The 57,110-nt window shown below is 44.5% G+C and carries 60 protein-coding genes, 5 tRNA genes, 1 other RNA gene and 1 pseudogene (1 of these 67 only partly in view); 32 read left to right on the forward strand and 35 right to left on the reverse strand.

Annotated elements, in window-relative coordinates; all coding sequences use genetic code 11:
• Positions 1-109 precede the first annotated feature (109 nt).
• A complete protein-coding gene (locus KUG37_RS01095; RefSeq protein ID WP_216933778.1) occupies positions 110-355 on the reverse strand; it encodes a hypothetical protein in 246 nt (81 codons plus the stop codon).
• 392 nt (positions 356-747) lie between these two features.
• On the opposite strand from KUG37_RS01095, the gene KUG37_RS01100 reads away from it, so the two are divergent.
• From KUG37_RS01100 to KUG37_RS01120, 5 genes are all read left to right on the forward strand, one after another.
• Positions 748-1,746 (forward strand): GTP-binding protein, encoded by a 999-nt coding sequence (locus KUG37_RS01100; RefSeq protein WP_216933780.1) that lies wholly within the window; start codon positions 748-750, stop codon positions 1,744-1,746.
• Positions 1,747-1,847: 101 nt separating this feature from the next.
• Positions 1,848-2,378, forward strand: a complete 531-nt coding sequence (locus KUG37_RS01105) for a YaeQ family protein (RefSeq protein ID WP_216933782.1) — start codon at positions 1,848-1,850, stop codon at positions 2,376-2,378.
• A gap of 87 nt (positions 2,379-2,465) precedes the next feature.
• Entirely contained in the window at positions 2,466-3,089 is a 624-nt protein-coding gene (locus tag KUG37_RS01110; RefSeq protein ID WP_216933784.1) for an MgtC/SapB family protein, read from the forward strand.
• Positions 3,090-3,166: 77 nt separating this feature from the next.
• Positions 3,167-3,505 (forward strand): FKBP-type peptidyl-prolyl cis-trans isomerase, encoded by a 339-nt coding sequence (locus tag KUG37_RS01115; RefSeq protein WP_216933786.1) that lies wholly within the window; start codon positions 3,167-3,169, stop codon positions 3,503-3,505.
• Between the two features lie 233 nt (positions 3,506-3,738).
• Positions 3,739-5,571 (forward strand): diguanylate cyclase, encoded by a 1,833-nt coding sequence (locus tag KUG37_RS01120; RefSeq protein ID WP_216940111.1) that lies wholly within the window; start codon positions 3,739-3,741, stop codon positions 5,569-5,571.
• On the opposite strand, the gene KUG37_RS01125 is transcribed toward KUG37_RS01120, so the two are convergent.
• Positions 5,547-6,014: a GNAT family N-acetyltransferase gene (locus KUG37_RS01125; protein ID WP_216933788.1), complete on the reverse strand. Its 468-nt coding sequence runs from the start codon at positions 6,012-6,014 to the stop codon at positions 5,547-5,549. The genes KUG37_RS01120 and KUG37_RS01125 overlap by 25 nt on opposite strands.
• A gap of 368 nt (positions 6,015-6,382) precedes the next feature.
• Between KUG37_RS01125 and KUG37_RS01130 the strand changes: the two genes are divergently transcribed.
• The 3 genes from KUG37_RS01130 (at position 6,383) to KUG37_RS01140 (ending at position 8,071) form a co-directional block, all read left to right on the forward strand.
• Positions 6,383-6,868 carry a hypothetical protein gene (locus tag KUG37_RS01130; RefSeq protein WP_216933790.1) on the forward strand — a complete coding sequence of 162 codons (486 nt, stop codon included), beginning with the start codon at positions 6,383-6,385 and terminating at the stop codon, positions 6,866-6,868.
• 282 nt (positions 6,869-7,150) lie between these two features.
• On the forward strand, positions 7,151-7,426 hold the full coding sequence (locus KUG37_RS01135; RefSeq protein ID WP_216933792.1) for a hypothetical protein: 276 nt from the start codon (positions 7,151-7,153) through the stop codon (positions 7,424-7,426).
• Positions 7,427-7,573: 147 nt separating this feature from the next.
• Positions 7,574-8,071 carry a DUF2505 family protein gene (locus tag KUG37_RS01140; RefSeq protein WP_216933794.1) on the forward strand — a complete coding sequence of 166 codons (498 nt, stop codon included), beginning with the start codon at positions 7,574-7,576 and terminating at the stop codon, positions 8,069-8,071.
• Positions 8,072-8,193: 122 nt separating this feature from the next.
• On the opposite strand, the gene KUG37_RS01145 is transcribed toward KUG37_RS01140, so the two are convergent.
• From KUG37_RS01145 to sdsA, 9 genes are all read right to left on the reverse strand, one after another.
• Complete coding sequence (locus KUG37_RS01145; protein ID WP_216933797.1) at positions 8,194-8,868, reverse strand: DUF1345 domain-containing protein; 675 nt, start codon at positions 8,866-8,868, stop codon at positions 8,194-8,196.
• Positions 8,869-9,089: 221 nt separating this feature from the next.
• Complete coding sequence (locus KUG37_RS01150) at positions 9,090-9,530, reverse strand: YbjQ family protein (protein ID WP_216940099.1); 441 nt, start codon at positions 9,528-9,530, stop codon at positions 9,090-9,092.
• Positions 9,531-9,533: 3 nt separating this feature from the next.
• Entirely contained in the window at positions 9,534-9,890 is a 357-nt protein-coding gene (locus KUG37_RS01155) for a YbjQ family protein (protein WP_216933801.1), read from the reverse strand.
• A 107-nt stretch (positions 9,891-9,997) separates the two neighbouring features.
• Entirely contained in the window at positions 9,998-11,470 is a 1,473-nt protein-coding gene (gene adeK, locus KUG37_RS01160; RefSeq protein ID WP_216933803.1) for a multidrug efflux RND transporter AdeIJK outer membrane channel subunit AdeK, read from the reverse strand.
• Positions 11,470-14,646: an efflux RND transporter permease subunit gene (locus KUG37_RS01165; protein WP_216933805.1), complete on the reverse strand. Its 3,177-nt coding sequence runs from the start codon at positions 14,644-14,646 to the stop codon at positions 11,470-11,472. The genes adeK and KUG37_RS01165 overlap by 1 nt, the downstream gene beginning before the upstream one ends.
• A 13-nt stretch (positions 14,647-14,659) precedes the next feature.
• The gene (locus KUG37_RS01170) at positions 14,660-15,922 is read right to left on the reverse strand and encodes an efflux RND transporter periplasmic adaptor subunit (protein WP_216933807.1); all 1,263 of its coding nucleotides are present in this window, start codon (positions 15,920-15,922) and stop codon (positions 14,660-14,662) included.
• A gap of 36 nt (positions 15,923-15,958) precedes the next feature.
• Positions 15,959-16,561 carry a phosphatase PAP2 family protein gene (locus KUG37_RS01175; protein WP_216933808.1) on the reverse strand — a complete coding sequence of 201 codons (603 nt, stop codon included), beginning with the start codon at positions 16,559-16,561 and terminating at the stop codon, positions 15,959-15,961.
• A gap of 158 nt (positions 16,562-16,719) precedes the next feature.
• Positions 16,720-18,762 carry a site-specific recombinase gene (locus KUG37_RS01180; protein ID WP_216933809.1) on the reverse strand — a complete coding sequence of 681 codons (2,043 nt, stop codon included), beginning with the start codon at positions 18,760-18,762 and terminating at the stop codon, positions 16,720-16,722.
• A gap of 15 nt (positions 18,763-18,777) precedes the next feature.
• The gene (sdsA, locus tag KUG37_RS01185; RefSeq protein ID WP_216933810.1) at positions 18,778-19,755 is read right to left on the reverse strand and encodes an All-trans-nonaprenyl-diphosphate synthase; all 978 of its coding nucleotides are present in this window, start codon (positions 19,753-19,755) and stop codon (positions 18,778-18,780) included.
• 444 nt (positions 19,756-20,199) lie between these two features.
• Between sdsA and rplU the strand changes: the two genes are divergently transcribed.
• The 8 genes and pseudogenes from rplU (at position 20,200) to KUG37_RS01225 (ending at position 26,548) form a co-directional block, all read left to right on the forward strand.
• Positions 20,200-20,511 (forward strand): 50S ribosomal protein L21, encoded by a 312-nt coding sequence (rplU, locus tag KUG37_RS01190; RefSeq protein WP_053579798.1) that lies wholly within the window; start codon positions 20,200-20,202, stop codon positions 20,509-20,511.
• A gap of 19 nt (positions 20,512-20,530) precedes the next feature.
• A complete protein-coding gene (gene rpmA / locus KUG37_RS01195) occupies positions 20,531-20,785 on the forward strand; it encodes a 50S ribosomal protein L27 (protein ID WP_216933811.1) in 255 nt (84 codons plus the stop codon).
• 244 nt (positions 20,786-21,029) lie between these two features.
• Complete coding sequence (lolA, locus tag KUG37_RS01200; RefSeq protein ID WP_216933812.1) at positions 21,030-21,725, forward strand: outer membrane lipoprotein chaperone LolA; 696 nt, start codon at positions 21,030-21,032, stop codon at positions 21,723-21,725.
• A gap of 171 nt (positions 21,726-21,896) precedes the next feature.
• A pseudogene (locus KUG37_RS01205) lies at positions 21,897-22,648 on the forward strand (RsiV family protein).
• A 100-nt stretch (positions 22,649-22,748) separates the two neighbouring features.
• Positions 22,749-24,020 carry a serine--tRNA ligase gene (gene serS / locus KUG37_RS01210; RefSeq protein WP_216933813.1) on the forward strand — a complete coding sequence of 424 codons (1,272 nt, stop codon included), beginning with the start codon at positions 22,749-22,751 and terminating at the stop codon, positions 24,018-24,020.
• Between the two features lie 73 nt (positions 24,021-24,093).
• Positions 24,094-25,467, forward strand: coding sequence for a siroheme synthase CysG (cysG, locus tag KUG37_RS01215; RefSeq protein WP_216933815.1), 1,374 nt, complete (start codon positions 24,094-24,096; stop codon positions 25,465-25,467).
• Between the two features lie 32 nt (positions 25,468-25,499).
• On the forward strand, positions 25,500-25,976 hold the full coding sequence (locus KUG37_RS01220; protein ID WP_216933817.1) for a tRNA (cytidine(34)-2'-O)-methyltransferase: 477 nt from the start codon (positions 25,500-25,502) through the stop codon (positions 25,974-25,976).
• A 179-nt stretch (positions 25,977-26,155) separates the two neighbouring features.
• A complete protein-coding gene (locus tag KUG37_RS01225; RefSeq protein WP_254202554.1) occupies positions 26,156-26,548 on the forward strand; it encodes a hypothetical protein in 393 nt (130 codons plus the stop codon).
• A 68-nt stretch (positions 26,549-26,616) separates the two neighbouring features.
• Here the strand turns inward: KUG37_RS01225 and KUG37_RS01230 are convergent, their stop codons facing one another.
• From KUG37_RS01230 to rpoD, 6 genes are all read right to left on the reverse strand, one after another.
• Positions 26,617-28,011 (reverse strand): APC family permease, encoded by a 1,395-nt coding sequence (locus KUG37_RS01230; protein ID WP_216933821.1) that lies wholly within the window; start codon positions 28,009-28,011, stop codon positions 26,617-26,619.
• Between the two features lie 268 nt (positions 28,012-28,279).
• The gene (locus KUG37_RS01235) at positions 28,280-29,464 is read right to left on the reverse strand and encodes an iron-containing alcohol dehydrogenase (protein WP_216933823.1); all 1,185 of its coding nucleotides are present in this window, start codon (positions 29,462-29,464) and stop codon (positions 28,280-28,282) included.
• A 1-nt stretch (position 29,465) separates the two neighbouring features.
• The gene (locus KUG37_RS01240; protein WP_216933825.1) at positions 29,466-29,999 is read right to left on the reverse strand and encodes a hypothetical protein; all 534 of its coding nucleotides are present in this window, start codon (positions 29,997-29,999) and stop codon (positions 29,466-29,468) included.
• 74 nt (positions 30,000-30,073) lie between these two features.
• Positions 30,074-30,733, reverse strand: coding sequence for a lipoyl(octanoyl) transferase LipB (gene lipB / locus KUG37_RS01245; protein WP_216933827.1), 660 nt, complete (start codon positions 30,731-30,733; stop codon positions 30,074-30,076).
• A 172-nt stretch (positions 30,734-30,905) separates the two neighbouring features.
• On the reverse strand, positions 30,906-31,193 hold the full coding sequence (locus KUG37_RS01250; RefSeq protein ID WP_216933829.1) for a YbeD family protein: 288 nt from the start codon (positions 31,191-31,193) through the stop codon (positions 30,906-30,908).
• A gap of 114 nt (positions 31,194-31,307) precedes the next feature.
• Positions 31,308-33,371: an RNA polymerase sigma factor RpoD gene (gene rpoD, locus KUG37_RS01255; RefSeq protein ID WP_367947469.1), complete on the reverse strand. Its 2,064-nt coding sequence runs from the start codon at positions 33,369-33,371 to the stop codon at positions 31,308-31,310.
• A 226-nt stretch (positions 33,372-33,597) separates the two neighbouring features.
• On the opposite strand from rpoD, the gene KUG37_RS01260 reads away from it, so the two are divergent.
• Positions 33,598-33,804: a PA3496 family putative envelope integrity protein gene (locus KUG37_RS01260; RefSeq protein ID WP_216933833.1), complete on the forward strand. Its 207-nt coding sequence runs from the start codon at positions 33,598-33,600 to the stop codon at positions 33,802-33,804.
• 71 nt (positions 33,805-33,875) lie between these two features.
• Positions 33,876-34,400: a YecA family protein gene (locus tag KUG37_RS01265; RefSeq protein ID WP_004280621.1), complete on the forward strand. Its 525-nt coding sequence runs from the start codon at positions 33,876-33,878 to the stop codon at positions 34,398-34,400.
• A 64-nt stretch (positions 34,401-34,464) separates the two neighbouring features.
• Here the strand turns inward: KUG37_RS01265 and KUG37_RS01270 are convergent, their stop codons facing one another.
• From KUG37_RS01270 to KUG37_RS01285, 4 genes are all read right to left on the reverse strand, one after another.
• Entirely contained in the window at positions 34,465-34,896 is a 432-nt protein-coding gene (locus tag KUG37_RS01270) for an ABZJ_00895 family protein (protein WP_216933834.1), read from the reverse strand.
• A 29-nt stretch (positions 34,897-34,925) separates the two neighbouring features.
• Complete coding sequence (locus KUG37_RS01275; RefSeq protein WP_216933835.1) at positions 34,926-35,543, reverse strand: DedA family protein; 618 nt, start codon at positions 35,541-35,543, stop codon at positions 34,926-34,928.
• 87 nt (positions 35,544-35,630) lie between these two features.
• Complete coding sequence (locus KUG37_RS01280) at positions 35,631-35,909, reverse strand: FUSC family protein (RefSeq protein WP_216933836.1); 279 nt, start codon at positions 35,907-35,909, stop codon at positions 35,631-35,633.
• 207 nt (positions 35,910-36,116) lie between these two features.
• Positions 36,117-37,049, reverse strand: a complete 933-nt coding sequence (locus KUG37_RS01285; protein ID WP_216933837.1) for a rhodanese-related sulfurtransferase — start codon at positions 37,047-37,049, stop codon at positions 36,117-36,119.
• 188 nt (positions 37,050-37,237) lie between these two features.
• On the opposite strand from KUG37_RS01285, the gene KUG37_RS01290 reads away from it, so the two are divergent.
• The 4 genes from KUG37_RS01290 (at position 37,238) to KUG37_RS01305 (ending at position 40,850) form a co-directional block, all read left to right on the forward strand.
• A complete protein-coding gene (locus tag KUG37_RS01290) occupies positions 37,238-37,723 on the forward strand; it encodes a DUF1289 domain-containing protein (RefSeq protein ID WP_216933838.1) in 486 nt (161 codons plus the stop codon).
• Between the two features lie 44 nt (positions 37,724-37,767).
• Positions 37,768-38,379, forward strand: a complete 612-nt coding sequence (locus KUG37_RS01295) for a LysE family translocator (RefSeq protein WP_216933840.1) — start codon at positions 37,768-37,770, stop codon at positions 38,377-38,379.
• A 96-nt stretch (positions 38,380-38,475) separates the two neighbouring features.
• Complete coding sequence (locus tag KUG37_RS01300) at positions 38,476-40,281, forward strand: DUF2157 domain-containing protein (protein WP_216940100.1); 1,806 nt, start codon at positions 38,476-38,478, stop codon at positions 40,279-40,281.
• Positions 40,278-40,850: a GDYXXLXY domain-containing protein gene (locus tag KUG37_RS01305; protein WP_216933843.1), complete on the forward strand. Its 573-nt coding sequence runs from the start codon at positions 40,278-40,280 to the stop codon at positions 40,848-40,850. The genes KUG37_RS01300 and KUG37_RS01305 overlap by 4 nt, the downstream gene beginning before the upstream one ends.
• Positions 40,851-40,933: 83 nt before the next feature.
• Here the strand turns inward: KUG37_RS01305 and panD are convergent, their stop codons facing one another.
• From panD to KUG37_RS01360, 11 genes are all read right to left on the reverse strand, one after another.
• Complete coding sequence (gene panD, locus KUG37_RS01310) at positions 40,934-41,314, reverse strand: aspartate 1-decarboxylase (RefSeq protein ID WP_004280606.1); 381 nt, start codon at positions 41,312-41,314, stop codon at positions 40,934-40,936.
• A 144-nt stretch (positions 41,315-41,458) separates the two neighbouring features.
• Positions 41,459-42,040 carry an aminoacyl-tRNA hydrolase gene (gene pth, locus KUG37_RS01315; protein ID WP_216933844.1) on the reverse strand — a complete coding sequence of 194 codons (582 nt, stop codon included), beginning with the start codon at positions 42,038-42,040 and terminating at the stop codon, positions 41,459-41,461.
• 18 nt (positions 42,041-42,058) lie between these two features.
• Complete coding sequence (rplY, locus tag KUG37_RS01320) at positions 42,059-42,355, reverse strand: 50S ribosomal protein L25 (RefSeq protein WP_004645781.1); 297 nt, start codon at positions 42,353-42,355, stop codon at positions 42,059-42,061.
• Between the two features lie 98 nt (positions 42,356-42,453).
• A complete protein-coding gene (locus tag KUG37_RS01325) occupies positions 42,454-43,407 on the reverse strand; it encodes a ribose-phosphate pyrophosphokinase (RefSeq protein WP_216933845.1) in 954 nt (317 codons plus the stop codon).
• A gap of 36 nt (positions 43,408-43,443) precedes the next feature.
• Positions 43,444-43,518: transfer RNA gene (locus KUG37_RS01330), tRNA-Gln, on the reverse strand.
• Positions 43,519-43,610: 92 nt separating this feature from the next.
• A tRNA-Gln gene (locus KUG37_RS01335) sits at positions 43,611-43,685 on the reverse strand.
• Between the two features lie 20 nt (positions 43,686-43,705).
• Positions 43,706-43,780 (reverse strand) — tRNA-Gln (locus KUG37_RS01340).
• Positions 43,781-43,806: 26 nt separating this feature from the next.
• A tRNA-Gln gene (locus KUG37_RS01345) sits at positions 43,807-43,881 on the reverse strand.
• A 2-nt stretch (positions 43,882-43,883) separates the two neighbouring features.
• A complete protein-coding gene (gene ispE, locus KUG37_RS01350) occupies positions 43,884-44,711 on the reverse strand; it encodes a 4-(cytidine 5'-diphospho)-2-C-methyl-D-erythritol kinase (RefSeq protein ID WP_216933986.1) in 828 nt (275 codons plus the stop codon).
• Between the two features lie 21 nt (positions 44,712-44,732).
• Positions 44,733-45,311, reverse strand: coding sequence for a lipoprotein insertase outer membrane protein LolB (lolB, locus tag KUG37_RS01355; protein WP_216933846.1), 579 nt, complete (start codon positions 45,309-45,311; stop codon positions 44,733-44,735).
• 7 nt (positions 45,312-45,318) lie between these two features.
• Positions 45,319-47,031, reverse strand: a complete 1,713-nt coding sequence (locus KUG37_RS01360; RefSeq protein WP_216933848.1) for a tetratricopeptide repeat protein — start codon at positions 47,029-47,031, stop codon at positions 45,319-45,321.
• A 79-nt stretch (positions 47,032-47,110) separates the two neighbouring features.
• On the opposite strand from KUG37_RS01360, the gene hemA reads away from it, so the two are divergent.
• Positions 47,111-48,394 (forward strand): glutamyl-tRNA reductase, encoded by a 1,284-nt coding sequence (hemA, locus tag KUG37_RS01365; RefSeq protein ID WP_216933851.1) that lies wholly within the window; start codon positions 47,111-47,113, stop codon positions 48,392-48,394.
• Positions 48,395-48,503: 109 nt separating this feature from the next.
• On the opposite strand, the gene KUG37_RS01370 is transcribed toward hemA, so the two are convergent.
• Both KUG37_RS01370 and KUG37_RS01375 read right to left on the reverse strand, forming a co-directional pair.
• The gene (locus KUG37_RS01370) at positions 48,504-50,426 is read right to left on the reverse strand and encodes a DNA primase (RefSeq protein ID WP_216933852.1); all 1,923 of its coding nucleotides are present in this window, start codon (positions 50,424-50,426) and stop codon (positions 48,504-48,506) included.
• A 225-nt stretch (positions 50,427-50,651) separates the two neighbouring features.
• Positions 50,652-51,617: an outer membrane protein assembly factor BamD gene (locus KUG37_RS01375; protein ID WP_216933854.1), complete on the reverse strand. Its 966-nt coding sequence runs from the start codon at positions 51,615-51,617 to the stop codon at positions 50,652-50,654.
• A gap of 71 nt (positions 51,618-51,688) precedes the next feature.
• Between KUG37_RS01375 and rluD the strand changes: the two genes are divergently transcribed.
• From rluD to KUG37_RS01390, 3 genes are read left to right on the forward strand one after another with little or no spacing between them, the layout of a single operon-like run.
• Positions 51,689-52,741: a 23S rRNA pseudouridine(1911/1915/1917) synthase RluD gene (rluD, locus tag KUG37_RS01380; protein ID WP_216933856.1), complete on the forward strand. Its 1,053-nt coding sequence runs from the start codon at positions 51,689-51,691 to the stop codon at positions 52,739-52,741.
• A 37-nt stretch (positions 52,742-52,778) separates the two neighbouring features.
• Positions 52,779-53,519, forward strand: coding sequence for a peptidoglycan editing factor PgeF (pgeF, locus tag KUG37_RS01385; protein WP_216933859.1), 741 nt, complete (start codon positions 52,779-52,781; stop codon positions 53,517-53,519).
• Between the two features lie 40 nt (positions 53,520-53,559).
• Entirely contained in the window at positions 53,560-54,120 is a 561-nt protein-coding gene (locus KUG37_RS01390; protein WP_216933861.1) for a flavodoxin family protein, read from the forward strand.
• Between the two features lie 71 nt (positions 54,121-54,191).
• Here KUG37_RS01390 and smpB read toward each other — a convergent pair whose 3' ends face one another.
• Complete coding sequence (smpB, locus tag KUG37_RS01395; protein ID WP_004280586.1) at positions 54,192-54,671, reverse strand: SsrA-binding protein SmpB; 480 nt, start codon at positions 54,669-54,671, stop codon at positions 54,192-54,194.
• A gap of 139 nt (positions 54,672-54,810) precedes the next feature.
• On the opposite strand from smpB, the gene coaD reads away from it, so the two are divergent.
• The 6 genes from coaD to KUG37_RS01420 all read left to right on the forward strand — a co-directional run.
• Positions 54,811-55,302 carry a pantetheine-phosphate adenylyltransferase gene (gene coaD / locus KUG37_RS01400; RefSeq protein WP_216933864.1) on the forward strand — a complete coding sequence of 164 codons (492 nt, stop codon included), beginning with the start codon at positions 54,811-54,813 and terminating at the stop codon, positions 55,300-55,302.
• Between the two features lies 1 nt (position 55,303).
• Entirely contained in the window at positions 55,304-55,567 is a 264-nt protein-coding gene (locus tag KUG37_RS01405; protein ID WP_216933866.1) for a YfhL family 4Fe-4S dicluster ferredoxin, read from the forward strand.
• A 26-nt stretch (positions 55,568-55,593) separates the two neighbouring features.
• An RNA gene (gene rnpB / locus KUG37_RS01410) (RNase P RNA component class A) lies at positions 55,594-55,971 on the forward strand.
• Positions 55,972-56,043: 72 nt separating this feature from the next.
• A tRNA-Met gene (locus KUG37_RS01415) sits at positions 56,044-56,120 on the forward strand.
• Positions 56,121-56,219: 99 nt separating this feature from the next.
• Positions 56,220-56,432, forward strand: a complete 213-nt coding sequence (locus KUG37_RS14870) for a hypothetical protein (RefSeq protein ID WP_367947466.1) — start codon at positions 56,220-56,222, stop codon at positions 56,430-56,432.
• Positions 56,433-56,451: 19 nt separating this feature from the next.
• A protein-coding gene (locus KUG37_RS01420; RefSeq protein ID WP_367947492.1) for a P-loop NTPase fold protein crosses the window boundary here: on the forward strand, positions 56,452-57,110 show its 5' portion. Its footprint extends 535 nt past the window's final position; the window shows 659 of its 1,194 coding nt (coding positions 1-659); it begins with the start codon at positions 56,452-56,454; its stop codon lies beyond the right edge, outside the window.

The raw sequence follows: 57,110 nt of genomic DNA on the forward strand, positions 1-57,110 counted from the left end.
CATCAAGCATGATTCAGCATCGAAGAATATCGGGACAGTATAGGACAAAGCCTACTGGAGAAGTACTGCCACGAATATCTTTATAGGATTAAACGAGTCGTTTAATGACTTAACGTGCAGCAGGTTTTGCAGGTGTCGTAGTTTCTGCAGTAGCTTTAGACGCAGCTGCTTCAGATGCAGCAGGCTGCTCTGCGGATGCACCTGCAACCGGGGCATTTGATTCAGGTAATTCCTGGGTGCTTACTACCACTTTTTCTTCAGTGGTTGTTTTTGCATCTGTGGTTTTGCTGTCAGCAAAACTGGTAGCTGCAGCAGCAGCAAGCGTAGTGGCAAGTAAGATTTGTGTATATTTCATTTTTGGCATCCTTTTATTCATGTCATGTAATCCGCCGAACTGACCATCACATCAATTCGACAGATGCCCATCCTAAGCACTGAATTTTTACGGAGCAAATCAATTAACAAAAGCGACACGTAGAGAATAACTGAGTAGATACAAAACTTGGAGAGTTGTTTTATTTCTGTTAATTATGCGAAGTTTTATTTAATGAAAATGTGTATGAATATTTCAAAAAATAAATTTGAAATAAAAATTAACATAGCAAATTGATGATTCTGGATCATTCCATTGATTTTTCTTTCTGTTGTTTTTAAGGGCAGGTTTGCGAAGAAGACGCATTTTATAATCCGGCTGTGCTTTATAATGCCGAGCATTGCCATTTCTATTCAATCTCTTGAGAGCCGATTTTGAAAATTCTGTCAGCATCGCAGGCTATTCCTGTACATATCATTTCCGGATTTTTGGGTGCAGGTAAAACCACACTACTCAAACATTTATTGCAGCAGAAACCGGAACAGGAAATCTGGGCAGTACTGATGAATGAATTTGGCCAGATTGGCGTAGACCAGCAGTTATTGCCACAAGATCAAGGTTATGCGGTCAAAGAGCTGCTGGGCGGTTGTCTATGTTGCAGTAGCCAGTTGCCGATGCAGATTGCCTTGTCACGCCTGCTGTCAGAAGTTAAACCGGATCGGCTATTTATTGAGCCTACCGGACTGGGGCATCCTGGACAATTACTGGAACAACTGACCGAGCCACACTGGCATAACCACTTAAACATGCAGGCCTTAGTCACTGTAGTGGACGGTTCGCGCTTGCATGACCGGGACTGGACTCAGCAAAACCTATATGCAGACCAACTCAAAGCAGCGAAGATCGTGGTGATTTCACATACTGATTTGATGACAGCCGCAGCGCTCGCACAACTTCAGGCAGAATATCAACCTTATGCCCAACAGTGGCTGCTAACTGAGCAGGGGCAGCTCAATATTGAACAGATCAAGCAGGATTATCAGGGTTCGGCCCGTAAGATCCAGCCCTTGTTAAAACAGCAACAGATGATCCCGTCCGCAGATACTTCCGTAGTCATTCAACAGATGCCTTATCATTATGTAGAAAGTGCCCAGGGATATCAGGTCGCAGGCTGGAAATTGCCAAAACGCTGGCAGTTTAATTTTTATGATCTGCTGGATCTGCTGTGTGAACAAAAAGACTGGCTTAGAATCAAGGGGATTTTCCATACCGATCAGGGCTGGAAAAGTTTCAATTTCAATCCGGAGCAGTTCAATTATCAGTCAGTCGATGAAGGCATTGATAACCGGTTAGAAGTGATTTATCAACAGTCCAAAGACTGGCTGTCATTTGAAACTGCCTTGATGCAATGTCGTATTGATCCGGAAAAATAATGGCACTGTTTCTAGTGCGCTGAATAAGTTTTTGGCCTAAATCTGTTCAGCAAAATTGTGCTAAATCTTATATGCTAGGCGCCAAATTTGAGGATTGTGTGATGGCGTTAAAAGCGACGATTTATAAAGTTGATTTGAATATTGCAGATATGGATACGCATCGTTATGCAGACTATCAACTGACGATGGCACTGCATCCTTCGGAAACCATTGAACGCCTGATGGTGCGTATCCTAGCTTATGCACGTTATGCTGATGAAGCGCTAGAATTTACCAAGGATCTGTTTGAAACGGATGAACCGGCGCTGTGGGAAAAAGATCTGACTGGTCAACTGGTCAAATGGATTGAGGTTGGTAGTCCGGATGAAGATAAAGTCAAAAAAGCCAGTGCACGTTGCAAGCAGGTTGCAGTGATAACCTATGGTTCTGCGGTGGGCGAGTGGTATAAGCGCAGCAGCAAACTCAAAACCTTAAAAAATGTAGAAGTGTGGAAATTATCTACTGCAACCACTGACGCATTGCCACAATTATGCGCCCGTACCATGCAGTTACAGTTAAATGTGATGGACGGTGAATGGACCTTGATTGGTGATCAGGGCCAAGTAATTGTGGAGTGGGAGCAGTTACAATAAGTCCAAATAAGGATGCAAGTCCGGACTTGTATCCTTGCCTCACTATTTCGTATATCTGGAGAGAAAAATAAGTTCTCTGGATGAAGCATGTATCATGAACTTTATGAGTTGCTATTAGCAGTCGTGATTGGTGCAATCATTGGGGCAGAACGGGAATATCACAGTAAATCTGCCGGACTGCGCACCATGATCATAGTCAGTCTGAGTTCCTGTCTGTTTACCATTATTTCTTTAAAAATCGGCGTGGACAACCCTGACCGTCTGGCAGCCAATGTTTTAACTGGCTTGGGTTTTCTGGGAGCCGGAGTAATTTTAAAAGATGATAACCGGATTTCTGGTATTACCACTGCAACCACGATCTGGATGACAGCTGCACTGGGCATGGCAGTCGGTGCGGGTTATGAGCTGTTAAGTATTTGGGCAACGGTGATCGTGCTGATCGTACTGGTCCTATTGGTCTATGTGCAACGTGGTATCGAGCATCTGAATCATGAACGTAACTACGAAATTGTCTGTCCTTTTGAGCAGCATGAGCCGGAACATTATGAAAAACTGTTTAAACAATACAAGTTAAAAGTGATTCATTCCAGCCAGAAAAAAATCGACCAGCAGATTACAGGCCGCTGGATCCTGATGGGGTCAGCTAAAAATCATCAGAAATTAACCCAGTATTTATTACAGGATAAGAAGATTCAGAAACTCAGCTTTTGATCTATTGAAGCTAAAGGCCAAGGAATTTAGCTCAATCCTGTTTATACTAGTGCTATTTGCAAGAAAGGATATTGGCGATGACCACAGAATTAGAAATCATTGATCTGGTGGTGGGAGAAGGCAAAGAAGCCGTGAAAGGTGCCTTAATTACCACGCACTATACTGGCTGGCTGGAAGATGGAACTAAATTTGACTCTTCTATTGATCGTGGTAACTATTTTGAAACCGTGATTGGTACAGGCCGTGTGATCAAAGGCTGGGATCAGGGGATTCTGGGAATGAAAGTCGGTGGCAAGCGTAAACTGATGGTGCCTGCACATTTGGCCTATGGCGAACGTAAAATGGGTAAAGTCATTCCAGCCAATTCGAACCTGATTTTTGAAATTGAATTGTTTGACGTAAAAACACGTGACTAAAATGATCTAAGTTTATTAATTTAAATATTACTTTTTATTAAAATATTTAGGTTGGTTCCGGTGCAGTCGCCTGAAAGTAGACTGTGCCGGAAAAGCTACAAAAAAAATATTTGAAATCATACATATTCCTTGTAAATTATAAGAATAATAAAGAATTTTATTGAGATATAACGTATTTGTATAAATTGATAAGGAATGTCTATTTTATCGTATTTGTCTGGACCTTTAGCTGGTTGACTTGCATAACAAGTTCAGCAATCGCTCAGGATGAACTTGCGTCGCCTTCATTTCAGCAGCCCTCTCAGGAACATACTACTGAAGTCCATTTTACCGAACATAGCAGCAGCTCTTTGCAGGGAAAATGGTTATTTTATCCGAACCAGTTTATTGTCCAGCCTAGCTCTGTCCTTCAGTCAAAAATAGTTGAATTGCCAGCCTCTTTTAAAACTCTGGCAGGCTCAAATGCTGGCTATGGGACATTTATTGGTTATTTTAAAATTCCGAAAGAATTTCTCGGACGACGGATTGCGATCCGGATTCCAACCCAATACGGTGCCTATCGGGTATATGTCAATGGACAGTTTATTGTACGGCTCGGGGAAATCAGTACCACACCTGACAAACAGGTGACTGAAAAAGCGCCACGTATCGGCTATTTCGTTGCAGACAATGAGTATATTGCCTTAAGTATTCAGGCTTCGAATTATACTCATTTGCATGGCGGCCTCGAACGACCGATGCAGATCGGCAGAGCCGCTACAATCGATCGCCAATTCCAGCAGCTCATGATGAGTATTGCCATGGTATGTGGTGCGGTACTTGGGGTAGGGGTGTTTACCATTCTATTTTCGATATTCAGGGGATCGCGAGAACGCAACAGTAAAAGTATCTTTGTTTTTGGCTGGTTTATTGTCTTTTTGGCCCTGCATAACCTGTTTTCTGCGCCCTATGCCTATTCAGTATTTACCAATATCAACTGGTTGTGGGGAACCCGCTTAGAGTATCTGTTTACTTTTCTCGCATCATTCTTTTTCCTTAGTTATATGCATCTGTTTAATCGGCGCTATCTCAATCCGGTGGTTTATTATATCGCTGTCGCATTACTGGTTTTTAACATCTGCATCACCCTATTTGCCTCCCCGGAGATATTTGAACGTCTGGCGCTGTTTAGTGCGATCTATGCTGTGGTGATCATTGGCAATTTTATATATGGCTTTGATCAGACCTTACGTTATAAAGAACATTATTCGCGTTTAAATCTGATTGCGATTATTTTCCTCAGTTTAACCTTTTTGAATGATTATCTATTGCTGATCAATGTGATTAAAACGACACATCTGTTCTTTATTTCAACCAGTGTCTATGTGTCATTAATCATGTTTCAACAGTCCAGGCATTATGCACATCAAACTTATGAGACTGAACAGCTGAACCTGAATCTGATCGCGCTCAACAATTCACTCGATCAAAAAGTCAAAGAACGTACCCAGCAGCTGCATGAACTGAATGCCAAACTGGAGCAGCAGATGAATACTGATGCACTGACCGGAGCCTTTAATCGGCGTGCCTTAAATCATGAAATCCAACGGCAGTTTTTGCAGACCCAGCAACAGCCGCAACATACGCTGATTTTTGCCATGCTCGATGTCGATTATTTTAAAAACTATAATGATCATTATGGTCACTTAAAGGGGGATGACGTTCTGAAAGAGCTGGTCAGGATTATGCAGGAAACCTTGCCGCCGTCGGGTTATCTGGCACGTTATGGCGGCGAAGAGTTTGCAATTTTGCTCAGCGGAATACCAGCTCAAACTGCTCTGCAAAATCTGGAAAATGTATTAGACCAGATTCGGGAGCAGCACATGGAGCACCTGAATCGGCCAGATGCGAAAGATTATGTCACGGTCAGTATAGGCGCGGCCTGGGTTACCCAAAAACATGCTTATGCAGATATTCATGAATTGATGAAAGCTGCAGATATGCAGCTCTATGCTGCCAAACAGGCCGGGCGTGATCAGTTGAAAATCGAGAAAGAGGCCGATCAAAAAACATATTTATACAGATAACGCGATGCATCTTCTGAGGCAGAAGAATGGGGATGAAAACCGCAGTGTTGATAATAACTTAAGGCAGTTTGGGTAGGCTGTATTTCAATCTGATAAATTTTTTTCTTTAATAATGAGTGATGCATCTGATGAAACAACTGGGTGCCAAATCCAAGTCCCTGGCAATGTGGTGCGACATAATGCATCCGGATTTCTCCAGCATCACTGACCAATAAGAACCCGACCACCTTGTCGTGCACCAGGTAAACCCAACAATCGTTATAAAGCATATCGACAATCAGGCTGGCATGATTAAATTTTTCTAGCCAGGTTTGAATTTTGCTGGCTTCACGCTGATGATCCAGAACACAGGACTGAATGCTGTCATGAATCACCTGAATAATTTGTGGTATATCTTCAACCTTCCCTTCACGAATCATAATTTTATTCATTTGCTCGAACATTTAGAACGAAGGTTTATTTGATAAAAAAGCTCAGGGTAAAAAATAGAACAAAATTGTAGTTTTTTGAGAATCTTTGCTGTGATTTTATACATATGAAGATCAATTCGGTTATTGATTTATCTTTTTTGTTTATCTCAGGTGCCTGAGTTTCATGATGAAGATAAAGATCAAAGTAAATTAAATTTCAAAATAAAATTACAGCTTCAGGCTGGGATGAAAATGATCCAGAAAAGAAGATAAATTATAAAAATAAGCCTTAAATTTGCGCTGTATAAAAAATAGACGTATGCTGAATCAAAGGGGACTATTTAAATAAATACTGAGCCTACTACCATAAAAATAAAATCAGTCACATGAGATGATCAACCATGCTGAAACTCCTGCTCTTGTTATGTGTTTTATTTATATTGAATGCTGCCTGGAGCGTCGGCAGAAAGATGTATAAAGCTCAGCGCCATCTGGCTCGTCAGCGTTCAGAAAAACCGGCACAGATTTCTAGTATCACAGAGCATACGGTCACTGAGCAAGAACAGCAGGTGCATCAGGTGGATGCCTATGAACTGGAACTGTTTGACGATGTGGCACAGCTGTTCTTTCAACGACAGGTGCATATTGAGAATCGGACACAGGCTGAACAGTTACAGCAGGAAGTATTACAAAAGATGCCAATGCATAGTGGTACCCAGATTCGTCAGATGGATTTAGGTGAATGGTCAATTTTCTGGAATTTTTACGATCAGTCATTGGAATACTATGTCGGTCGCTATGGGATATTTTATGCGCATGTAGACCGTTTTGAAGAGGAGCACCGGCAGGAAATCCGCACTGATCTTTTACATTCGGACTGTGCTTAGAAACACAACTTTCAGTCATTTTCTAATATTGAATATCTTAGACTGTCCACTCAAGTGATTCCCATTTTCTGCCAGAAAATACATGCTTTCTACTTGGTTTTTTCCTGCGCCATAAGCGTATCCTGGTTTGTATTAAATTAACTCTGGTTTTTACTGACCTTGCTATGTTTCATTCAATCCTGGGCAAGAGGTCAAAACTGCACAGAGCTATTCGTGAGATGATGGTTTGAAAATGTTTAAAACTGGCGAGTCGTCATTTCGGACTCAAGAGGCAGAAACGCGATGATCATCGATTTTCATCAAGCACAATTACAGAAGTTTATTGCTCTGGCAATGAAGATCGAAGCTGAGCCTGAACTTTATTTACAATTTGATTCGGTCTCAGATTTCTATAAGGCTGGCTGGTTACAAGACTTTCCATCCGGTACTGAATACTTTAGTTCGGGTCTGGACGATGGTGCCGAAGAGTTTCATGCCGTGATCTGTTATGGCGAAGCGCAGCTACAGATTAGCTGTGGACAGACACAGCTCTTTGCAAAACTATGTTGCAAACATTGACCGGATTGTCGGTATTTCCCGATAAAAGAATAATGACATGCACTATAGAGTTGATATAAATTGCAGAATCATCTCTGTATTTGATTTTTATTCGCAGCAGTCGGGAGTGGCGCAGGCGAATAAGTTAATAAAAATAAGGAAAATAGCATGGCACATCAGTTTACCGTGAAAGCAACTATCAATGGCGTGTCTATTGATGAATTTAAGCGTTTGGCCAATGATATCCGTTTGCACGAGGCGGTCTGCCATCGAATTCCTGCCCAAAATCTGGAAATCCTGGTTTCGGAAAAGCAGGGGCATATGTATACCCTGAAGCGTGCTTATAATCTGGATATCAATATTCCGGATATGGCAAAAAAATTACTAAAAGATGCATTCCGTTTGCAGCGTACCGATGTCAGTGATCTGAATGAAATGACCTCAACGGTACAACTGGGTGCGAACTTGCCGATCGAGGCCATCTGTCAGCGTGCGGTCACAGGAGATGAAGACCAGATCCAGTTCCAGCTAAACTGGACGGTTAAAGTCAAAGTGCCTTTGTTGGGTGGGATGTTAGAAAAGCATGCTGAAGGTGAGATTCGTAAATTTAGTGAAATCGAACTCAGCATCGTCGAAGATGAATTGCGTAAAAGCCTGATCGCTTGAAGCAATGTAAAAGTGTGCTTGACCTGATTTAAACACTGCTCAGGTAGATGCCGAGTAGGGGGAGTTGATTGGGCAGTAGATCGCAATTTTTAGTGTACTGCCACTATCCCAAAAACTTTATTTTAAGTACTGATAAAGTTTGCCGTGACATTAATACTGATGGCCAGAATGGTGGTATTGAATCCATAGGCCAAAAGTAAGTGTAGGGTGTTTAAGACTCGCATGGATTGGCAAGTAATGGATACATCTGCAGTTTGAGCAGAAGTCCCGATGATATAACTAAAATATAGAAAGTCCGGATAAGTCGGTCTGGCGGTATTTGGAAAATCCAGTCCACCTTGTTGGCATTTTTCAAGAGCCAGATAAAAGTCATGCGTATAATGAATAGCAAAAATCGTATGCATAAAGAACCAGGCTGAAATGATGGTGATAACTGACAATATTAAATGGCCGGATCGAATCAGGGTGTCTTTGGGTAAATGATTAATTTCAATAATAATCGCAATAAAACACATGATCAGAGTAATGATCACCAGAAATAAAATGATCCATTTACTGGCATCCTGTTGCATGGCGCGTTGCAGAATATGAGTATGATCAATATGCCAGAGTTTTGTTATGGTCAATAATAAATAAGCGTAAATAGCGATATTCCAGCTGATTAATAGGCAGCTTGACCAGCTCAAAGGGGTGACTGTCTGTAAAATCAGATAAAATACAATGATGGTCGGGAAAGTAATAAAGAAATACAGATGAGATTGAAGCGCCGTTTTTATAGACTGAAGGAACTGCATCATATTATTTATATTTATTCTGCTGACTTCTTAATATCCTAGCATAGAATGAATGGGAATAAAGCCGATTCCAGCGGCTTGAGGGTCAGACGCAATCACGTCTACTGCGCTATTTCATCTTTAAAGCAGTCAGCTGATCCACGTTCAGTAATTTGACTACGTGGATCGTGTAGCATGGCATGGATCAGCTCAATAGATAGTTTCTGGACGGACGTTTAGATAGATCAAGCAGCTTGTTGTATGGCAGTGCCATAAGCAAAGACTTCCACCATGCCACCATGCATGCCAAGCTCAGTGGTGCTGAGCCGAATCCCCATAATCTGGGTCGCCCCGATTTTTTCGGCTTCGAGTTTTAATCGTACAATTGCTTCACGTCGTGCACGTTCTACCACGCTTTCATAGCTGGTCAGCCGGCCACCGAGCATATTTTGCACATTGGCAATCGCATATTTAAAATAATCATGGGAGATGACGACATTGCTGCTGATCATCTGTCCAGAATGTTCAGACACCATGAAGCGGCTATTGTTCACCCGGATATAAGCCAGCCGTTGTTCCTGTTCATCCAGGTAGCGAAAATGTTTACGTTCGTTATAACGACCAAACCCAAAACCGACACTAAACAGAATGGCAAAAATGACGATCTGGAGAATTAAACCATCCATGCTTTAATCTGCCTGTGGAAAAGGGTCGGGTAATTTTGGCATGACCGGATCAACCATTACAGCTGTACCATACACAAAGAGTTCAGACGCACCTTGGGCAATATTGGAAGTCGAAAAACGAATACCGACAATCGCATTGGCACCCATACTACGGGCTTTTTCAATCATGCGGTTCATGGCTTCCTGACGGGATTCTTCCAGTAGTTCAGTATAGGCGGTGAGCTCACCACCCACAATATTTTTCAGCCCGGCCAGTAAGTCACGCCCGACATGTTTGCTGCGTACGGTACTGCCATAAACCACATCAATTTGCTGGCGAATAGTATGTCCCGGTACAGATTCCAGATTGCTAAGTAACATGTGCATGTTTTCTAAATAAATCGCTGGACTATGACAATAGGAAAACTGCCTTGAAAATGCAATAAAAAAAGCTCACCGAAGTGAGCTTTTCTGGATCTGTTTGGAATTTATTGCGCTTGCTGTTCGGCCGCACGGTGCTGCTCAGACACAGACGGTGGATTCGGCACAATATCCGCCGTATTGACTTTTAAGCCGCCACCCAAACTCTTATAGACTTCAACCTGATTGTTCAGATTGGCCTGTTCAAGCAATAACAAACCTTGTTCTGCTGCATAAGATGCACGCTGTGCATCCAGTACGCTCAGATAGCTGTCAATCCCGGCACGGAAACGTGCGAGTGACAAACGATAGGTCGTATTGGTCGCTTCGACCAGACGACGCTGAGCTGCAAGACGATCACCAATATTCTGACGAACCGCCAGGGCATCACTGACTTCACGGAAAGCGATTTGAATCGACTTTTCGTAATCTGACAGGGCAATTTGCTGATCGGTTTCAGAAATGCGGATATTGGCCTGACGGGTACCCCAATCAAAAATAGGAATATCCAGACTTGGACCCACTGACCAGACAAAACTTCCAGACTTGAACAGATCACCCAGATCAGTCGATGCCAAGCCTGCAGAACCGGTCAGACTGATGGTCGGATACAAGCGCGCACGAGCCGCCGCAATATTGGCACCTGCTGCAGACAGGCGATATTCTGCTGCACGGATATCCGGACGGTTGATCAGCAGATCACTTGGCAAGCCAGCACCTAGTGCAGTATTGGAGGTGATACGGGTAACGCGTTGTGCCGGTAATAAACTGGTCGGCACTGGTTCGCCCACCAAAAGGTTTAACAGGTTTTGTGCCTGTGCCACCTGAGTCCGGTAGTTGGCAACATCAGTACGTGCTGTCTCTACTGAAATTTGCGCCTGACGTACTGGAAGTTCACTGTCGATACCGACATCAAAACGTTTCCTGTTCAGATTGTAAGATTCAAGTTGGGCTTGCAGCGTCTGTTGCGCTAATGCCAGATTGGCATTGGCAAAAGAATAGCTGAGCCATGCTTGTGCAACCTGACCAATCAGGGAAATCTGGGTTGCATCCCGTGCACTCTGGGTCGCAAAGAATGTATCAAGCGCATTATCACGCAAACTGCGGACACGGCCCCAGAAGTCCAGTTCGTATGCGGTTACCCCTAGTCCCACGTTGTAGCTAGTGATAGGACCACGGTTCTGGGCACTGTTATTTAAAGTGTCCTGACGTAACACACTACCGCTGGCACCAATCGTAGGTAACTGGTTATTTTCGCTAATCTGATACTGCTGCTGGGCACGTTGAATATTGAGTGCCGCAGTGCGCAGGTCGCGGTTATTGGTCAGCGCCAAATCCAGCACCTGCAGTAAACGCGGATCAGCAAAAAATTCTTTATAACCCTGTTCTGCTACAGAAGCACCAGACGCATTGGTATAGCTGCTCGGGATATTTGCATGCGCAACGGGTTCTGGACTACGCATGCTTTGACAGGCAGTCAAAGCAAGCGCAAGGGCAGATACCGCAATGCTACGACCTGTAATAGACCATAGATTTTGCATTACGACTTATACTCCTGATTTTGTGTTTTTGGTTTGTATTTAAAGACATTTCGAATCCACACATAGAATACCGGGATAAAGAAGATACCTAACAAGGTCGAGCTGATGACACCACCGAGTACGCCATAACCCACCGAGTGCTGGCTACCTGCACCTGCACCAGAAGAGAGGGCAAGCGGCAATACACCAAAACCAAAGGCTAATGTCGTCATGATAATAGGGCGTAAACGCATTTTAGCTGCATGCAAGGTCGCATCAAATAACTCTTCACCTTGTTCTTGCAGCTCTTTAGCGAATTCGACAATCAAGATGGCATTTTTCGCAGAAAGACCGATGACCGCAATAAGGGCTACCTGGAAGTAGATGTTGTTTGACAGGTTTGGATTCTGTAACAGTACCATCCCGCCAAAGGTGAGCAATAATGCGCCCACAATCCCCAATGGCACCACCAGTAGCACCGAGAACGGAATCGACCAGCTTTCATACAAGGCTGCCAGACACAGGAATACAATCAATAATGACAGGGCATACAGGAATGGAGCCTGATCACCAGATTCACGTTCTTCCAGCGACAGACCTGTCCATTCATAGTCGAAACCTGTTAAACCCATTTCTGGCAATTTCGCTATAATTTCTTCCATGGCCTGCATGGCTGCACCCGAGCTGACACCCGGCGCCGGAGTACCCTGAATGTTCATCGAGGATACGCCATTATAACGTTCAAGTCGTGGTGAACCGTAAGTCCATTCGCCTGTTGCAAATGCCGAGAATGGGATCATTTCACCGCGATTATTACGGACATACCATTTATCCAGATCTTGCGGCATCATACGGGCATCTGCTTCACCCTGTACATAGACTTTCTTGACACGACCGCGATCAACGAAGTCGTTGATATACGAACCGCCCCAAGCCATGCCCATGGTGGTGTTAATTTCAGCAATACTGATACCCATGGCACCCGCCTGTGCCTGATCGATAATCACATGGTACTGCGGTGTATCTTCCTGACCATTCGGACGGACACCCGCCAGACGTGGATCTTGTGCTGCCATGCCCAAAATAGCATTACGGGCTGCGAGAAGCTGGTCATGTGTCTGGCCGCTTGCTGCTTGTAGCTGCAAGTTAAAGCCAGCGGACACACCCAGTTCCGGCATTGCAGGTAACTGTAAAGGCATGATGTACGAGGCATCCTGCACGATCATGTTCAGTGCCATACCACGTTGAATGATGGCACCGACCTGAGCTTCCGGGTTGGTACGTTCAGACCAGTCCTTCAATTTAATGAATGCTAGACCTGAGTTTTGACCTACGCCGGTAAAGGAGAAGCCTGCCACACTAAATACTGACTGGACCGTATCTTTCTCGCTTTCCAGGAAGTAGTTAGTCATGGTATTGACTACATTGTCAGTTCTTTGCAGCGTTGCGTTTGGCGGTAATTGTACCAGCGCAATAACCACACCTTGGTCTTCGTCCGGAAGGAATGAAGAAGGCAGTTTCTGGAAAATAAGAACAATAATGCCCAGTACCACTGCATAAATAATGCCTGAAAAGATCTTGTTGTGAGTCATGCGGTTAACACCGCCCTGATATTTCACCGACATCTTTTCAAAGCTGCTGTTAAACCAGCGGAAGAAACGCGCAAACACGCCATTACTTTCCTGCTTGTTAGGATCATGCTGTTTTAGCAGGGTCGCACACAGGGCAGGAGTGAAGGTTAGCGCCACAATCAGCGATAAAACCATGGCAGTCACGAGAGTAATCGAGAACTGGCGATAAATGACCCCGGTCGTACCACCAAAGAATGCCATCGGTACGAATACCGCAGACAGTACCGAGGTAATACCAATCAGTGCACCAGAAATCTGTTTCATTGACTTTTCAGTTGCAGAAACCGGATCGAGGTGTTCCTCCGTCATTACCCGTTCCACGTTTTCGACCACGACAATCGCATCATCGACCAGAAGACCAATCGCCAGTACCATGGCAAACATGGTCAGGGTGTTAATCGAGAAGCCGAAGACATTAATGACAGCAAAGGTCCCCAATACCACGACTGGAACCGCCATGGTTGGAATGATGGTAGCACGCCAGTTCTGCAAGAACAGGAACATGACGAGGAAGACCAAAATAATCGCTTCAATCAGAGTATGAACCACAGATTCAATCGATAACTGAATGAAAGGTGTAGTATCGAAAGCCAGCGTATCCACCATCCCTTCAGGATAGTTTGGACGTAACTGTTTTAAGCGCTCTTCAACTGCTTTTGCAGTATCGAGGGCATTAGCGCCTGTAGCCAGTTTAATGGCTACACCACCAGCCGCTTTACCATTAAATTTGGAATCAAACTGATAGTTGTCTGCACCCAGTTCAACGCGTGCTACATCACCTAGACGAACTTGAGCACCTGAAGTGGTGTTTTTCAGGAAAATATTGCTGAACTGTTCCGGGGTTTGTAACAGGCTTTGTGCTGTGACTGTTGCATTCAGTACCTGTCCTTTTACTGCCGGTGCACCACCTAGCTGACCCACTGCAACCTGTGCATTCTGGGTGCGAATTGCGGTGGCAATATCGCTTGGGGTGACTTGCAAACTTGCCATTTTGGCTGGATCCAGCCAGATACGCATGGCATATGAACCACCAAAGACCTGAACTTCACCGACACCTTCGACACGACTTAAAGGTTCAGAAATATTGGAGTTAACATAGTCTTTAATATCATCTGCGGTCAGGGTGCCATCTGGTGAATAGAAAGCCAATACCTGTAAGAAGCTGGCACCAGATTTGGTGACACGAACACCCTGCCGCTGTACATCTTCAGGAAGTAGCGCGGTAGCAGACTGTAATTTGTTTTGAACCTGAACTTGCGCCAGGTCAGGGTCTATACCTTGTTCAAAGTTTACAGCAATAGATGAAGAGCCATTACCCGCACTGGTGGATGAAATATAACGTAATCCATCCATACCATTCATCTGCTGCTCAATGATCTGGGTTACTGTATTTTCAACAGTTTCAGCAGATGCACCTGGATAAGTTGCAGAAATGGTGATGGTCGGCGGAGCGATGGTCGGATATTGCGCAATCGGCATTTTACTGATGGTTAGAATACCCGCCAGCATAATTACCAATGCGATCACCCATGCAAAAATCGGGCGATGAATAAAGAATTGAGCCATGAACCATTACTCCTTATGCATTTGCAGCAGGTTTTTGTTCAGGTTTCTCTTTAGCATCATCTGCCTTTTTCTCGCTCGCTGCAGGCTGTTTTGGTGCAGCACCTTGTGGCGCAGCAGCTTGAGGTTGATAAGGTTTAGCAATGACTTGCTGTTCAGGCTTAACTTTCGCAATACCGTCTACAATCACTCTATCACCTGGATTTAGACCTTCTGTCACAATCCAGTCAGCGCCTTGGGTGCCTACTGTAGTCACTGGGCGCGATGCAACTTTCCCATCAGCACCGACCAGCATCGCCATCGCCTGACCTGTAGGGGTACGGGTGAGGGCTGCCAGAGGAATGAGGTAAGCATTAGGGATTTCACCCTGCACAATCTGTGCAGTTGCAAACATGCCAGGAAGAAGCAGATGGTTTTTATTCGGGAATACTGCACGTAAGGTGACTGTACCTGTTTCAGGATTCACGCTGGCATCCGAGAAGGCAAGACGGCCTTCTACCGGGTAGGTGCTGCCATCTTCAAGCTTTAACTTGACTTTAGTATTGTTTGAACTGTTCAGGTCGCCTTTACTTAATTGCTGACGTAAACGTAAAAGTTCAGTACTGGATTGGTTGATATCGACATAGATAGGATCTAAACGCTGAATCGTCACTAACGGGTCTGGCTGATTGGCAGTGACTAATGCACCTGCGGTGACAGATGAACGGTTGGTCTGACCCGAAATCGGGGCACGTACCGTTGAATAACCCAGGTTGATTTCAGCATTACGCAGGCTTGCACGAGTGGCATTCAAATCGGCTTCAGCTAGTTTTACCTGTGCCACGATGTCATCGTATTCTTGCTTCGAAATAGCATTTGTACCGACCAGTTGACGGTAGCGACCTTCTTTGACCCGCAATACGCCCAGATTTGCTTCAGCACGGGCAATCGCTGCACGGGCATTATCTACTGTGGTACGGCTGGAGCTTGAGTCGATTTCATACAGCGCCTGACCTTCACGTACATAACTGCCTTCAGTAAACAGGCGTTTTAGAACTACGCCACTGGCTTGCGGACGTACTTCTGAAATTTCAAATGCTGTTGTACGACCCGAGAGCTCTACGGACTGCTCTACGCTTTGCGGTTGTGCAACAAGAACACCGACTTCAGTCGGTGGCATTTTTTGTTGAGCACCAGCTTGCTGGCCCTCTTTGGGATCTTTGCTACAACCAACAAGTGCGAGACTTGTTGCTAATGCGCAAGCAGTCAGGGCAGGTGCCCAAAGCTTTGCAGACATCATTGTTCCACCTCAATTAGATTTTTATCTAAATATTTTTTACTTGTGCGCCGTGCAATATCTGATCCAGACCATATACCACAACGAAATCCAAATAAAACTGATACTCCAGCCAGAAATGACATCCGAAGGAAAATGTACGCCCAGATAAACTCTTGAAATTCCCATTATCAGCATCCATAACCCTGCACCCATCACAATGATGCTATAACGGGAATGTTGCCGATGCATGTAAATTGCCAGACATCCCAGACAGGCTGCATACAGACTGTGGGCACTTGGAAAAGAACTTCCGAAGCTTTCCACCAAATGGAGGGATGCTGGTGGCCTTGGTCGGGCAATGACGAATTTCAACAGCCACGCTAGGAGTATTCCTCCGATAATTCCGATACATATAAAAGTTATGTTTGTACGCTTTTTATACCACAGTAAATAAATACACCATAGTGTGGATAAAAATAATACAAATGGCATGCCACCTATCACTGATAAGAACGTTGCAATCTGGTTTAAAGTTCTGGTGCGATGTTCACTCATCCATTGCACACTGAGCAGATCCAGCTGGCTCAAGGTTGCAATGTTAAGAAATAAAACACTGAAAAATAAAAGCAAAATGCCGACAAAAAGCAACAAGTAAGGCATGCCGAGAATCCCTGTCCCTCTCACCGATAAAAGATCGGCTCATTGTCTGAAGTGAAGTGTACTTGTCAGTACACTTTTTTTCAAGTGTGTGTATTTTATGCGAATTCCATTTTTTTAGTAAGGAATTTGGACGTAAATAGGCCAAAATTATCGCAGTTTTAAGATTTTGTAGATGTATGATTTTCGTCAATTTCAAGGGTTTGCTTGGGCGGCCAGAAGAAATCACTGGGGCGGGTCAGAAAGTGGGTCATGACCAGTTTTGCCAACGGTTTCCACTGTTCGAAACGAACCCGTCGTGCACGCAATGCTACAATAATAGTCAGAGTGAAGCTGACAAACAGGTTGGTCAGGCCAATCAGCAAGACCCCCAGGAAAGATACGACAATTAAACCGATATCAGGTCCATTGATGTTGAGCAGGCCTTGAATGAAGTTCGCTGAGGCAAAGGCAATGTGGCGAATATCGAGCGGTAGACCCAGAATGAAACCGAGTGTTCCCATACTTCCGAGCATAATACCAAAAAGAAAATTACCAGCCAGCGCGCCCAGATTGCGCTCGATATAATCAGCAAAGCGCAACAGGCGTTCCTGTCCCATAATCTGTGCTAAACGTACATCTGCTTTCAGGCGGGGCCCCACCTTGCGGTAGACCGCCATATTGTCAAAATAACCTGCTAACAAGCCGGACAGGAACAGACAGACCCCAGCAATCGCGGCATGTGGAATGGCTAAAGAAGTAAATGGATTCAGGTCATGCAGGGTTTTGGCTGCCTTGGCATGGGTCATTAATGGTTCATGCAGGGCATAATCCCAGCTGAGGGCAATCAGCGCGGCCACCGGAATCGCAATTGAAATATTACCCAAAATGGCAACAAACTGGGTGCGAATAATATTTACAATCAGCGCGGCGAGCTCGGCAATCTGAGCCATTTTTGAGCCCTTGCGCTGTTGTACTGTCGCAGCCAGTGCGGCAGCTGTCATCGCCGGCTGTTTGGTCGCAACAGTAAAATGCAGGACATGAATCAGCATAAAGCCTAGCGAATAATTCATGCTATAGCTAAAGGCCTGCATCAAGGGGGCCATAGAAACGCGCGCCATTAATGTTTTTAGCGTGGCCATGATCGCAATGATGACACCTGCACCGGCGGCCGACTTATACATGGCCAGAAAGCCTTGCTTGTCAGTACTCACATAATGCTCACCGGTCTTGCTGGCATTTTCGGTGACCTGTAAAGCTAACAGTTCACTATTGGTCGCCAATAAGGCACGGACACTGCGTTCACTGTAAATTGCTTCAGTAATATCCGCAATAAAAAGGCCAATGGACTGATAGCGCAGGTCATCGTCATCCATGACCATATTTAGCAGAATTTCGACCCGTTCCAGACATTGTTCCAGCAATGCCAGCATATAGGTCAGGCTGACACTGACCCCGATCCGTCTGGTAGAGCGGCGCACCTTGGCCGCCACATCATGACACTGTTCCAGCATCACCAGTGCTTGAGAGGCATCTGGTGGGGTAATTGAATCTACTAGTGCTACCGTATTGTAGCGTTTTTTATATTCCTGAATAAATTCGTTGATCTCACGGTTCTGCACCAGAAAAGGAGATTCATATTCCATCAGTTCAGGTTGTGCATTAATAAATTCGGGATGCAGACCGATACCGCTGATTCGGTAAGACAGGATGGTTAGTGCCTTGATCAGCTCATCTTTAATCCGGGTTTTTTCAGTCTGGTTAGAATGTCCCTGATTCAGGATCGAAAATAAGCGCTGCCAGTCTGCCGCATCAAAATAATCCAGCCAGTATTTATCGGTACGATGATAAAAAACCTTGCGGAATAGTTCCTGTAGCTGCTGATGGTCAGGAATCAGTGGCAAAATATGCGCACCAATGCGCTGGTTCAGCTGATTCCAGAATCCATCCAGAGACAAAATGCCAGTATCGGAAAACAGACCCGTCTGTTTATAGCGATTAATGATCCGCAGGGTAAAGGTCTGAAGCGTGGCAACCGCATTCGGGGTGAGTAATAAAGCCCGGATAAATGCATTGAATTTTGCTTCGATCTCTTCGGTATTTCTGCTGTCTTCGGGCCTGATTCGTTCAACCAGTTCAATCAGAAGATTTTCATCCAGTACTGCCCGAGGTTGCTCAAGCTGGTACTGCATGTTTTGGAAAAGATCAAGAAAATTAATATGCATAGGCGAGTTTAAAGATTACTGAATTCGGTGTAGGGCCAGTTTGGCCAGATTAATCAGGGCCTGACGATATTCGGAGTCAGGTAATGCCTGCAAGGCATGAATGGCAGTTTCAGTTTCTTCTGTAGCACGTTGACGGCAATAATCCAGCGCACCAGATTCATTGACAATCTGAATGACCTGTTCGAGATGCTCTGTACCGCCAGTTGCAATACTGCGACGGATGATTTCATGCTGCTCACCGGTGGTATTTTTCAGTGCAGCAATCAATGGCAGGGTCGGTTTGCCTTCCATCAGATCATCACCGATATTTTTACCGAGCGTATCTGCGTCGGAGGTGTAATCTAAAATATCATCGATAATCTGGAAAGCGTTGCCGAAATGTCCGGCAAAAGTTTTTAAAGGCTGACGGAATTCATCTTTATCTGCCAAAATGGCAGCACCCTCGGTGGCCAGTTCAAACAGGCGCGACGTCTTGCCATGAATGATATTCAAATAAGTCACTTCGGTGGTTTCCGGCTGATGCTGGGATTGTAGTTGCAGGACTTCACCTTCAGCAATTTCACAGGTGCCGGTCGAGAAATCTTTAAGCAATACCATATTGTTCAGATCGACCAGCAAGTCAAAAGCACGTGAAATCAGAAAGTCACCGACCAGAACAGCGGTCTGGTTATTCCAGGTAGCATTGGCAGTCGGACGGCCACGTCGCAGGCTGGATTCATCGACTACATCATCGTGCACCAGTGTTGCAGTATGCAGCATTTCAATGATTGCAGCCAATTTACGGTGTGGTTCCAAATTTTCAGCACCACAAGCCTTGGCAGCCAGGAGACACATAATCGGGCGCATGCGTTTGCCACCTGCTTCCACCACGTGCTTACTGACGGCCATCACCAACGCAACTTTTGAGGTAATTCCTTCATTAATGAATGTGTCCATCGCAGCAAAGTCGTTAGCAACAGGAGCGAGAATGTCTTGCTTAAAGTCGATGGTCATGTGAAAGAAAACCTCTAGTCTGGTAAATCGCTGGGCGTAGTTTAACAATTTATAACATGAGTGAAACCTAAGAAATGCATAAACTCCACTAAAAATCAGCTTTTTATAGATCTTATGAGAAATTTCTCCATATTTGGAGCCATAAAAAATCAGAAAAGGTCAGGGCGCACCCTATTCATCAGGCTGAGTATAGTAATCAAATGGGTCAGATTGCTGCTGTATCATTTTGTTGCTGAATATATCTTGAGTGTCTGATTTGATAGAAAATATTTAATAGTTAAATAATTAGCGTAAACGGGGCATTATTATTTCGGTAAAATGGCTTGTTGTTTTTTTGAATATCCCTTAAAATCCTCGCCCTTAGATATCCCCCAGTGGCGTACGTCTTAAGTTCGATATATTCCTTTATCGGCACGACGACACGGGTCTTGTTTGGAGTACATTATGTACGCAGTAATCCAAAGCGGTGGTAAACAGCACCGTGTAATTGAGGGTGAAACCCTTAAAGTAGAATTATTGAAAGCTGAAACTGGCGCAACCATTACGTTTGATGACGTTTTGATGCTTGTTAACGGTGAAAGCATTCAGATCGGTGCTCCAGTTGTTGCTGGCGCTACTGTAACTGCTGAAGTAGTTAGCCATGGTCGTCACGACAAAATCCGTATTGTTAAAATGCGTCGTCGTAAACACTACCGTAAACAACAAGGTCACCGTCAATGGTTCACTGAGTTGAAAATTACAGCTATTTCAGGCTAATTACGAGGAGTAAATAGACATGGCAACTAAAAAAGCCGGTGGTTCGACTAAAAACGGTCGTGACTCAAATCCTAAGATGTTGGGTGTTAAAATGTACGGTGGTCAAACTGTGACTGCTGGTAACATTATCGTTCGTCAACGTGGTACTGAATTCCACGCTGGTCAAAACGTAGGTATGGGCCGTGACCATACTTTGTTCGCGACTGCTGACGGCGTGATCAAATTCGAAGTGAAAGGCCAGTTTGGTCGTCGCTACGTGTCTGTTGAAGCATAATTTGCTGAAATAGAAAAAACCCACAATTTTTGTGGGTTTTTTTATGCCTGAAAATTAACAGGCAGATTAAACGATATTCCATAATGTAAAAATTATTCTGAAATCTTCATGATGATGAACAAAAAAACCGGTTACGAATTAATAATAATACAAAAGTTCTTATTTTCTATCATTTTAGCTTTTAATTTTCGTTTAAGATGAGTTATTAAATAAATTGTGACCCTGCAAAATAAAAGGTAAAATTATGAATATGCTTCGTAAAACCGTCTGTGCTATGGCTCTGGGTGCAGTGACTTTAGCACCGGTGATGAGTACAACCGTGTTTGCTGCACCTGTGGCAGCTTCGGAGCAACAGGCAACTGCCAGTCTGGTAAAACAGCTCAATCATGTGCGTAGCATGACTGCAAATTTCGAGCAAAGCACCAAGGTCACTAATCCGAGAGCGACCCAGAAAAAAGGCTTGTCTGCACAGCATATGAATCAGACCTTTAAAGGCGTGATGAAAGTCGAGCGTCCAGGTAAATTCTATTGGGAAACTACCGCACCGTCGAAGCAGGTGATTGCAACCACGGGTAAAACTGTATGGATTTATGATCCGGATTTGCAGCAAGCAGTTCGTCAAAGCTTGGATGAACAGGTGTCCAATACACCGGCGTTATTGCTGTCAGGAAATACCAGTCAGATTATGCAGTCTTACCGGGTCACTCAGCCAAATAAGGGTAAAACCTATTACACGCTATACCCTAAAAATACCGATGGTATCTTTGAAAGCCTGACCATTAGTTTTGGAGCAAATAAAGCGCCAAGTTTGATGATCTTGCAGGATTCATTAGGGCAAACCACCAATATCAAATTTAGCAATGTAAAAGTGAATAGCAGTATTCCAGCCTCTACGTTTAACTTTACCCCGCCAAAAGGTACGGACATCATTGATCAATAAGTATCAATGTGAATCGAATAAAAAAAGCAACCGACTCAGGTTGCTTTTTTTATTACCGGTAATCAGTAGGAGGTTGGATAGGCTACAAGGTTCAGCTATATCTAGATACGAGAGCGCCTTAGAATAAATAAAAGTCGAGTCAATGAAATTGCAAAATTTTAGGAGCTCAGAATGGAAATCAATCGGCTTGAAATTTTTAGGATCTGTACTGTCTTATTGATGAGTTGGGGTGTGCTGGGCTGTCAGCCACAATCCAGCTCGGTCGCCACCCCTGAACAAACAGACCAAGATGTGCAGATTGAAGCCAGGACCATTCCGGTCAAAGGAGCGGTCAAAGTGGTGTGGGCTGCGTACGCTTTGATCTGCAGACGGTAGACACCAATATGGACTGGATTAATCAGTACTTTATTGAGCGCATTCAGCATACTGAACCTGTTGCATTCACCAAGGTCATTCAGAAAAATCCTAAAAAAGCCGATGAGCCGCATTATCTGGATCAACGGTGGATCAAGGTGGAATTTATGGGGCAGCGCGCTCATCTGGCTTCTTTTGCCTTAAAAAGTTCCAATCTACCTCGTAATCAGTCCAAGCTGATGGCTCATACGGAATATATCAATTTTGATCTAAAACAGAAAAAGCGTCTGGCTTTGCATCAATTGATGCTAAATGGAAGTGAACAGAAACTGCTGAAAGCCTTGTATCAGGCGAATGTTCGCTGGCTAAATAAGCAAGGGATTCAACGGCAGCAGTTAAAACTGAGTGATAACTATTATTTTGACAGGTCTGGTCTGGTGTTGGTGTATCCGGCAGGCGAGTTAACATCTATGGCAAAAGGAATGCCTGAATTAAAAGTGCCCTATGCGGATTTAAATGAAGTGATCCGGCCTGAATATTTAGTTATTTTGCAGCAGGTAGCTTCCTAAATATTGTGCTAATAGGATGCAGCCAGGGTTCTGGTCACTGTATTTTTTGACGTTAAGAGCTTACACTATAGCCAGTTTTTTTCTTCTGCAAAGATTGATTATGATCGACCCGAAATTACTTAGAAATAATATTGAGGCTGTAAATGTAGCCTTGGCAAAACGTGGTGTTCAACTCAATGTTGAAGAGTGGGCATCCCTAGAAGCACGCCGTAAAGAGATTCAGTCCAAGACAGAAACACTGCAAGCTGAACGTAATGCCGGTGCCAAACAAGTCGGTCAAATTAAAAAAGCAGGTGGCGACGCCTCTGAAATCATGACACGCATGTCTGCGATTGGTGATGAAATCAAAGCGGCTGAAGCAGCACTGGCTGAACTGCAAGTTGAGCTTGAAGAAAAATTACTGTCTATTCCGAACTTGCCAGATGAAGCTGTGCCCGAAGGCAAAGACGAAAGCGATAATGTGGAAATCCTGAAATGGGGTACGCCACGTGAATTTGATTTTGAAATCAAAGACCATACTGACCTCGGTGAAATGATGGGCGGTCTGGAATTTGAAACCGCGACCAAATTAACCGGTTCACGTTTTAGCGTATTGAAAGGTCCTTTAGCCCGTTTACAACGTGCCCTTACCCAGTTCATGCTGAATACGCATACAGACCAAAATGGTTATACCGAAGCCTATGTGCCTTATCTGGTCAATGCAGATTCATTGCGCGGCACAGGTCAGCTCCCTAAATTTGAAGAAGACCTGTTTAAACTGCAGGGCGAAAAAGAATTTTATCTGATTCCAACTGCTGAAGTGCCAGTGACGAATTTTGTGCGTGACGAAATCATTGATGCAGACCGTTTGCCACTGAAATATGCAGCGCATACGCCATGTTTCCGTAGTGAAGCGGGTTCTTATGGTCGTGATACCCGCGGTTTGATCCGTCAGCACCAGTTCGACAAAGTTGAGATGGTTCAGATTGTGAAGCCTGAAACTTCGATGCAAGTGCTTGAGGAACTGACGGGCCATGCTGAAGGCATCTTGCAAGCACTCGGACTTCCATACCGTAAAATTCTACTCTGCGGCGGTGACATGGGCTTTGGTGCAACAAAAACCTATGACCTGGAAGTGTGGGTTCCAAGCCAGAATACTTACCGTGAAATTTCGTCTTGTTCAAATATGGGTGATTTCCAGGCGCGTCGTATGAAAGCGCGTTACCGTGCCGATCAGAAGAAAACTGAATTTGTACATACCTTGAATGGCTCAGGTCTGGCAGTCGGTCGTACTTTACTTGCAGTGATGGAAAACTATCAGCGTGCCGATGGCTCGATTGAGATTCCTGAAGTATTACGTCCATATATGGGTGGTGCGACCTATATCGATTAATCGTCGATCTCGGTATCCCTAAATATGCATGAAAATTGCATAGACAGTCAGATTTAAAATTTTGAGGTAGTTCGTGGATATCTTTCCAATCTCGTTAAAGTTGCAACAGCAACCTTGTCTGATTGTCGGTGGTGGACATATTGCCTACCGTAAAGCACTGCTACTACAAAAAGCCGGCGCGGTCATTCATGTGATTGCGCCTGAAATTGAAGAGAGTTTGTTGCGAATCGTGCAAAGCACACAAGGACAATATGCGCAGGCAGCTTTCCATCCTGAAGTTGCGTTACGCCCATATCGTCTGGTGATTGCAGCGACCGATGATCCTGCTGTGAATCGTCAGGTTTTTGAACTGTGTGAAGTGGAAAATGTGCTGGTCAACAGTGTTGATGATCTACCGCATTGTCGTTTTATGGTGCCTGCAATTATTGACCGTTCGCCGCTGGTGATTTCGGTGGCATCAAATGGCACATCGCCGGTGTTATCACGGCAAATTCGGACTCAGCTTGAAACGGCTATTCCACATGGGATGGGCAAGCTGGCTGAGTTTTCAGGAAAATGGCGCAGTACAGTGAAAGCTAAAATCCTCAATCCGGATGAACGCCGGATTTTTTGGGAAGATCTGTACGCCAGTCCGCTGAAAGAACAGGTGTTTAACGACAATATTGCCGAAGCAGATCGTCTGATCGAGCAGGCATTACAGGAATGGAAACAGCCAAAAGGCGAAGTCTATCTGGTGGGTGCCGGTCCTGGAGATCCAGAACTGTTGACCTTAAAAGCCTTGCGTTTGATGCAGCAAGCAGATGTAGTCATTTACGACCGTCTGGTTTCAGCGCCAATTATGGATCTGTGTCGCCGTGATGCGGAAAAGATCTATGTCGGTAAGGCGCGTTCCAATCATGCGGTGCCGCAGGATGGGATTAATGCCTTATTGGTCAAATATGCCAGTGAAGGGAAGCGTGTTTGTCGTCTCAAAGGCGGTGATCCGTTCATCTTTGGGCGTGGTGGCGAAGAAATTGAAGAACTGTTTGCGGCAGGTATTACTTTTCAGGTGGTTCCGGGTATTACCGCAGCTTCAGGTTGTTCGGCCTATGCCGGCATTCCATTAACCCATCGGGATTATGCACAAAGTGTGCGTTTCCTGACAGGTCACTTAAAAGAAGGTTCGCCTGAACTGCCTTGGAGTCAGCTGGTCTATGAAAACCAGACCTTGGTGCTGTATATGGGACTGGTGGGGTTGGAAAGAATCTGTGCACAGTTAATTGCCCATGGTCAACGTGCAGATATGCCGGTGGCGCTGGTCTCTAAAGGGACGACCCCTGAGCAGAAAGTAGTGGTGGGAACCCTGGCAGACATTGCATCCAAAGTATCTGAACATCAGATTCAAGCACCGACTTTAACCATTATTGGTGAAGTAGTTCGCTTGCGTGAACAATTGCAGTGGCAATAAGCTGCCACTTATACCCCAAGTAGAGAAATTCTGTGATCCACGTTGTTTTATATGAGCCTGAAATTCCTGCAAATACAGGTAATATCATTCGTCTGTGTGCCAATACGGGCGCGCAATTGCACCTGGTCAAGCCGCTAGGTTTTGAACTGGATGATAAAAAGCTGAAACGTGCCGGCCTTGATTATCATGAATATGCCAATATGCAGATTTGGGAAAATATCGAAGACTGTCTGGCCGATCTGGCAAGCAAAGGCATTGGTCTGGATGCAGTCTATCCACTCACCACTAAAGGTTCTGCAACGCCACATACCTCGGACTTAAACCGTCCTGTGGCCTTGTTAATGGGGCCGGAAACTCGTGGTCTACCGGAGCAGGTACGTATGCTGTTCCCGCAGCAGCACTGGATTCGTTTACCCATGGCAGAGAACTCTCGTAGTCTGAACCTGTCAAATGCCACCGCAGTGATTGTCTATGAGACTTGGCGTCAGCAGGGTTTTAAAACCCTTTAAGCTGAAATCTGCGATAATTTTAAAAGCTACCTTCGGGTGGCTTTTTTATTTTGTGTAACAGATACATAAACTGCTTTGTACTTCATTGTATGCTTGGGTTTGAAATTTCATCAAAGACAATAAAAGGTGCAGCTTTGAAGCCTCTATTAAAACTTGTCATCGCATGTTGCCTTGGAATCATGGCTGCTTCCGTGAGTGCGGAACAGGGTCGTGCTGCTACACCGGCAGCAAAGGAAGTCCAGCCCATTACTCAAGCAGAAATACAGCAGGGCTTGCTCAATATGCAGCAACGTTTAGATGCGCGTATCGAAAAGTGGGGACAGAGCTTGGATGCAGATGATTTTGAATGGACCTGGCGAGGGCGTAAGTTAAAGCAGGCCAAGCGTCAGGAAGTCTGTGAAATTTTTCAGGGTGTCGTAGATGAAATGTATCAGCTGGCCGTCAAGAATAAAGCCCGTTTAAACTCAGAAGACCAAAAGTTACTGTCCAATCGCAGCCTGTTTATTGAAAAACTGGGTTATGAAAATAATCGGGTCAATACCCGGATGGGTTTTGATTGCCATCTGCGTTAGTCAAATCAAAAAATAAAAGACATAAAAAAGGCGCACTAAGCGCCTTTTTTATTTGAATTGGAACGATATTATTTATCGTCAAATTCATTGTGCTGAGGTGCAGGGTGCTTGAAGCCTTTGGTTTTATAACCCAGGTACAAGATACCGCCAAATGCCCAGATCAGACCATATTTCAATGAGGTTTGATCAACTTCGAGCCATAAGGCAAACACGGCAATGAAACCTGCAAGTGGCACAATAACGAAGTTCAGGATTTCTTTTGCTGACTGGGTACGGCCATCACGCAATGCATAACGTGAAATGACAGACAGGTTCACAAAACTGAATGCAGTCAAGGCACCAAAACTGATCAACGAAATCACAAAATCCAGGTCCATGAAACCCGCTGTCAAGGCTACAGTACCGACAATCATAATGTTATAAGACGGTGTGTAGTTTTTCGGGCTGATATGACCGAATATTTTCTTGTTGATTACGCCATCACGACCCATGGCATACATCAGACGTGATACACCTGCATGTGCAGAGATCCCTGATGCCATGACGGTAATGATTGCAAAACCAAGTACATACGCCTGGAATAATGAACCACCCACCAGCATCAAAATTTCCGGCTGAGTTTCAGCAATATTCTGGAAATATGTGCTCGGATTATTCGGGAAGTAAATCTGCATGAAGTAAGTGCTGATAATGAAAATGATACCTGCAATTAAAGCGGTCAAGAAAATCGCTTTAGGCAAGGTTTTTTCAGTATCTTTGGTTTCTTCAGCCAGCGAGCTTAAAGAGTCAAAACCGGTGAATGAGAAGCACAGTAAAGTAGCACCAGTAATTAGTGCACCTACTGATGTGAGCTCATTCCAGAACGGTTCCAGACTCCAGAGCTGATAACGCTGCTCGGCCGTGATCGGGCCATCCGCATTAAAGCCAGCTTGTAATTTGCTGTAGACCATCCAGGTAAATACCGCAATCACGATCAACTGTACGAACACAATCAGACTGTTAAAGTTGGCCACGAAACGCGCACCGCGTAAGTTGACCCCAGTCATGAATGCCGTGAGTACAACGACCCATACCCAATGATTCACATCAGGGAATAACGCTTCGAGGTAAATGACCGCAAGAATAATATTGACCATCGGCGACAATAAATAATCGAGCCAAGATGACCATCCCACCATAAAGCCCACATTCGGGTGAATGGATTTTTGTGCATAGGTATAGGCCGAACCCGACGATGGGTAGCGACGAATCATATGACCATAGCTTAAAGAGGTTAACAAAATTGCAATTAATGCAAAAATGTAAGAGGTAGGAACATGGAAGTTACTTTCTGCAGATACTAGGCCGAAAGTATCAAACAAGGTCATGGGTTGAATATAAGCTAAACCAATAATAATGATGTGCCAGAGACCTAGCGTTTTTTGCAGTTTAGCTGCCGATTGAGTCCCAGTAATATTAGTCAACGGCGTTATCCTCTTAATCGTTGATCAAGGATCAGTCATATTTAATAAGGATCGTTTGAGACGAACGATCCCCCCTACAGTTTTCTATAAAAGCCCGCCAATCTACTTGAAAAGAGCGGCTTTTACTAGCTATTTTTTTGACTTTTGTCCTGCATTAAATGTGCCATTCAAAAAACAAATTGAATTTTTTGCTTATGCAAGATAAAAGCCCGATGTTTAAAAAAACATCAGGCTTTAATTTTCGCTATATTGGCTTATTTTTCAGTAATTACCAAGCCTTTTTTAAGATAGATTTTAAATCTTCCAGAGTGGCTTCTTTCGGGTTATAAATGATGGAACCATCATTTAAGGCTTTCTCCGCCACTTCATCCAGTTGTGCTTCAGAAATCTTAGCAGTTTCACGTAATGTGCGTGGCAATTTGGTCAGACTGTAAATACGGTCACGCATGGTGAGAATGGTCGCAATGGTTTTGTCTGCGCGCAAATGCGCTGGCGTTTGCGCATAAATATCCGGGCCGGCCAAAGGGAGTAAGAGGTCAGCAATCTTATCGCCATTGACCTCTTTGTTGTATTCCAGCACATAAGGCAGGAACAAGTTCATGCACAGGCCATGTGGCAGGTGGGCCACAGCACCGAGCGAGTGTCCAAGTGAATGCACTATGCCAACCATCGAGTTGGAAAATGCAATTCCTGCCATGGTCGAAGCCTGAGCCAGTTCCAGACGGCCTTGTGCATCGGAAGGATTATCCAGCACATTAAATAGATGGGTACTGATCTTCTTGACGGCGGCAGTCGCATAAGCATCCGAAATCGGATTGGCTGCCATGCAAGTATAAGCTTCGACCGCATGGGTCATGGCATCCATTGCTGTCATGGCGGTTAAATGTGGCGGCAAAGTCTGGGTCATGCGCGGATCTAAAATCGCAGCGTGCGGCATCAGATAATAAGATGCAAACGGCATTTTAACGTTCTTCTCAGTATCAGATACGACAGCGACCATAGTCACTTCTGAACCTGTACCCGAGGTGGTTGGAATCACAAAAAATGGCTTCAGTGGTTTAGGCAGGTTATGTGCACCAGAATATTTCAATAGGTCATCACCGCCTTCCGACACCAGAATATTGGTGGCTTTGGAAGTGTCAATGACTGAACCACCGCCTACGGCAATAATCGCATCACAGTGATTTTCACGATACAGCTTTGCCGCCCTGCGTACGGTACCCAAACTAGAGTCGGGTGGGACGTCATCAAAAATTGCTACAATCGCGGCATCCGCCATTTCAAATGCAGCTTCAATCGGTGCCAGCAGATTGTTGGCGCGTACACCTTTGTCAGTAATGATGAGTGGACGTTTTGCGCCCAGAGTCGCAAGTTCAAACGGAATATGTTCTAACGCGGCATGACCGGCAATCACCTTGACCGGACAGAAAAATTCATAATAAGGTTTAGCCATGTTATACACTCCGTTTTAAATAAGATTGAGCGATTTTTAGATAAATGCTGCTCGCTTCGCTTAGTTTTTCTTTTAGGCTGAGATTGCTTGGATATTCTTTGACAGCCAGTTGCGCCACCAGTTTGGGTAAAATCAGTGCTTCCATTTTATTCAGGCAGCGTACCAGACGAATGGCATTAGAAATATCGCCATCGGCAATCATGCGGTCATTGGCAAAAGCTTGAGAGGTACTTTCCTGAAAAGAAAATACCAAAAAGGCATGGTGCAGGTGCTTAAAGGTAATGGTTAAATCAGGCGCTTTTTCCAGATTTTTGACCAGTTCCAACTGTTTGTTTTCGGTGACCCGCGCCACAAAGGCCGGGCCATGCGGAAAGACTTTCATGGAAAGACTGAAATTAACGGGAAAATGAGCCACTTCCTGTTTGATTTCTTCATCCACCTGACTTGCCATGACCAGACCGCGGCCAATCACATCCATCATGAGTTTGACATAGGCAAGCTGCAAAGCGGGTTTTACGGATTTAGTTGCAATCACGTGATGATCCCTATCTCGATATTATTAGTTTAGAGTAAATACTCTAATTTATTTGGGGGTGAAATGCAAAGGCTTTATCTTTGCTCGACAGTTACCTGATTAAAGTAACCGCTGTGGCGCAAAGTTTCAATAATTTCACGACATAACTGGTTGAATTGTGGTGGTTGTGCTAGCAGGTCACTCATGCGAACCATTTCCAGTCCCGCATAACCACAAGGGTTAATGGTATTAAATCCGCTCAGGTCACAATCCAGATTCAGGGAAAGACCATGATAGCTACGGCCTTTACGAATTTTAAAACCCAATGAACCAATCTTACGCTCAGCCACATATACACCCGGTGCATCTGGTTTGGCATAAGCATCGATGCCGTATTTTTTCAGTAGATCAATCATCAGGTTTTCAGTATAAGATACCAGTGTGCGCACATTCCAGCCCAGTCGATTCAGGTCAAACATGAAATATGCCACCAATTGACCTGGACCATGCCAAGTAACCTGACCGCCCCGATCGGTCTGAATCACCGGGATATTGCTCGGTATCAGAATATGTTCTGGCTTGCCGGCCTGACCTTGAGTCAATACGTCCTGATGTTGCAGAATCCACAATTGATCCGGGCTATGTTCATCACGGTTTTCCGTAAATGTTTTCATTTCCAGAAAACGATCTTCATAAGGCGTAAGATCGTGATATTGACGAATGATCAGCTCGGGCTTTTGCAGCACATCAGTCACAGGGAGTGTCCTTGGTAATTATAAAAAACTGGTCATAATTATAATGATTTCGGCATGAAATGGGGGTAAGGATCGGCAATATTTCACCACTAGCTTAGCTTGGTACAGGCAGAAAAAAACACGCCCTGAAGCGTGTCTCTTTATATTTATCAAGCCTGAAGCAAAATAAGGCTTAAAGCGCAGTTTTGATCAGCGGACAAGCTGCCAGGTCAGCATATACTGCATGAACCTGTTCCAGTTCCAGAAAACGCAGTTGGGCAGTGATCGAATGATATTTGCCAGTACGCGAAGGCGTTACTGTCATTTGGCTGCCATCAAAGTCAGGAAAATGCTTTACAAAGATATCATTCACGGCCTGATGCAGTTCAGAACCAGCAAAGCCAATCAGTTTAATTGGATAGTCCATCGGGAACACCCAGAGATGTTCCTGTAATTCGCGAGAAGGTGTGCGGTCTAACATGGTAGTCCCCCCTAATTTGAAACGCCTGCAATCATGCAGGCGTTTGGGTCTGTCTTGGTACTTAAAATGGAGACTGATAATCAAATTTCAAGTCTCCATAACAAGCATCAAATCTTAATCATTCTCAAGGAATGAACGTAAGTGTTCTGAACGCGATGGATGGCGAAGTTTACGCAGTGCTTTCGCTTCAATCTGACGAATACGTTCACGTGTTACATCAAACTGTTTACCCACTTCTTCCAAGGTATGGTCAGTCGGCATGTCGATACCAAAACGCATTTTCAGGACTTTGGCTTCACGTTCGGTCAGGTTTTCCAGAACTTCGCGTGTTGCTTCCTTTAGGCCTTCAGACGTGGCAGCATCAATTGGTGAAGTGATATTGCTGTCTTCAATGAAGTCACCCAGATGCGAATCTTCATCATCACCGATCGGTGTTTCCATTGAAATCGGTTCTTTCGCAATTTTCAGCACCTTACGTACTTTTACTTCGTCCATATCCAGACGTTCGCCCAGTTCTTCAGGTGTCGGTTCACGGCCCATTTCCTGTAGAAGCTGACGAGATACACGGTTGATCTTGTTGATCGTTTCGATCATGTGTACTGGAATACGAATGGTACGCGCCTGATCCGCAATCGAACGGGTGATTGCCTGACGAATCCACCAAGTCGCATAAGTCGAGAATTTATAACCACGACGGTATTCAAACTTGTCTACGGCTTTCATCAGACCGATGTTACCTTCCTGAATCAGATCCAGGAACTGCAAGCCACGGTTGGTGTATTTTTTCGCAATCGAAATCACCAGACGCAAGTTGGCTTCGACCATTTCTTTCTTGGCACGACGTGCTTTAGCTTCACCGACTGCCATACGTTTGGCAATGTCTTTAATGCCTTTAACATCAAGACCTAGTTCTTTTTCGATATCAGCAATTTTTTGCTGGAAGGCTAATACATCTGGACGTACTTTTTCCAGATAAGCTTTCTGGTCAGCAGGGGTTTTCGCAATCTGCTCGTCTAACCAGGCTGGATTCGACTCCTGGCCTGGGAAGCTGGTACGGAATTGAGTACGATCCATACGGCCACGACGCACTGCATAACGCATTACTTCACGTTCTGCACCACGAATCTGGTCATGCGTGCCACGAATCATTTCAGAAATGATATCGAACAGGCGCGGGGTGAATTTGAACATCATGAATACAGTTGCAAGTGCCTGCAAAGCTTCTTCAGCCTGTTTGCTGTCACGACCATATTTTTCAAGCATCGCTTTGGTATGCAGCCATGCATTTTCCAGTTCAGTGAAACGCGCTTTGGCAATTTCAGGATCTGGGCCAGAGTCAGCTTCTGAATCATCTTCAGTTTCAGTTTCAGCTTCTTCCTCTTCATCATCGTCCAGTTTTACGTCTTTGGTCGATTTTTTCGAGTCAGTCTCATCTACAACAGCAAGTACGGCTTCTTCTTCTAGAACTTCAGGAATTTCTTCATCTGATTCAGGGTCTAAGTAACCTGATAAAAGGTCAGAAAGACGGCGTTCGCCCGCTTCATAATCTTTGTATTCTTGGAGTACAACTTCTACCGCATTCGGCCAGTAAGCAATCGAGTGCAAAACATCACGAATACCTTCCTCGATGCGTTTTGCAATGCTAATTTCGCCTTCACGTGTTAAAAGCTCAACGGTACCCATTTCACGCATATACATACGGACTGGGTCAGTGGTACGACCTGGCTCATTTTCTACAGATGCAAGTACTGCTGCAGCTTCTTCTTCTGCAACTTCATCGGCAGCTTCTGCAGTATCCTCGAACATCGTATCATCAGATTCAGGCGCACGATCATGTACAGGAATACCAACGTCATTCAGCATCTGAATGATATCTTCAATCTGCTCGCTTTCGGTGATGGAGTCCGGCAGATGATCGTTAACCTCAGCGAAGGTTAAATAACCTTGTTCTTTGCCTCGGCTAATCAGAGCCGCTACTTGAGAAGTAGGGGAAGTTATATCGCTCATCTTTTGCTTACTCTTCGTTGAATCTGTGACAGTAAAAAATCGTACAGCTTTGCACGACTTAAGCTCATTAAATTTAGTGAATAGCCTACATATTTCATCAGGATATTCAGCGTTAAGGCTGTCTGATAAAATATTTAAAATGAAATTCAGTAATTTAAGATGGGGGTGAATTTGTTATTTTCAAGTCCAACCCCTGCGTATCTGTATTTGACCAAAAAATATGTAGTCAAAAAACATAAGGACGCAGGGTGGATTATATCATGCCACACAATAAACTTAGAAAAAAGCCCTATTTACAAATTTAAAATACGAAAATTTAAATAAAACTTGACTTGTGATTTTAGGCAAGATAAATAGCGCTAAAACCATTTACATTTTTCACTATGAGGAAGTTTTAGTGTCTTCTACAGATTTTGAACTAGATGATAACTTCGGTGAGGATGATGTTAATTTCGATGAGGCTTCCAGCAAGCTGAGTGCCAAAGAGTCGTTGGAAAAACGTCGTCTGATTGATGATTTACTTTTACAACGTCGCTTGGAGCGCGAACTCAAAGATTTTGACTATGACTTCGACGATGACGACGATTTTGAGGACGAAGATTAACGAATTCGGATTTAGCATCGCCTGAATAAATGCTATGCTAAACCTTTCGGTTTTCTAAGTTTGGATGTTAGATGAGTGCTTTAGATTTAGACCTGTTGAGTGAATATCTAGATGGTGACCAAAATGAACATGGTCTAGATTTCGCTGCAACCCATGGTTTCTTATGTGCTATTGCAGTAGGCCCAAAATTCGACAAATGGTTAGACGAACTTTTTGATAGTAATCAAAAGAAAGTGCCTGCAGAAATCATTACTCAGGTGCAAGCATGGTTAGAGTCTATTCGTCAAAGCTTAGCCAATGAAGAAGGGATTACATTCCCGTTTGAAATTGAAGAAGCTGATACTGAATCAAGTTTGGGTGACTGGAGTGTGGGCTTTGTAGATGCCATGTTCCTGAACGAAGACGCTTGGTTTACTGAAGAATTTGAAGAGCAGTTGGTAGATTTAACCTTGCCAATCATGGTCTTCAGTGGCATCGACGATGAAGATCCACAAATGGAAACTTTCCGTCGTAATGGCCAGTTAATGGACGAACTTGCAGAAGAAATTCCAGAAAACTTAAATGAATTGTATCTGATGTATCACACGCCAGAATAATTCATAAAAAAAGCACCGTACGGTGCTTTTTTTAGCTTTGGACTTTTACAGCAGCAAGACTTATTCAATCCTGCTCTCTCTCTAGGCCTGTGCGCTTAGCCAGACTGTAGCGTGCATAGCCATTGTAGGCGATATGGAACAGCAAGGCATGCAAGGCAATGGCGGCAGCCACCAGAAATGAATTTGGTCCTCTTCCTGCATAGCTTATGGCCCTATAAATTTCATCTGCCTGAGGGTGGAGCCAGATGACAATAAACAACAAGACAAACTCGAATGTCATGGCAATGATAGTGGAGCCCCATACCAGTTTGCTTTTCTCTTCCTGAGTTGGCAGGCGCAGTTCTTTCTTAACAAAATATCGGGCACTGAAAAAGGCAGAAAAAATCAGGGCGGGAATCAGAAGAATGACACCCAGATTGAATACATAGATGAGTATGCCTACCAATAGAACCAAGGTCAGATAAACGGTGGCGAAATACTTAAGATAATGTGACATCGTTTTAACCTCCTTATGCTGAGGTCTATTCAGGATGGACGATTTTTGCGCTGCTGTCTACGGTAGAAAGCCCAGACAATAATTGCGAGAACAATCGCAATAATCACATAACTGACTTTACTGAAAATCTGATGCATCAACTGCTGGTTTTCGCCAAAATAAAACCCAACACAGGCCAGAAACGTGGTCCAGATGATGGTTCCGAGTGCGCTATAGAACATGAACTTCCAAAAGGGCATGTGACTCATGCCGGCAGGAATACTGATCAGCGAACGGACGGCAGGAATCATGCGGCCAAAGAACACGATCCGGTGGCCATAATGCTCAAACCAGTTCAGTGATTTTCTTACATCCTCTGATTTAATAAATAAATATTTGCCATAACGATCGACAAATTTAAAAATAGAGTCATGGTTGAATTTATAGCCAATCCAGTACAGCAAGGCGGCTGCGAGCAACGAGCCGATGCAACCGGCCATGATCACCCCGATTAGTATTAAGTCACCCTGAGAAGCTGAATAGCCGGCAGAAGGCATAATGATTTCGGAAGGGATAGGGGGGAAGACATTGTCCAGGAACATGAGCAGGGCAATGCCCCAGTAGCCCAGTTGCTCCATGATGGAAATAATCCATTCGGTCAGATTCATATAATTGGCAAAATAAAAAATACTGCCTGTATCCTAAGCAGTATTTTTGGTGCGGTAAAGTCTTGGAATATAAATGCTCAGACAGAATCAGCTATGCGTCAGCGTATAAATATAAACTTTACGTAAGAAATAGGCCAAGCACACCGGCAAAATACTCAGCAGGATGAAATGTATGATACCGGTATTGATATGGTAACCAATGAACAGCGCCAAAATCGCGCCAATAACAGTTCCCAGAATGACGACAAATAAATGTGACTGATGTTCAAGCTCCTCAGTAATTTGATGAAGTCGTTGTAGCTTTATATTTTCTTGAGGTTGGAAATGAACCAGATTGTCTGAATCTTGAGCAAGTGAGCCTGACATTTTATATTCCTTTTCATTTAAAAATTTCAGTTAATAATGAAAGACTTAGCATGTAAATCACCGTATCATTAGACTAACAATCTTGTTTGAAAAAAAATGAGGTTCTTGGTAAAGGATTGGTAAGAGTTTTATTGCAGTTGTAATTTTTATGTAAACAAAAAACCCTCCGAAGAGGGTTTTTATATTATTTCATTACAAAATATGGAGTTAGAGGCGTTTACGTTTTGCTGCTAAAATTTGTGACTGACGCATACGGAAACCGTCTTTTTGTTTCTCCGTGGTCTTGTCAATACAGTACACGCAAGAGACACCATGTTCATAACTTGGCAGCGCAACTTCCTCTGGAAGCAAAGGCCAGCCGCAGGCATGACACTTGGTGTTTTGACCTTCTTCGACACCATGCGTCACCGCAGTACGGCCATCGAATACGAAGCATTCGCCTTCCCACATGCTTTCTTCGGCCGGAGTCTCTTCCAGGTATTTTAGAATTCCGCCTTTTAGATGATAGACTTCTGTAAAGCCTTCTTGTAGAAGAAGTGAAGTGGATTTTTCACAGCGAATGCCCCCGGTACAGAACATCGCAATTTTCTTGTCTCTGTGCTGTTCCAGATTATTTTTCACGTATTCAGGGAATTCGCGGAAGCTTTCAGTTTTCGGGTCAATCGCGCCTTTGAAAGTACCTGCTTTGTATTCGTAATCGTTACGGGTATCGACTAGAATCACATCATCACGCGCAATCAGTTCATTCCATTCTTTGGGATCAAGATAGTGACCAACTAAATCACGCGGTTTTACTTCCACACCTAAAGTCACGATTTCTTTTTTTAATTTAATTTTCATTTTACGGAAGGGCTTTTCAGAACTGTCAGATTCTTTGTATTCCATTTCGTTAAAACCTTCATTTAGAAGGAACTGGTGAATTTGATCAATCGAAGCACGGTCGCCTGCAACCGTACCGTTAATGCCTTCACCTGCCACAATCAGAGTACCGCAAAGGTTGATGGATTTTACCAGGTCCAAAAGACGTTGCTGAAGATCGGCAGGATCTTGAACTTCTTTGAATTGATAAAGTGCGGCAACAACCCAACCAGTCGTCGCTTGCTGTTCTACAGGTGCAAGCTGTTCTACAGTAGCGTTCATGGAATACTCCAACGTAGCATGATATTTGAAAGGCGCACATTTTAGCTTGATTCGAGTGAATAAGCGAGTAAAACACGAGTCTTTTGACAGGCTTCAATTCATGGGGGAGAGCGTGTATAGTCATGCCCGGCCCAGAATTTTGTGCAGAGATGCAGATACTGAAAGTGGCAGTATCTTTGGAGTGTGTTTTGAGTTCAGATCGTCGTATTGCGTCTTTAACCCCATGTGCAGGACGTTGCTCGACCGTATTTGGTGATGCGGTATGTCGTGGTTGCCGCCGTTTTAATCATGAAGTGATTCACTGGAATACTTATAGTGCCGAGCAGCATCGTGCCGTATGGCAGCGTCTGGATGCACAGCTGGATCAGATTCTGGTACCACTGTTGCCGCATGCCGACATTGTCAAGGTGCAAAGCTTTGTGCTTTCAAAACGAGTGCGCTTGCGTGATGATGCTTCCCAGGGGCGCAAGCTGTATCATGCTTTAAAGCTGTGTGAAAAAAATCGTCATTTTACAGACGATAGTGGCTTGGGTATTCATTATAAGCAGGTACGTCCGCTCTGGGATGAGTTCGAACGCCGTATTCTGGCCTTGGCCACCGCAAGTTATGATCTGGCTTTTCTGCGGGCGGATGGCATCAGTCAGCATCTGATTCATATGCAAGAAGAGGACTAAGTCCTCTTTTTTATGCCGCAAAATAATAACAGCTAAGGAAAGGCATGAATATCAGTGAATATATCTTGTATTGTCTGGCTGTTGTAGTGATGATCGCTACGCCTGGTCCAGTGATGCTGTTGGTAGCCAGTGCCGGTCTAAAAGGCGGTTATGCTGCGGCTTTAAGAACCATCTTTGGTACCAATTTCGCTTCATTGATCCTCATTGCTTTATCCGTATTAAGCCTAAAAGGTTTGTTGGTCATCAATGATCACTGGCTGGATGCAATCAAGCTACTGGGCTGTCTCTATATCGGCTATCTGGGGCTGCAAATATTCCGGGAGGTTTTCTTTGAGCAAGCAGAGGCAGCTCAAGAAAAGTCATCTCTAGTATGTGGCGGCTTTCAGCAAGGTTTTCTGGTCGGTATTTCCAATCCTAAAGATATTATTTTCTTTGCTGCTTTCTTTCCGCAGTTTGTTGAGATTACGCTTGATCTTGATCTGAGTTTAATGATTTTAACCCTGAGCTGGATCATACTGGATTTTCTGACCCTGTCTGTGGTGTATTTGGGTTTTAACCGTTTATCCCGTTCTCGGCTTTACCCACATTTGCTGGCCTTGTGCGGCATGATTCTGCTGATCATTGCCCTTTACGGAATTTATCAAATCCTGATCTAAACAAAGGAAAGGGCAGCACAGCTGGAATGTGCCTGCCTGGCATATTCGGTAAAAATCATGCTAAGGTAAAATCAAATAAAAATTGAACAGATCAGTATGTCTAGAACAGTACTCAAGTCCGATCATCCATTCTCGCCACTGTTATTTATTCAACCTGCTGTTATTCAAATTCTTCAAATTATCGGAATTGCGCTGATCGCTGTCAGTATCGTATATCTGCTGGCAGCAAACTGGTGGATGCTGCCGAAATTTGTCCAGCTGTTTATTCCTCAAATTTTATTGCTGGGTTCGGCATTGCTGAGTGTGCGTTTCGCTGCGTGGGAAAAGTTGCGACAAAGTCTGGATACGGTAGCAGGTTTGATGCTGGGCTTAAGTCTGGCTGTGATCGGACAGGTATATCAGACTGGCGCGGACAGTTACCAGTTATTCCTGCTTTGGGCAATATTGCTCTTGCCCTGGCTCTATCGTCCTAATATTGGTGTGTTTGCTTTATTTTGTCTGGTCAGTCAGTTGGCGCTGTATCTTTATTTTAAACAAAGCTTTTCGCTGTTACGTGCTGAAACTGCTTATCTGCTCAGTCTTAACCTGTTGACTGGGCTGAGTTTGATCTATGCATTACGTCATTATCCGCTTTTGCGCTATCTGTTTATTGCCGTGGTGGTGCTCATTTCGGTATTCAGTATGGTTCGATTTATCGACTCGAATTCGATCTGGTATTTGGGTTCGGTGCTGATCCTGCCGATTTTATTCAGTGCTTATTTCTATACTCGGCAGCAACAGCTTGAAACCAGTTTGCTGGTTGCAGGGCTGGCACTGAGTTTTAGTATTCTGATTTTTGATCTCACAGACCAATATTTGCAAAATTCAGCTGCAGGCTTATTGGTGCTGGCCTTACTCATATTTGGCTGGTTCGCGGCGATTAGCGCTCTGCTGATCAAGCTGTTGCCCAAGAGCCGGTTCTCGGTCATTCCACTGGCTCTGGGCGCGTGGATTGCTGGTGTGATACTGGCCATACTGTTGCTGACCTATTGGGAAAGTTTTTCGATTCTAATGGGGATAATCTTTGTCGGATTTGCCTGGTGGCTGATTCATGGCAAACCTTCCGTTTTTCTGCGGCAATTGGCTTATTGCTTGTGGGTTTGTGGTCAGGCTGCCGTCCTGATTCATACCGAATTACTGACAGATAGTCTATTACTGATCTGGCTGATACAGGTCGGTATTACGCTGCTGAGTATCATGAGTCGCATGCATTGGCTGGTGGTGCTCTTACAGTTGTTACTTGCCCATGGGCTGGGGATCGCAGTGCTGGTCGAGCAGCATGCATTTTTTAAGGATCCGCACTTAATGACATGGATCACGCTGCTGAATTACAGCATTTTGACTGGAGCTTTGCTTACTGCGAGACGCTGGCTCGCTTCGCCTTATGCCAAAACTATGAATCTATGGGTGATCAGTATTTTGGCGGTAACGGCCATTTTTCAATGCCTGCTGCAATTTGGCGTGACTCAGCAATTGCAGCCACAGGGGATGGATGAAGCAATTATTTTCTTTATTTTGCCCGCGATCTGGCTGCTGAGTTTTATCGGAATTCATTTGAAGCAATTTTCGATGAGACAACTCTGGCTGATTCCCACTGCGGGAATTCTACTGATTGCATTGGGTTATTTTGAGATTTTTATCATTCTGGTGTTTATGGCCTGGGCAAGGGTCAATCAACAGCGACTCATACAAGCCTTATTCATTTTGTTACTGATCTTCTGGTTATGGCTGCTGTATTACAATCTCGGGCTGAGCTTTTTATTTAAAAGTGTCAGTATTTTTGCCTCGGGTGTGCTGGTATTTCTTCTGGCTCATGTGCTGAGTTCACCGAAATGTCAGGTCAAAACAGGGGTGGCCTCATGAAAAAATTTCTGGCGCTGCACCTGAGTATTTTTAGTATTGCCTTATTTATGGGATTAATCCTCCAGCATGAATGGTATCTGGCAAAAAGCAAAAGTATCTTTGTCGAGTTGGCACCAGTCGATCCGCGTTCTATCCTGCAAGGGGATTATATGGTACTGAATTATCAGTTGCATTTTGCTGGGGTGGATGCTGCTGAAAGTACAGTGAATCCGGCAAGTTCCAACATCAGTATTCAGGATTTTAAAGATCAGTCCGAGATCATGAGCTATGTACGCTTAGATGTACAACGACGGGTGATACGAACCAGTTTCGATCCACGCTTATTGCAGGTTTATCCTGCATCGTCATCTAAACTGCTCTTAAAGAATCCGCGTAATACTTTTGAGGCCTTATATCCTGCGGCCAACAGCTTTATGTTCGCTGAAGGCCTGGAGCCCTGTTACCGTAATGCCAAATTTGCCGAACTTAAGGTTAAGGACAATGGAAAGGCTTTATTGGTTGATCTGGCCGACTCGCAGTTGAAACCCCTAAATTGTGAGCGCCGTAAAAGCTGGCGGCAGGGCAGCTAAGGACAATCATATCTAATTGTTCTGGCTATAAAAAAAGCCCGCGATTTGCGGGCTTTTGAGTATTTGGTTTGATCGACTTATGCTTATGCCACTTGTACCGGAATACAGTTTGCAGTATGGCTCACTGTATTATTCGGGTTGGCATATACCAGGCGGGGCTGATGTGCATTCGCTTCAGCCTCAGTGAAATCGCCAAAAGTTGCAATAATCACGATATCGCCCACATCGGCCTGATGTGCAGCGCCACCATTAACTGAAATGATGCCTGAATTGTCTTCGCCACGAATTGCATAAGTTGCAAAACGTTTACCATTGGTCACGTTCCACACATGAATTTCTTCGTATTCACGAATGCCAGCCAAATCCATCAAAACGCCATCAATTGCACATGAACCTTCATAGTGTAGTTCTGCATGTGTAACGTGAGCGCGGTGAATTTTGCATTTTAATAAACGAGATAGCATGGCTAGCGTCCCCTGAGTTGACCTAAGATTTTGATCATATGGTTAAATCAATCTTGCTTGCTGTATGGTGAACAATCGAGCAGACGCATTTTGCGCTTAAATCAACTTTCTGGCAAGCGGAATTGTCCAGCAATTTTTGAATGCTTAGTTCGGCTTATATGCGTTAATTTGATTCATGGCTTGCTGTATTTCTCCATTCACCAGCATTTTTGTGCGGGCGAGGGCATGGGAAATTGCGTCATCCATTAACGTCTGTTCGCTGCTTGGCGCTTTACTGAGCACATGACCGGAAACACGGTCTTTGGCACCAGGATGGCCGATTCCAATACGCAGGCGATGGAAATTTGAACCAATATGCGGCACGATATCGCGTAGACCATTATGACCACCATGACCACCGCCAGTTTTCAGGCGAATGATACCAGGATTCATGTCCAGTTCATCATGGGCAATCAGGATCGATTCAGGTGCGATATTGTAGAACTTGGCGAAAGGCACAACACTTTTACCGGAAAGGTTCATAAAGGTTGTAGGAAGAAGAAGACGAACGTCTTGACCTTCGATATTGCCACGACCACTAAATCCGTTGAATTTCGGGTCTTTTTTGAGGGTAATGCCATATTGCTCTGCGAGGCGTTCTACGAACCAGAAGCCTGCATTATGGCGGGTTTGGGCATACTCAGAACCTGGGTTACCCAAACCAACAATCAGTGAAATATTTGACACTAATTACACCATTAACACTTATGCGCGTTTGAAGTCAGCGTGCATAGGTGTGTTTTTAGCTGGGTGACGTTGTAACGCTTGGATTTTCACGCTTTCAACTTTACCGTCTACATCAATTTCAATCACTTCTTCAAAGAATGAATTGTTTTCTAAGAATTTAACAAGCTGACGAAGTTCAACAGTAATTGCTACAGGAGCAGCTTCACCACCGTAGATGATAGCAGGAACTTTAGCTTGAAGACGAAGGCGGCGGCTCGCACCTTTCCCTTGAACGGCTTCTTCACGTGCTGCTGCGTTTAATACGAAGTTTGCCATGATAGACATCCTATTTAAGTTAAATGAACCAGACTTGCGACCAGTCTGGTGAGTAAAAGCCCTACCAAATGGCAGGGCTTTGAAAATTCAGCGCTCTATTATAGATAAGAATCGAACATTGCGCTAATAGATTCTTCGTTGTTAATACGACGAATCGTTTCGGCAACCATGCTGGCTACTGAAACCTGGCGAATCTTGCCCAGTGCTAAAGCTTCATCAGAAAGTGGAATGGTGTCAGTAACAACCAGTTCATCAATCACAGAGTTCTTTAAGTTTTCAATCGCTTTACCAGAAAGTACTGGATGCGTTGCGTATGCAATAACCTTGCGAGCACCGAAAGTTTTCAATGCATCAGCTGCTTTGCATAAAGTACCGGCTGTATCTACCATGTCATCGACGATGACACAATCACGATCTTTTACATCGCCAATCAAATGCATCACTTGTGATTCATTCGCTTTTTGACGACGCTTATCGATGATTGCAAGATCGATATCACCCATTTGTTTCGCAACAGCACGTGCACGAACAACACCACCCACGTCAGGTGAAACCACCATCAGGTTGTGATGCGACTGTTGACGCAAGTCAGCAAGTAGCGCTGGTGTACCGTAGATGTTATCTACAGGGATATCGAAGAAGCCTTGGATCTGGTCAGCGTGCAAGTCAATCATCACAACGCGGTCAATACCCACAGTAGTCAGCATGTCTGCAACGACTTTAGCGGTAATTGGCACACGGCTTGAACGTGGACGACGGTCTTGACGAGCATAACCAAAATAAGGAATCACGGCAGTAATACGACCTGCACTTGCACGACGCAAAGCATCAGCCATCACTAAGATTTCCATCAGGTTATCGTTAGTTGGGGCACAAGTAGGTTGTACGATAAATACGTCTTTACCACGAACATTTTCAGTAATCTCGACAGCAATTTCACCGTCAGAGAACTGACCTACAGAGGCAGCGCCTAGAGGAATATGTAAGTGACTTACGACTTTTTGAGCGAATTGTGGATGCGCAGATCCACTAAAAACGACAAGATTGGGCATGAAGCACCCTTGGCGGTTGGGATATATGGGAATAGATGGCAGGGGTAGCTGGATTCGAACCAACGGATGCCGAGATCAAAACCCGGTGCCTTACCACTTGGCGATACCCCTAATGCGGCAGAACTTTAATATTTTTGCGGTAAAGTGTCAAGGTAAATTAACAGTCTTACAGCAAATGAGTGTTCTGTCTTTTTTCGAGAAAATGGCAGGGGTAGCTGGATTCGAACCAACGGATGCCGAGATCAAAACCCGGTGCCTTACCACTTGGCGATACCCCTAAATTTGATGGACTGTAAGATGGCAGGGGTAGCTGGATTCGAACCAACGGATGCCGAGATCAAAACCCGGTGCCTTACCACTTGGCGATACCCCTAATACAGTACATCTACAGGTGAAAAATGGCAGGGGTAGCTGGATTCGAACCAACGGATGCCGAGATCAAAACCCGGTGCCTTACCACTTGGCGATACCCCTATCTACACTTTAAACTGAACTAAAGGTGATTCTTGTAAACTATTGACCAGGTAAGCTTTACATGGTGCATTTGCAAGAATATCTTCGATATTCAGATTGTCAGTGACTTCAATAAACACACAAGCACCTGTACCTGTAAGTTTTGCAATACCGAACTGGTCGAGATACTGCATTGCTTCATCTACCTCAGGATATAAGCTTCTTGCCAGTGGCGCAAAGTTATTTCCAAAATCAGATGGCGTTTGCTGATAGGCGCAAAATTTAGTGCTCTTCGTGTCTCTTGTCAATGCTTTTTGTGAAAAAAGCAGTTGAGTGCTGATAAAACAGTCAGGTTTTAACACAATGAATTTTTTTTGATCTAAGTCTATGAATGTTAAGTGTTCGCCAATACCTTCGGCCCAGGCATTTTTACCATGGACAAATATCGGTACATCCGCACCCAGCTTGACTCCAAGCTCTGCCAGTTGCTCAACATTTAAACCACATTGCCAGAGCTGATTCAGCACAATCAGGGTGGTCGCTGCATTAGAAGAGCCCCCACCGAGACCTGCGCCCATCGGAATGTTTTTTTCCAGACGGATTTTTAACCCTGATGGTGTTTTGGCATGGGGCTTTAATAGCTGTATCGCACGATAGATCAAATTCTGTTCCAGATCGACGGAGGCCAGCCCTTCAATCTGAATGGCATCATCGGTGCTTTGTTCAAGCTCCAGCCAGTCATACAGGTCGATCAGCTGAAAAATACTTTGCAGCTCGTGATAGCCATTCGGACGGCGACCGGTGATATGTAAAAACAAATTCAGTTTAGCAGGCGAGGGAACACGAATCATCATGGGCTTGAATCAGGTCAATTAACGGTTTTCAATGATCATTGTAATACGATTTTCCGCACCATTTCCAAGTGACTGCTTTAAAATCAATCGGTTTGGCATTTTGGCCTGCTGGTTATAACTGAGATCGACCGTCCAGCCCTGTTCAATAATCTGGCTAATCCGCTGTGTATCGTCTTTTTGCAATTTGGCAGTCGTCGTCGCAGGGCGGGCTTGTACCCAGTCCACTAAATGGCTGATCGGCGCTTGCCAGCCTGTGGCGCGTTGCAGTAATTCTTCGGCACTGGCTGCCTGAATTACACCTGTTTTGGCACTGTTTAAGGTCACTTGTCCCGGTGTGCCAGAAATCTGGGTTTTACCTACGCCTAAAATGCCGCTGAGCTCAATATCAAACTCTTCCTGCTGTTGTACCCAGGTAAAGAATGCGCTGCCCGTCTGTTGAGGGGTGCGAACACCAATTTTACCCTGCAGCTGGAATTGGTTGTCTGCCTGGACAGAAGGAGTCACTGGCTTTTGTGGATTGATCATCTGCTGACAACCAGTTAAAAATAAAGCAGTTGCTGCAAAGGCACAGCAGCCCAATTGGCTCACATTGCGCATAAATAAATTAACTCGTTTGGGTTTGGGGTGCTAACAATAGCGAATTAAGTTGTTTCAATTCTGGGTCATTTGGATGATTTTGTTGTAATTGTTGTAACACTTGTTGAAATTGTTGTAGATCACCTTTCATGTATAACGACCGGGCATAACGCACACCAATCTTCACATTCGGATTCAACTGATAGGCTTTGTACAATACGTCTGCAGCTGTGGAAAAGTCATTCTGTAAATAACAGATATAACCATAGGTATCCAGAATTGAGGCCTGTTCCGGTGCATATTCCAGTGCCTGTTCGACATAGCGGCGTGCTTCTTCCAGACGGCGGTTCTGCATCGCCAGGGTATAGGCATAGGCATTCAGATAGGTGGGACTATTCGGTTCAATTTTAAGTAAAGTAGTGAGTAATTCATCCAGCTTGTTACGATCCTGATATGGGTCCAGCAACAGCACTTGCGCATAGACCAGTTCAGGATCATCCGGCAGGTTTTTGCTGGCTTCTTCCAGCAGCCGGATCGCGGCTTTTTTATTCTGCATACGCGTCAAAATATCGGCCTGGGCCAGATAGAGAAAGCTGGCATGTTGCGGATAGTTCACCCTTTCCTGAGTCAGGAAACGCAGCGCATCATGCAGTTTATCCTGCTGGGCAAAAATCGAGATCATATTGCGACGCGAAACCGTGTAAAGACTGCCATCGACCAGACGATAATAGGCTTTGGCTGTTTCGTAATGCTGTTTGCGTTCTGCATTGACCGCGAGATAATAATAGGCTTCGTTCTGATATTGTGCAGAATAACGCAGTTCGACCAGGTATTTTTCGGCCTTCTCATACTCTTCCAGGTCAATACTGGTCAGCCCGGCAATAAACAGGGCTTCTTCAGCAGTCGGCCACTTTTTTATAATATCCTGCAGTTTTTTGAGTGCCAAGGTTGCTTCATTCAGCTTGACCAGATATTTGACTTCAGCCAGTCGCACATCCAGATTGTGGCGATGCTTGCGGCTGGATTTTTCGTACCATTCCCGCGTGGCATTGGCATCGCCCAACGCGTTGAGCAGATTGGCCTTCATCAGGATATAACCGGTCGCATTCGGACGTTTTTTCAAGGCGCGATTAATGGTGTTTAACGCCTGCACCAGTTGACCGTTTTGTGCCTCCAGACCAGCAACCAGCACCAGAATAGAGGGATTATTCTTGGCTTTGGTGGTGCTCAAGGCTTGAATAAGATAGCGGCGATCCTCTGTTCCTTCAGGCGAAATCCCGGCGAGAATTTCTTCCAGATCGGCAGTGTCATCAATTTGCAGGATTTTTTCCAAGGTCTCTGCGGCCAGCTCATATTCATGTGCTTTCAGGGCAATATGGGATAAATAAAATAAGGCCGGGACGTCTTGTGGCTCTTGCACCACCCAGTGCGTGGAGATATCCAGTGCTGCCTGCAAGTCATTATGTTCCAGCGCGACATTCAACGCACGTTGCTTGACTGAAGTGGAATTGCTCTTGATTGCCAGAACGGTATAGTTGTGCAAAGCAGTAGGGATGTCACGTGCAGCGATGGCAAACTCAGCCATCATACTTTGTTTTATCGCATCATAATTTTGATTTGCATGGTAAACTGCTTCCGCTGCATAGAGATGCGCAGTCGAAGCCATGCTACCCACCAATAGGAATGTGGTAGAATATTGCCTAATTGTAGGGCCGTTGATACGGCTGATTGTTTGACGCAATTTTTTATTGATCCAAGTAATGCTTTTTATGACACCGATGTTGCACAATAGCATAAATTTAGTGAAATGATGACCTGATATGTCTTTCTTTGCATTGGGTGTCAACCATCAAACTGCCTCTGTAGAACTGCGAGAACAATTGGCTTTTAACCCTGAAAAGTTAAGTGCCATTCTTGCCGAACAAAGCCAACACCCTGAACTGAATGACATGGTGGTGGTGTCTACATGTAACCGGACCGAAGTTTACGCCATGTCTGAAAATGCTGACATGGTGCTGAACTGGCTCGCCCAAAAAAACGGGGTGGATGTCAAACAACTGCAACATCATGTCTATCGTTATGAAAATGCCCAAGCCGTTACTCACCTGATACGCGTGGCCAGTGGTCTGGACTCCCTGATGCTGGGCGAACCGCAAATTCTGGGACAGGTCAAAACCGCACTTTCTTTGGCTAAAGACTCGCATACGGTGTCGCGCAATTTAAACCGAATTTTTGAATATGCCTTTTATGCAGCCAAACGCGTGCGTTCGGAAACGGCTGTCGGCAGTCATGCGGTCTCCATGGGTTATGCTGTAGCGCAACTTGCCTTGCAGGTGTTTAGTCACCCGGACAAGCTGACCATTATGGTGGTAGCAGCCGGAGAAATGAACAGTCTGGTGGCCAAACATCTCGCAGAGATGGGGGTGGGCAAGATTATTATCTGCAACCGGACCCGTGAACGTGCCGATATTTTGGCGCAGGAAATTGCACATCGGGTTGATGTGGAAATTATAGACTTTGCGCAGCTGGCAGAAAATCTGCATCGTGCCGATGTCATTTCCAGCTGTACTGGCAGTTTGCATCAAGTGATTAACTTTGCGGATGTAAAAGCTGCACTGAAAAAACGTCGTTACCAGCAAATGTTACTGGTTGATTTGGCTGTACCGCGAGATATTGATGCCAAAGTGGAAAGCCTGGACGGGGTTTATCTGTATGGTGTCGATGACCTGCAAAGTGTCATTGAGGAAAATCTGGCACAGCGCCGTCAGGCTGCGGTTGAAGCTGAAATTATGGTCAATCAGCTGGCTACAGAACTGATGACCCAGCAAAAGGTCAAACAGGCTGGAGCCACCATTCATACCTATCGCGAGCATGGAGAAGCTTTACGCCAGGAAGAGCTGAAACTGGCGCTGCAGCGAATTGCCAAAGGCGAAAAAGCTGAAACTGTCATGGCTGAGTTTTCACATCGCTTGACCCAAAAACTGTTGCATCCAACCTCTATTGTGCTGCGTGAAGCAGCTAAAGCGGAAGACCCAAGCTGTTTTGAAATGATGCAAGAAGAGTTAAAAGAGGTGGTTCAAAAGCGTCGTAAACCAAAACATTAAAATGGACTGCTGATAAAAAACAGAGTGATTACTTATTCGTTTTTGTTCAATATGCGAATCACGTGAGCGTGTATCAGATATTTTCTAAACTTAAACAGCTATCCAAAAATTATTCTTCTAACAAGGTCATGGAACGTTTTTTATCAATTTCATAAATCTGCATTTTCAGATTTTTCATTTCCGCAATACTGCTAAATTTCTTCGATTTTATTTTATTTTTCAAACATTGATATTGCAGCTTGGTCGAAAAGTCCGCCGCAAGTTTGTCTGCCTGTTCAGGCGATGAAGTGTAATCACTGATATTGGTATGCTGCAGAATATGCTGCAGTTCATGGTGATATGCCGCGCAGGCACCGAGTACATAATAACTCGACAGTTCTGGATCATCCGGCAGGTCATCAAAAATCACATTCAGAATATTCAGGATTTTAAACAGCAGTTGATCTTCAGACACCAGCGCGCGCAGCGGCTCAAAATGAATATACAAATAAGGATGATTCATGAGAATCGCAATCACATATTCTTCCGCATCAATTTTGGTGCTAAAGCTTAAAGATGCATCGGTATTGACCTTGGGTTGCCATTTACGGTTAAAACCCAGTTTTTCCCGGAAAAACTGCTGCAGCAAATAACGGAAGGAGCCATGTTTGGGCAGTAATTCAGTCAGGTTTTTCAGTTCACCCATGACCTGACTCTTGCCTTCAGGCGTGGTGATGTCCTGATTTTGGGTCAGATGTGCGAACACAAAGTCTGACATCAGCGGTGCCTGATCCAGCAAGCGTCTAAAGTCCTCTATACCTTCACGGCGGATCAATGAATCCGGGTCATGGTCAGCGGGCAAGACAAAGAACTTCAGCTCACGACCATCATTCAGCAATGGCAGGGCAATGTCCAAAGTGCGGCGTGCTGCTTTTTGCCCGGCAGCATCCCCATCAAAAGCAATAGTAAGCCGGTTGTTTTGCTTGAACAGAATATTCAGGTGATCCGTATTACTGGCTGTACCTAAAGTGGCCACTGCACCATGAATACCGTACTGCTGCAGCGCAATCACATCCATATAGCCTTCAACCATCAGCCATTCTTGAGCTTTCTGCTTGCGGCCTTCATACAGGCCATACAGCAGCTGGTTCTTATGAAAGACTTCAGAATCCGGCGAGTTAATATATTTGGGCTTGATCTCGTCATTCAGCGCACGGCCGCCAAAGCCCACCACACGGCCCTTGGTATCACGAATCGGGAAAATCACCCGCTCACGCAGCAGGTCAAAGTCACGGCCACTGTCGCTGGTACGAATCAGACCGAGCAGCTTTAAGCCTTCGATATCCTGAGGAAATGCTTTTTCCAGATGTTGCCAGTCTTCAGGTGCATAGCCTAAGCGCCAATAGGCAATGGTTTCCGCAGTCAGGCCACGCTGTTTAAAGTATTGCTGAGCACTCGGGCTGTTCGGGAGTTGGCACTCGTAAAACTGTGCAATATTTTCCAGCAGGTCGTAGAGGTTGCCATCTTGCTGAACTTCGGCCATTGGCAAATGTTCAAAAGAAGCAAAGGGGTCGCCATAAAAATCCTGTTCAGGCGCTTGAAACTCTGCAAATGGGTCGAAACTTGCCGTAGATGCCGCATTATGATTGTCTATTGCTGCGTTATTTTGCTTTGTCTGAACCCGTGGTAGAGCTGGAGCAGGCACAGTTTTAGGCTTTGCTGCTTCTCGTTTGTATTTTAATTTATTGGAATCGGTGTTGTCTTTTGGGAGTTCAATGCCGGTCTGACTGGACAGGTCTTTCATCACTTCGACGAAATTACGGCTGCCAATGTCCATTAAAAAACGGATAGTATTGCCGTTGGCCTGACAGCCAAAACAGTGAAAATACTGTTTGTCACGATAGACATGAAAAGAGGGTGATTTTTCCTGATGGAAAGGGCAGCAGCCCGAATAGGTGCGACCGGTCTTTTTTAGTTTCACGAATTGACCAATCACATCGACAATATCGGTGCGATCGAGAATCTGATCAATCGTATGTTGGGGAATAGCCATAGTCTGCGGAGCTTCTCGTGCTTAGTATCTAAGATCTAAATCATTGAAAAAATGAAAAATAGCATCATTAGAACTTGGTATTTAAAGTTACTTTGTATACCTTTTGCACGATTTGTTCAAGCCTGGCTCACACAAAGCAAAAGGGCAAGTATGATAACTTGCCCTCCGCAAAAATGCACCTGGAACAGTCGCCTTATTTGGTGATGCTGCCAGAATTATTCAGCCTTATTCGGCCGTTTTAGGACGATCGAGCAAACCAAATGAAATGCGGTTGGTGATGCTACGCTTTTCAGTTGCTGGTGCATCCGACTGAGCATCGGGGGTGGTTACCGTCTTGGCTTCTTTACCAAACACACCCAGTGTGGCACGGTTGAAGAAACTGCTTTCGCTACGCGCTGCACGCAAATTCACAGTGCCATCTGACTTCACCAGATTTGGATAATTCAGCTTTAACACATCAATATATTGCTGAGACGATGCTTTGTCGCCAAGCTTGTCATAACCATAAGCGATGGTTGCCAATGCTTCCGGGATCTGCGGGGTTTGTGGATAATGCTCGACTACCCATTGTGCACGTTCAACTGCTGCCAGATAAGCTTTACGCTTGATATTAAAACGCGCCGCATTCATTTCGTGTTCAGCCAGTTCCTGACCAATAAACTGCATGCGCTGCGCTGCATCTACTGCATAGGTGCTAGACGGATAGCGACGAATGAAATCGACAAAATTTTGGTAAGCTAATTTTAGGTAGCTGACATCACGATGCGACTGTTTCAGTGAGGTATAACGTAACAGACCATTATAGTTCTGTTCCATATTGGCGACACCGCGTACATAGTAGGCATAGTCGACATTCGGATGTTGCGGGTTCAGACGGATAAAACGTTCTGCCAGTGCCACTGCCGCTTCATACTCTTTTTGCTGGAATTTCACATACAACAGTTCAAGCTGGGCTTGGGGCGCATACTGACTGGTTGGGAAATAGGTTTCCAGTGCTTCTAACTGTTTTGCTGCGTCAGTATATTGATTACGATCTAGCGCTTTCTGTGCTTTTTGAATATAAACCTGTTCGCTAGATTCCGGACCTTTATCCACGACTTCTTTTTTTGGATTACTGCTACAGCCTACCATTGCCGATGCAATGCCTAATGTCACAGCAAGCATTGTCATTTTATAATGTGGTAGCGACATAAAAATTCCTCTGTTAATACGGGCAATGAGCTACAATTGCACTATTAAACCACTTTTGTCTGAATGAGCAAATGAGTCAAGCACAATCTTCCAATTCCAATATCCCTGATACTGATTTCAATTTACTTGAAGATTCTGAGGATGCAGATAACCATACTTCAGAAGCAACTGCAACACGTTTATCGTTGCAATTTCAACTGGATGAAACTTATATCGGGCAACGTATCGATCAGATTGCCGCAATGGTCTGGAGCGATTTTTCCCGAGAAAAATTAAAGCAATGGATCAAAGAAGGTAATTTATTGGTGAATGGCCAACCGGTCAAGCCTAAATTTAAAAGTGATGGTTTTGAAACCCTGAGCTTAAATGTCGAGCTTGAAGCGCAAACGCGCAGCCTGCCGGAAGATATTCCACTGGACATTATCTATGAAGACGATGACATTATCGTCATCAACAAGCCTGTAGGCATGGTCGTCCATCCGGGCGCTGGCAATACGTCTGGCACCCTGGTCAATGCTTTGTTGCATCACTACCCAAAATCGGCTGAACTGGCGCGTGCCGGTCTGGTTCATCGTATCGATAAAGATACCAGCGGTTTATTGGTCGTTGCCAAAAATCTTGAATCACAGTTTTCTCTAAGCAAACAGCTTGAGAAGAAATCCGTGTATCGTTTGTATGATCTGGTGGTTTACGGCAATATTATTGCTGGCGGTACAATTGATGAACCGATCAAGCGCCATCCGGTGGATCGTGTGAAAATGACTGTGCTTCCGGGTGGTAAAGATGCCGTGACGCATTACAACGTCAAAGAACGTTTCCAGCATTTCACTCGTGTCCAGGCCCGTCTAGAAACCGGTCGTACCCATCAGATTCGTGTACATTTTAGCTATATCGGCTTTGGCCTGGTGGGCGATCAGGTGTATATGCCACGTGTACGTATGCCTGCAGGTGCATCACAATTACTCGATGATACTTTACGTGGCTTTAAACGTCAGGCCTTGCATGCAGCGAAACTTGGTCTGACCCATCCGCGCACCAAAGAAGAAATGACCTTTGAAGCGCCGTGGCCGGAAGACTTTGCCAATCTGGTTGAAGTACTACGTACCGAAAACAAAGCCTATTAATTTTTTTATTTAGCCCGCGTCAACGTAAGGAATCGAGATGCAATTTGTACCAGGACTTCCACAAGGTGTGTATGTGGGTCAGACCCGTGTTCATCATGCGAAAGTGCAGCCATCCACTCAGCCTGAGCTTGCAGGTTTTAATCTGGCCTTGCATGTACAGGATGATGCGCAACGGGTACAACAGCATCGTATGGCTTTATTACAGGATTTCGCTACTTTTGGCGTAGATAAAATTACCTGGATGACCCAGACGCATAGCACCATCTGTCATACCATTAATGAACAGATGCCTTTTGAGGCACTGGTCGGAGATGGTCTGATCACCCAGCGCAAGGCTCATGCCTTGATGATGATGACTGCAGACTGTTTGCCGGTGGTACTAGGCAATGCTGAAGGTACGGAAGTTGCTAACTTACATGCCGGCTGGCGTGGTCTGGCGGGTGGCATTATCGAAAATACCCTTGCTGCTATGCAGACTCCGCCGACCTGGGCCTGGCTTGGTGCAGCAATCAGTCAGCCTTGTTTTGAAATTGGCACTGAGGTAAAAGTGGCTTTTTGCAGTAAATATCCTGAACTGGACAGTGCATTTCGGCCCGGTGTACAGACAGGTAAATATTATGCCGACCTGTATGCGATTGCGCGTTATATCTTGCAGCAACACGGGGTAGATACCGTGCTGGGGGGGGATCAGTGTTCTTATCGTCAGGCGGATGAATATTTTTCTTATCGCCGCGAAGCTAAAACAGGGCGCATGGCGACATTCGTGTTTATGACATGAAAATGTTAAACTTAACTGAATTTTTTGTCTTTTGAGCGTTATGTCCCTATCTTCCAAATCTGTTGCGATTGTTTATCATAGTCCTTATGGACACACGGCTAAAGTGGCAAATTTTATTGCCGATGGTGCACGAGAAACCGGTGTTCAGGTGCATATGATGAATGTCGAACATATAGACTGGGATGTGCTTGATGCCGCAGATGCGATTATCTTTGGTTGTCCGACCTATATGGGTAGCTTGACCTCTGCTATGAAGCTGTTTATGGAGCAGTCTTCCAAGCGCTGGCTGGCACGTAGCTGGCACGGCAAATTGGCAGCTGCTTTTACCAATGGCGGCGGGCTCAGTGGCGACAAGCTGGCTGTGTTGCAGCAGATTAACCTGTTTGCCATGCAGCACGGTATGTTGTGGAGTGGTTTACCATTGATGCCAACAGGTCGTGCCGTGACTGATCTGAATCGGATGTCGAGCTTTTTGGGCCTGATGACCCAGTCGGATAATGCGCCGGTAGAAGTGACCCCGCCTGAAGGTGACTTAAAAACTGCTTTCTGGTTTGGTGAATATCTTGCTTTGACTCTGGCGCGTTTAAATAGCCATTCTTAAAGCAGCCTGCTTAACGCTATAAAAAAACCTCCAATGATGTGGAGGTTTTTTTATATTCAAGTTTTAATCCATTATTTATGGAAAATTCGCGCTTTGTCACGTTGCCAGTCACGGTCTTTTTCAGTGGCACGCTTGTCATGTAGTTGCTTGCCTTTCACCAGTGCAATTTCCAGCTTGGCATGCGGGCCTTTCCAGTAACAGGCCAGTGGTACGCAGGAATAACCTTTCTGGTTAATCGCGCCCATCAACTTTTCAATTTCACGACGGTTCAGCAGCAACTTGCGGGTACGGGTAGCTTCGGGCACCACGTGTGTTGAGGCACTCAGCAAAGGCTGAACTTGCGCACCAAACAGGAATGCTTCACCATTTTTAAAGGTAATATAGCTTTCCACAATGGTCATACGACCGGCACGCATTGATTTGACTTCCCAGCCCTTTAATGACAGTCCTGCTTCAAATTTCTCTTCAATAAAATAATCGTGGCGGGCACGTTTATTCAGTGCAATAGTACCGCCATTATTTTTTTTTACTACAATAGATGCTTTCGCCATAATCTGATACTTCCAAACGTGCTGCTATTGTACCGCAACTAGAAATAAGGTGAAGTTTTTTAAATTAATGAGGATTATTCACCAAAAAAACAAGTTTTTGCTAAAATAAGATTCTACATAACAAACAGAGTACAAATGGATGTCTAAAACTCGTGTGATTTACCCGGGGACTTTTGATCCAATTACCAATGGGCATATTGATTTGGTGACACGTGCCGCGCGAATGTTTGATGAAGTGGTGGTCGCAATCGCCATTGGTCATCATAAGAATCCGGTGTTTAGTCTGGATGAACGTGTTGCACTGGCAAAAGAGTCATTGAGCCATTTGAACAATGTTGAATTTGTAGGTTTTGACGGTTTGCTCGTAAATTTCTTTCGTGAGCAAAAGGCGACTGCTGTATTGCGTGGTTTGCGTGCAGTGTCTGATTTTGAGTATGAATTTCAGCTGGCCAATATGAACCGTCAGCTTGACTCCCACTTTGAAGCGGTATTTTTAACCCCTTCAGAGCAATATTCTTTTATTTCATCCACACTGGTGCGTGAAATTGCTCGATTAAGAGGTGATGTAACCAAGTTTGTACCACCAAACGTGGTTGCTGCCTTCGAGCGTAAACTTCAACAGGGTTGGTAGCGTGTCTTTATATATCACCGATGAATGCATTAACTGTGATGTCTGTGAACCTGTATGCCCGAATGAGGCCATTTTTATGGGTGAGCTCATTTACGAGATCAATCCGGATCTGTGTACAGAGTGCGTCGGACATCATGACAAACCGCAGTGCCAGTTGTTCTGTCCGGTGGATTGTATTCCACTGGATCCGAACCATGCTGAAACTCAGGAAGAGCTGCAAGCCAAGTATGAAAAACTGACTGCTCAAAAAACATCAAGCAATTAGTTGCGATATTTGGTACTATGCCGCTCGAAGTGAGCCAGACGATCGCTGCTGTGGAAATCTCCGTGATTGAAGCAGGGGAGGAAAGTCCGGGCTTCATAGGGCAAGGTGCCAGGTAACGCCTGGGCGGTGCAAACCGACGGCAAGTGCAGCAGAGAGAAGACCGCCTTCATTATGTTTTCGAGCAATCGGAATCGGAGGTAAGGGTGAAAGGGTGCGGTAAGAGCGCACCGCATGGCTGGCAACAGTTCATGGCGAGGTAAACCCCACCGGAAGCAAGACCAAATAGGAATCCATTAGGCATGGCCCATGCTGGATTCGGGTAGGTCGCTTGAGCGCATGAGTGATTGTGCGCCTAGAGGAATGATCGTTCACGACAGAACCCGGCTTATCGGCTCACTTCAACAAATTTTGATCAAACAGTGCATTATGGGGTTGACGTTTTTTTTGTAAAATCCCATAATGCGCGCACAGTTTAAGGCTATGTAGCTCAGTTGGTTAGAGCACCGCACTCATAATGCGGGGGTCACAAGTTCAAGTCTCGTCATAGCCACCATATTTTGAAAAAACCCACTCCGATTGAGTGGGTTTTTTTATGCTTTTAGAAAAGTAAATGATAAGATGATTGGGAATAAGCAACTGAATTTTAATAAAAATGACTGCAAATCAATTGAATTGGTCAAAAGATAATTTTGAAAATATTGAAACCGCATGGGAAGGTGATCTCTGGGATCGACGTCGCTTGGGTGAACAGCTGACTAACTATGTTGATCGCCTGCAATGTGGTGCAGTTTTGGCCTTAGATGCACGTTGGGGTGAGGGTAAAACATGGTTTGTAAGGGCACTGGAAAAAATATTTAGAAGATGAAAAGCACAATGTTATTTATTTGGATGCCTTTGCAAATGATTATTTAGATGATCCTTTTTTAATGATTGCAGCAGAGATTAGCCAAGCTTTTAAAGATTCTGATGAAATTGGAATTGAAGAGATTAATGATTTTAATTCAAAGACTGCCTCGGTTTTAATTTCTCTGGCAGCTGTAATACCAATGATTGCAGCTAAAGCTGGAATGCATTGGATAGGTTTAGGTGGAGCAGGTGAGACAATAAAAGCAGTTTATGATGAGGGGAAGGATGTTTTTGATGTTGCTAGTGAGGAAATAGCATCTAAAGTAAAAGAACAGATAGAAAAGAAAATCGAAAATCATCATATAGAAAAACAAACGATTCAGGATTTTAAGAAAGAATTAGCCGAACTTGCTGCTCAATTAGAAAAACCTTTAGTTTTTATAATTGACGAACTTGATCGTTGTCGTCCTGATTTTTCAATCCGTTTAATTGAGCGTATTAAACACTTTTTTGATATTCCAAAAATTGTATTTATTTTGGTCATGAATAAGTCCCAATTACTACAATCCGTCAAGAAATTTTATGGTTATGATTCTGAAATGAATGGTGATTATCTTGAAAAATTTGTAGATTTTACTGTTCATATGTCTAGCGAAAGTGATATTTATGATTTTGAAGAAGTAATAAAATATCAATT

The organism is Acinetobacter sp. BY419, from assembly GCF_019038395.1.
Taxonomy (GTDB): Bacteria; Pseudomonadota; Gammaproteobacteria; order Pseudomonadales; family Moraxellaceae; genus Acinetobacter.

What these genes read in the sequence shown, in the direction of transcription:
- KUG37_RS01095 (WP_216933778.1), bottom strand. Translation starts at nt 355, where the DNA reads ATGAAATATACACAAATCTTACTTGCCACTACGCTTGCTGCTGCTGCA.
- KUG37_RS01105 (WP_216933782.1), top strand. Translation starts at nt 1,848, where the DNA reads ATGGCGTTAAAAGCGACGATTTATAAAGTTGATTTGAATATTGCAGAT.
- KUG37_RS01110 (WP_216933784.1), top strand. Translation starts at nt 2,466, where the DNA reads ATGTATCATGAACTTTATGAGTTGCTATTAGCAGTCGTGATTGGTGCA.
- KUG37_RS01115 (WP_216933786.1), top strand. Translation starts at nt 3,167, where the DNA reads ATGACCACAGAATTAGAAATCATTGATCTGGTGGTGGGAGAAGGCAAA.
- KUG37_RS01125 (WP_216933788.1), bottom strand. Translation starts at nt 6,014, where the DNA reads ATGTTCGAGCAAATGAATAAAATTATGATTCGTGAAGGGAAGGTTGAA.
- KUG37_RS01130 (WP_216933790.1), top strand. Translation starts at nt 6,383, where the DNA reads ATGCTGAAACTCCTGCTCTTGTTATGTGTTTTATTTATATTGAATGCT.
- KUG37_RS01135 (WP_216933792.1), top strand. Translation starts at nt 7,151, where the DNA reads ATGATCATCGATTTTCATCAAGCACAATTACAGAAGTTTATTGCTCTG.
- KUG37_RS01140 (WP_216933794.1), top strand. Translation starts at nt 7,574, where the DNA reads ATGGCACATCAGTTTACCGTGAAAGCAACTATCAATGGCGTGTCTATT.
- KUG37_RS01145 (WP_216933797.1), bottom strand. Translation starts at nt 8,868, where the DNA reads ATGATGCAGTTCCTTCAGTCTATAAAAACGGCGCTTCAATCTCATCTG.
- KUG37_RS01150 (WP_216940099.1), bottom strand. Translation starts at nt 9,530, where the DNA reads ATGGATGGTTTAATTCTCCAGATCGTCATTTTTGCCATTCTGTTTAGT.
- KUG37_RS01155 (WP_216933801.1), bottom strand. Translation starts at nt 9,890, where the DNA reads ATGTTACTTAGCAATCTGGAATCTGTACCGGGACATACTATTCGCCAG.
- adeK (WP_216933803.1), bottom strand. Translation starts at nt 11,470, where the DNA reads ATGCAAAATCTATGGTCTATTACAGGTCGTAGCATTGCGGTATCTGCC.
- KUG37_RS01165 (WP_216933805.1), bottom strand. Translation starts at nt 14,646, where the DNA reads ATGGCTCAATTCTTTATTCATCGCCCGATTTTTGCATGGGTGATCGCA.
- KUG37_RS01170 (WP_216933807.1), bottom strand. Translation starts at nt 15,922, where the DNA reads ATGATGTCTGCAAAGCTTTGGGCACCTGCCCTGACTGCTTGCGCATTA.
- KUG37_RS01175 (WP_216933808.1), bottom strand. Translation starts at nt 16,561, where the DNA reads ATGCCTTACTTGTTGCTTTTTGTCGGCATTTTGCTTTTATTTTTCAGT.
- KUG37_RS01180 (WP_216933809.1), bottom strand. Translation starts at nt 18,762, where the DNA reads ATGCATATTAATTTTCTTGATCTTTTCCAAAACATGCAGTACCAGCTT.
- sdsA (WP_216933810.1), bottom strand. Translation starts at nt 19,755, where the DNA reads ATGACCATCGACTTTAAGCAAGACATTCTCGCTCCTGTTGCTAACGAC.
- rplU (WP_053579798.1), top strand. Translation starts at nt 20,200, where the DNA reads ATGTACGCAGTAATCCAAAGCGGTGGTAAACAGCACCGTGTAATTGAG.
- rpmA (WP_216933811.1), top strand. Translation starts at nt 20,531, where the DNA reads ATGGCAACTAAAAAAGCCGGTGGTTCGACTAAAAACGGTCGTGACTCA.
- lolA (WP_216933812.1), top strand. Translation starts at nt 21,030, where the DNA reads ATGAATATGCTTCGTAAAACCGTCTGTGCTATGGCTCTGGGTGCAGTG.
- serS (WP_216933813.1), top strand. Translation starts at nt 22,749, where the DNA reads ATGATCGACCCGAAATTACTTAGAAATAATATTGAGGCTGTAAATGTA.
- KUG37_RS01225 (WP_254202554.1), top strand. Translation starts at nt 26,156, where the DNA reads ATGGCTGCTTCCGTGAGTGCGGAACAGGGTCGTGCTGCTACACCGGCA.
- KUG37_RS01235 (WP_216933823.1), bottom strand. Translation starts at nt 29,464, where the DNA reads ATGGCTAAACCTTATTATGAATTTTTCTGTCCGGTCAAGGTGATTGCC.
- KUG37_RS01250 (WP_216933829.1), bottom strand. Translation starts at nt 31,193, where the DNA reads ATGTTAGACCGCACACCTTCTCGCGAATTACAGGAACATCTCTGGGTG.
- KUG37_RS01265 (WP_004280621.1), top strand. Translation starts at nt 33,876, where the DNA reads ATGAGTGCTTTAGATTTAGACCTGTTGAGTGAATATCTAGATGGTGAC.
- KUG37_RS01270 (WP_216933834.1), bottom strand. Translation starts at nt 34,896, where the DNA reads ATGTCACATTATCTTAAGTATTTCGCCACCGTTTATCTGACCTTGGTT.
- KUG37_RS01275 (WP_216933835.1), bottom strand. Translation starts at nt 35,543, where the DNA reads ATGAATCTGACCGAATGGATTATTTCCATCATGGAGCAACTGGGCTAC.
- KUG37_RS01280 (WP_216933836.1), bottom strand. Translation starts at nt 35,909, where the DNA reads ATGTCAGGCTCACTTGCTCAAGATTCAGACAATCTGGTTCATTTCCAA.
- KUG37_RS01285 (WP_216933837.1), bottom strand. Translation starts at nt 37,049, where the DNA reads ATGAACGCTACTGTAGAACAGCTTGCACCTGTAGAACAGCAAGCGACG.
- KUG37_RS01295 (WP_216933840.1), top strand. Translation starts at nt 37,768, where the DNA reads ATGAATATCAGTGAATATATCTTGTATTGTCTGGCTGTTGTAGTGATG.
- KUG37_RS01300 (WP_216940100.1), top strand. Translation starts at nt 38,476, where the DNA reads ATGTCTAGAACAGTACTCAAGTCCGATCATCCATTCTCGCCACTGTTA.
- KUG37_RS01305 (WP_216933843.1), top strand. Translation starts at nt 40,278, where the DNA reads ATGAAAAAATTTCTGGCGCTGCACCTGAGTATTTTTAGTATTGCCTTA.
- panD (WP_004280606.1), bottom strand. Translation starts at nt 41,314, where the DNA reads ATGCTATCTCGTTTATTAAAATGCAAAATTCACCGCGCTCACGTTACA.
- rplY (WP_004645781.1), bottom strand. Translation starts at nt 42,355, where the DNA reads ATGGCAAACTTCGTATTAAACGCAGCAGCACGTGAAGAAGCCGTTCAA.
- KUG37_RS01325 (WP_216933845.1), bottom strand. Translation starts at nt 43,407, where the DNA reads ATGCCCAATCTTGTCGTTTTTAGTGGATCTGCGCATCCACAATTCGCT.
- ispE (WP_216933986.1), bottom strand. Translation starts at nt 44,711, where the DNA reads ATGATTCGTGTTCCCTCGCCTGCTAAACTGAATTTGTTTTTACATATC.
- lolB (WP_216933846.1), bottom strand. Translation starts at nt 45,311, where the DNA reads ATGCGCAATGTGAGCCAATTGGGCTGCTGTGCCTTTGCAGCAACTGCT.
- hemA (WP_216933851.1), top strand. Translation starts at nt 47,111, where the DNA reads ATGTCTTTCTTTGCATTGGGTGTCAACCATCAAACTGCCTCTGTAGAA.
- KUG37_RS01370 (WP_216933852.1), bottom strand. Translation starts at nt 50,426, where the DNA reads ATGGCTATTCCCCAACATACGATTGATCAGATTCTCGATCGCACCGAT.
- KUG37_RS01375 (WP_216933854.1), bottom strand. Translation starts at nt 51,617, where the DNA reads ATGTCGCTACCACATTATAAAATGACAATGCTTGCTGTGACATTAGGC.
- rluD (WP_216933856.1), top strand. Translation starts at nt 51,689, where the DNA reads ATGAGTCAAGCACAATCTTCCAATTCCAATATCCCTGATACTGATTTC.
- pgeF (WP_216933859.1), top strand. Translation starts at nt 52,779, where the DNA reads ATGCAATTTGTACCAGGACTTCCACAAGGTGTGTATGTGGGTCAGACC.
- KUG37_RS01390 (WP_216933861.1), top strand. Translation starts at nt 53,560, where the DNA reads ATGTCCCTATCTTCCAAATCTGTTGCGATTGTTTATCATAGTCCTTAT.
- smpB (WP_004280586.1), bottom strand. Translation starts at nt 54,671, where the DNA reads ATGGCGAAAGCATCTATTGTAGTAAAAAAAAATAATGGCGGTACTATT.
- coaD (WP_216933864.1), top strand. Translation starts at nt 54,811, where the DNA reads ATGTCTAAAACTCGTGTGATTTACCCGGGGACTTTTGATCCAATTACC.
- KUG37_RS14870 (WP_367947466.1), top strand. Translation starts at nt 56,220, where the DNA reads ATGACTGCAAATCAATTGAATTGGTCAAAAGATAATTTTGAAAATATT.